53 protein-coding genes and 1 pseudogene (2 of these 54 running past the window's edge) are annotated in these 57,671 nt (G+C 44.3%); 36 read left to right on the top strand and 18 right to left on the bottom strand.

The window, feature by feature from the left end; translation table 11 throughout:
• The 3 genes from BLR37_RS03220 to BLR37_RS03210 all read left to right on the top strand — a co-directional run.
• Positions 1-175 carry the 3' portion of a hypothetical protein gene (locus tag BLR37_RS03220; protein ID WP_090764417.1) on the top strand. Its footprint begins 14 nt before the window's first position, so only the last 175 of its 189 coding nucleotides appear in the window; the start codon falls outside the window, past its left edge; the stop codon is at positions 173-175.
• A gap of 297 nt (positions 176-472) precedes the next feature.
• Positions 473-802 carry a nucleotide pyrophosphohydrolase gene (locus BLR37_RS03215; protein WP_039471967.1) on the top strand — a complete coding sequence of 110 codons (330 nt, stop codon included), beginning with the start codon at positions 473-475 and terminating at the stop codon, positions 800-802.
• A complete protein-coding gene (locus tag BLR37_RS03210) occupies positions 799-2,667 on the top strand; it encodes a DUF2075 domain-containing protein (RefSeq protein WP_039471965.1) in 1,869 nt (622 codons plus the stop codon). The genes BLR37_RS03215 and BLR37_RS03210 overlap by 4 nt, the downstream gene beginning before the upstream one ends.
• Before the next feature lie 34 nt (positions 2,668-2,701).
• Here BLR37_RS03210 and BLR37_RS03205 read toward each other — a convergent pair whose 3' ends face one another.
• Positions 2,702-3,043, bottom strand: coding sequence for a helix-turn-helix domain-containing protein (locus tag BLR37_RS03205; protein ID WP_039471962.1), 342 nt, complete (start codon positions 3,041-3,043; stop codon positions 2,702-2,704).
• Between the two features lie 95 nt (positions 3,044-3,138).
• Positions 3,139-3,525, bottom strand: coding sequence for a hypothetical protein (locus BLR37_RS03200; RefSeq protein WP_039471961.1), 387 nt, complete (start codon positions 3,523-3,525; stop codon positions 3,139-3,141).
• A gap of 469 nt (positions 3,526-3,994) precedes the next feature.
• Here BLR37_RS03200 and BLR37_RS25485 point away from each other — a divergent pair, with 469 nt between their 5' ends.
• Together BLR37_RS25485 and BLR37_RS03190 are read left to right on the top strand one after the other, a co-directional pair.
• Positions 3,995-6,916, top strand: coding sequence for an McrB family protein (locus tag BLR37_RS25485; protein WP_039471959.1), 2,922 nt, complete (start codon positions 3,995-3,997; stop codon positions 6,914-6,916).
• Entirely contained in the window at positions 6,909-8,159 is a 1,251-nt protein-coding gene (locus BLR37_RS03190; RefSeq protein ID WP_090764414.1) for an McrC family protein, read from the top strand. Before BLR37_RS25485 ends, BLR37_RS03190 begins: the two co-directional genes overlap by 8 nt.
• Before the next feature lie 327 nt (positions 8,160-8,486).
• Here BLR37_RS03190 and BLR37_RS03185 read toward each other — a convergent pair whose 3' ends face one another.
• Positions 8,487-11,276, bottom strand: coding sequence for a P-loop NTPase fold protein (locus BLR37_RS03185; RefSeq protein WP_090764412.1), 2,790 nt, complete (start codon positions 11,274-11,276; stop codon positions 8,487-8,489).
• 405 nt (positions 11,277-11,681) lie between these two features.
• On the opposite strand from BLR37_RS03185, the gene BLR37_RS03180 reads away from it, so the two are divergent.
• The 4 genes and pseudogenes from BLR37_RS03180 (at position 11,682) to mobC (ending at position 15,950) form a co-directional block, all read left to right on the top strand.
• Positions 11,682-12,041: a hypothetical protein gene (locus BLR37_RS03180; protein WP_090764406.1), complete on the top strand. Its 360-nt coding sequence runs from the start codon at positions 11,682-11,684 to the stop codon at positions 12,039-12,041.
• A 325-nt stretch (positions 12,042-12,366) separates the two neighbouring features.
• Entirely contained in the window at positions 12,367-12,948 is a 582-nt protein-coding gene (locus BLR37_RS03175) for a BfmA/BtgA family mobilization protein (RefSeq protein ID WP_039471951.1), read from the top strand.
• A 3-nt stretch (positions 12,949-12,951) separates the two neighbouring features.
• Entirely contained in the window at positions 12,952-13,875 is a 924-nt protein-coding gene (locus tag BLR37_RS03170; protein ID WP_039471949.1) for a DUF5712 family protein, read from the top strand.
• A 9-nt stretch (positions 13,876-13,884) separates the two neighbouring features.
• A pseudogene (gene mobC, locus BLR37_RS03165) lies at positions 13,885-15,950 on the top strand (conjugal transfer protein MobC).
• Between the two features lie 131 nt (positions 15,951-16,081).
• Here mobC and BLR37_RS03160 read toward each other — a convergent pair.
• A complete protein-coding gene (locus BLR37_RS03160) occupies positions 16,082-16,465 on the bottom strand; it encodes a hypothetical protein (protein ID WP_039471947.1) in 384 nt (127 codons plus the stop codon).
• Positions 16,462-17,469: a sensor histidine kinase gene (locus BLR37_RS03155; protein WP_039471945.1), complete on the bottom strand. Its 1,008-nt coding sequence runs from the start codon at positions 17,467-17,469 to the stop codon at positions 16,462-16,464. Before BLR37_RS03155 ends, BLR37_RS03160 begins: the two co-directional genes overlap by 4 nt.
• Before the next feature lie 87 nt (positions 17,470-17,556).
• On the opposite strand from BLR37_RS03155, the gene BLR37_RS25225 reads away from it, so the two are divergent.
• Positions 17,557-17,712 carry a hypothetical protein gene (locus BLR37_RS25225; protein WP_156131393.1) on the top strand — a complete coding sequence of 52 codons (156 nt, stop codon included), beginning with the start codon at positions 17,557-17,559 and terminating at the stop codon, positions 17,710-17,712.
• On the opposite strand, the gene BLR37_RS03150 is transcribed toward BLR37_RS25225, so the two are convergent.
• Complete coding sequence (locus BLR37_RS03150; RefSeq protein ID WP_039471942.1) at positions 17,709-18,437, bottom strand: LytR/AlgR family response regulator transcription factor; 729 nt, start codon at positions 18,435-18,437, stop codon at positions 17,709-17,711. The genes BLR37_RS25225 and BLR37_RS03150 overlap by 4 nt on opposite strands.
• Before the next feature lie 299 nt (positions 18,438-18,736).
• Here BLR37_RS03150 and BLR37_RS03145 point away from each other — a divergent pair, with 299 nt between their 5' ends.
• The 3 genes from BLR37_RS03145 (at position 18,737) to BLR37_RS03135 (ending at position 20,240) form a co-directional block, all read left to right on the top strand.
• Positions 18,737-19,324 carry a Crp/Fnr family transcriptional regulator gene (locus BLR37_RS03145; protein ID WP_039471940.1) on the top strand — a complete coding sequence of 196 codons (588 nt, stop codon included), beginning with the start codon at positions 18,737-18,739 and terminating at the stop codon, positions 19,322-19,324.
• 129 nt (positions 19,325-19,453) lie between these two features.
• Complete coding sequence (locus tag BLR37_RS25705) at positions 19,454-19,900, top strand: MauE/DoxX family redox-associated membrane protein (protein WP_425261965.1); 447 nt, start codon at positions 19,454-19,456, stop codon at positions 19,898-19,900.
• 58 nt (positions 19,901-19,958) lie between these two features.
• Positions 19,959-20,240 (top strand): hypothetical protein, encoded by a 282-nt coding sequence (locus BLR37_RS03135; protein WP_039471938.1) that lies wholly within the window; start codon positions 19,959-19,961, stop codon positions 20,238-20,240.
• Between the two features lie 52 nt (positions 20,241-20,292).
• On the opposite strand, the gene BLR37_RS03130 is transcribed toward BLR37_RS03135, so the two are convergent.
• Genes BLR37_RS03130 through BLR37_RS03120 form a run of 3 tightly spaced genes read right to left on the bottom strand, consistent with a single transcriptional unit; the run spans position 20,293 to position 25,977 of the window.
• Entirely contained in the window at positions 20,293-21,639 is a 1,347-nt protein-coding gene (locus tag BLR37_RS03130) for a TlpA family protein disulfide reductase (RefSeq protein WP_039471936.1), read from the bottom strand.
• Positions 21,629-22,999 carry a RagB/SusD family nutrient uptake outer membrane protein gene (locus tag BLR37_RS03125; RefSeq protein WP_090764403.1) on the bottom strand — a complete coding sequence of 457 codons (1,371 nt, stop codon included), beginning with the start codon at positions 22,997-22,999 and terminating at the stop codon, positions 21,629-21,631. Before BLR37_RS03125 ends, BLR37_RS03130 begins: the two co-directional genes overlap by 11 nt.
• A gap of 5 nt (positions 23,000-23,004) precedes the next feature.
• Complete coding sequence (locus tag BLR37_RS03120) at positions 23,005-25,977, bottom strand: SusC/RagA family TonB-linked outer membrane protein (protein ID WP_090764400.1); 2,973 nt, start codon at positions 25,975-25,977, stop codon at positions 23,005-23,007.
• 728 nt (positions 25,978-26,705) lie between these two features.
• Between BLR37_RS03120 and BLR37_RS03110 the strand changes: the two genes are divergently transcribed.
• On the top strand, positions 26,706-27,269 hold the full coding sequence (locus BLR37_RS03110) for a helix-turn-helix domain-containing protein (RefSeq protein ID WP_039471929.1): 564 nt from the start codon (positions 26,706-26,708) through the stop codon (positions 27,267-27,269).
• A 475-nt stretch (positions 27,270-27,744) separates the two neighbouring features.
• On the opposite strand, the gene BLR37_RS03105 is transcribed toward BLR37_RS03110, so the two are convergent.
• The 4 genes from BLR37_RS03105 to BLR37_RS03090 are packed head-to-tail and all read right to left on the bottom strand — an operon-like array spanning position 27,745 to position 30,249.
• Positions 27,745-28,362, bottom strand: coding sequence for a response regulator transcription factor (locus BLR37_RS03105; protein ID WP_039471927.1), 618 nt, complete (start codon positions 28,360-28,362; stop codon positions 27,745-27,747).
• Positions 28,359-29,126 (bottom strand): sensor histidine kinase, encoded by a 768-nt coding sequence (locus tag BLR37_RS03100; RefSeq protein WP_052265938.1) that lies wholly within the window; start codon positions 29,124-29,126, stop codon positions 28,359-28,361. Before BLR37_RS03100 ends, BLR37_RS03105 begins: the two co-directional genes overlap by 4 nt.
• Positions 29,114-29,764, bottom strand: a complete 651-nt coding sequence (locus tag BLR37_RS03095) for a hypothetical protein (protein WP_090764398.1) — start codon at positions 29,762-29,764, stop codon at positions 29,114-29,116. Before BLR37_RS03095 ends, BLR37_RS03100 begins: the two co-directional genes overlap by 13 nt.
• A gap of 2 nt (positions 29,765-29,766) precedes the next feature.
• Positions 29,767-30,249, bottom strand: coding sequence for a hypothetical protein (locus tag BLR37_RS03090; protein WP_039471922.1), 483 nt, complete (start codon positions 30,247-30,249; stop codon positions 29,767-29,769).
• A 239-nt stretch (positions 30,250-30,488) separates the two neighbouring features.
• Between BLR37_RS03090 and BLR37_RS25220 the strand changes: the two genes are divergently transcribed.
• A complete protein-coding gene (locus BLR37_RS25220) occupies positions 30,489-30,635 on the top strand; it encodes a hypothetical protein (RefSeq protein ID WP_156131392.1) in 147 nt (48 codons plus the stop codon).
• A gap of 91 nt (positions 30,636-30,726) precedes the next feature.
• Positions 30,727-31,671 (top strand): hypothetical protein, encoded by a 945-nt coding sequence (locus BLR37_RS03085; protein ID WP_143009525.1) that lies wholly within the window; start codon positions 30,727-30,729, stop codon positions 31,669-31,671.
• 500 nt (positions 31,672-32,171) lie between these two features.
• On the opposite strand, the gene BLR37_RS03080 is transcribed toward BLR37_RS03085, so the two are convergent.
• On the bottom strand, positions 32,172-34,730 hold the full coding sequence (locus BLR37_RS03080) for a UvrD-helicase domain-containing protein (protein ID WP_039471919.1): 2,559 nt from the start codon (positions 34,728-34,730) through the stop codon (positions 32,172-32,174).
• Between the two features lie 364 nt (positions 34,731-35,094).
• Positions 35,095-35,712: a Crp/Fnr family transcriptional regulator gene (locus BLR37_RS03075; RefSeq protein WP_039471917.1), complete on the bottom strand. Its 618-nt coding sequence runs from the start codon at positions 35,710-35,712 to the stop codon at positions 35,095-35,097.
• Positions 35,713-35,958: 246 nt separating this feature from the next.
• Here BLR37_RS03075 and BLR37_RS03070 point away from each other — a divergent pair, with 246 nt between their 5' ends.
• From BLR37_RS03070 to BLR37_RS03060, 3 genes are all read left to right on the top strand, one after another.
• Entirely contained in the window at positions 35,959-36,849 is an 891-nt protein-coding gene (locus BLR37_RS03070) for an RteC domain-containing protein (RefSeq protein ID WP_143009524.1), read from the top strand.
• A 344-nt stretch (positions 36,850-37,193) separates the two neighbouring features.
• The gene (locus BLR37_RS03065) at positions 37,194-37,658 is read left to right on the top strand and encodes a helix-turn-helix domain-containing protein (RefSeq protein WP_244154581.1); all 465 of its coding nucleotides are present in this window, start codon (positions 37,194-37,196) and stop codon (positions 37,656-37,658) included.
• Positions 37,648-38,211, top strand: a complete 564-nt coding sequence (locus BLR37_RS03060) for a PIN domain-containing protein (protein WP_039471913.1) — start codon at positions 37,648-37,650, stop codon at positions 38,209-38,211. The genes BLR37_RS03065 and BLR37_RS03060 overlap by 11 nt, the downstream gene beginning before the upstream one ends.
• A 65-nt stretch (positions 38,212-38,276) precedes the next feature.
• Here BLR37_RS03060 and BLR37_RS03055 read toward each other — a convergent pair whose 3' ends face one another.
• Positions 38,277-39,548 (bottom strand): 5'-methylthioadenosine/S-adenosylhomocysteine nucleosidase family protein, encoded by a 1,272-nt coding sequence (locus BLR37_RS03055; protein ID WP_039471911.1) that lies wholly within the window; start codon positions 39,546-39,548, stop codon positions 38,277-38,279.
• 203 nt (positions 39,549-39,751) lie between these two features.
• On the opposite strand from BLR37_RS03055, the gene BLR37_RS03050 reads away from it, so the two are divergent.
• The 16 genes from BLR37_RS03050 (at position 39,752) to BLR37_RS02975 (ending at position 52,806) form a co-directional block, all read left to right on the top strand.
• Positions 39,752-40,336 (top strand): hypothetical protein, encoded by a 585-nt coding sequence (locus tag BLR37_RS03050; RefSeq protein ID WP_090764389.1) that lies wholly within the window; start codon positions 39,752-39,754, stop codon positions 40,334-40,336.
• Positions 40,337-40,404: 68 nt separating this feature from the next.
• Positions 40,405-40,749, top strand: coding sequence for a DUF4134 domain-containing protein (locus tag BLR37_RS03045; RefSeq protein ID WP_039471906.1), 345 nt, complete (start codon positions 40,405-40,407; stop codon positions 40,747-40,749).
• A gap of 2 nt (positions 40,750-40,751) precedes the next feature.
• Complete coding sequence (locus BLR37_RS03040; protein WP_039471904.1) at positions 40,752-41,078, top strand: DUF4133 domain-containing protein; 327 nt, start codon at positions 40,752-40,754, stop codon at positions 41,076-41,078.
• A complete protein-coding gene (locus BLR37_RS03035) occupies positions 41,075-43,543 on the top strand; it encodes a TraG family conjugative transposon ATPase (protein ID WP_039471902.1) in 2,469 nt (822 codons plus the stop codon). The genes BLR37_RS03040 and BLR37_RS03035 overlap by 4 nt, the downstream gene beginning before the upstream one ends.
• Positions 43,544-43,688: 145 nt before the next feature.
• Positions 43,689-44,075: a hypothetical protein gene (locus tag BLR37_RS03030; RefSeq protein ID WP_039471900.1), complete on the top strand. Its 387-nt coding sequence runs from the start codon at positions 43,689-43,691 to the stop codon at positions 44,073-44,075.
• 115 nt (positions 44,076-44,190) lie between these two features.
• Positions 44,191-44,940: a conjugal transfer protein TraI gene (locus tag BLR37_RS03025; protein WP_482211618.1), complete on the top strand. Its 750-nt coding sequence runs from the start codon at positions 44,191-44,193 to the stop codon at positions 44,938-44,940.
• Positions 44,924-45,655, top strand: coding sequence for a hypothetical protein (locus BLR37_RS03020; RefSeq protein WP_090764386.1), 732 nt, complete (start codon positions 44,924-44,926; stop codon positions 45,653-45,655). The genes BLR37_RS03025 and BLR37_RS03020 overlap by 17 nt, the downstream gene beginning before the upstream one ends.
• Positions 45,642-46,376 carry a TerB family tellurite resistance protein gene (locus tag BLR37_RS03015; RefSeq protein ID WP_244154580.1) on the top strand — a complete coding sequence of 245 codons (735 nt, stop codon included), beginning with the start codon at positions 45,642-45,644 and terminating at the stop codon, positions 46,374-46,376. Before BLR37_RS03020 ends, BLR37_RS03015 begins: the two co-directional genes overlap by 14 nt.
• A gap of 100 nt (positions 46,377-46,476) precedes the next feature.
• Positions 46,477-47,670 (top strand): conjugative transposon protein TraJ, encoded by a 1,194-nt coding sequence (gene traJ, locus BLR37_RS03010; protein ID WP_052265936.1) that lies wholly within the window; start codon positions 46,477-46,479, stop codon positions 47,668-47,670.
• Positions 47,671-47,742: 72 nt separating this feature from the next.
• On the top strand, positions 47,743-48,369 hold the full coding sequence (gene traK, locus BLR37_RS03005) for a conjugative transposon protein TraK (protein ID WP_039471897.1): 627 nt from the start codon (positions 47,743-47,745) through the stop codon (positions 48,367-48,369).
• Positions 48,366-48,671, top strand: coding sequence for a hypothetical protein (locus BLR37_RS03000; RefSeq protein ID WP_039471895.1), 306 nt, complete (start codon positions 48,366-48,368; stop codon positions 48,669-48,671). The genes traK and BLR37_RS03000 overlap by 4 nt, the downstream gene beginning before the upstream one ends.
• Before the next feature lie 25 nt (positions 48,672-48,696).
• Complete coding sequence (gene traM, locus BLR37_RS02995; RefSeq protein WP_090764380.1) at positions 48,697-49,785, top strand: conjugative transposon protein TraM; 1,089 nt, start codon at positions 48,697-48,699, stop codon at positions 49,783-49,785.
• A gap of 3 nt (positions 49,786-49,788) precedes the next feature.
• Positions 49,789-50,844: a hypothetical protein gene (locus BLR37_RS02990; protein WP_090764377.1), complete on the top strand. Its 1,056-nt coding sequence runs from the start codon at positions 49,789-49,791 to the stop codon at positions 50,842-50,844.
• Between the two features lie 10 nt (positions 50,845-50,854).
• Positions 50,855-52,168, top strand: coding sequence for a hypothetical protein (locus BLR37_RS02985; RefSeq protein ID WP_039471888.1), 1,314 nt, complete (start codon positions 50,855-50,857; stop codon positions 52,166-52,168).
• A 62-nt stretch (positions 52,169-52,230) separates the two neighbouring features.
• Positions 52,231-52,596 carry a recombinase family protein gene (locus tag BLR37_RS02980; RefSeq protein ID WP_039471886.1) on the top strand — a complete coding sequence of 122 codons (366 nt, stop codon included), beginning with the start codon at positions 52,231-52,233 and terminating at the stop codon, positions 52,594-52,596.
• A 33-nt stretch (positions 52,597-52,629) separates the two neighbouring features.
• Complete coding sequence (locus BLR37_RS02975; protein ID WP_039471885.1) at positions 52,630-52,806, top strand: hypothetical protein; 177 nt, start codon at positions 52,630-52,632, stop codon at positions 52,804-52,806.
• Positions 52,807-52,915: 109 nt separating this feature from the next.
• Here BLR37_RS02975 and BLR37_RS02970 read toward each other — a convergent pair whose 3' ends face one another.
• Positions 52,916-53,803, bottom strand: a complete 888-nt coding sequence (locus tag BLR37_RS02970; protein ID WP_143009523.1) for a hypothetical protein — start codon at positions 53,801-53,803, stop codon at positions 52,916-52,918.
• Positions 53,800-55,491, bottom strand: a complete 1,692-nt coding sequence (locus tag BLR37_RS02965; protein ID WP_090764374.1) for a caspase family protein — start codon at positions 55,489-55,491, stop codon at positions 53,800-53,802. The genes BLR37_RS02970 and BLR37_RS02965 overlap by 4 nt, the downstream gene beginning before the upstream one ends.
• 189 nt (positions 55,492-55,680) lie before the next feature.
• Between BLR37_RS02965 and BLR37_RS02960 the strand changes: the two genes are divergently transcribed.
• Positions 55,681-57,671 carry the start of a caspase family protein gene (locus tag BLR37_RS02960; RefSeq protein ID WP_090764371.1) on the top strand. Its footprint extends 2,359 nt past the window's final position, so the window shows 1,991 of its 4,350 coding nt (coding positions 1-1,991); the start codon lies at positions 55,681-55,683; the stop codon falls past the right edge of the window.

Here is a 57,671-nt window from a genome sequence, read left to right as displayed (position 1 = left end):
CCAACAACAGCTTATCAACTTTCGCAAAGTGCTCAGCCAAAACAGGGCCGGCAAGCTTTCCCATGATGTCGGCACTCAGGGAAAGGAGGACAGTCTTTCGAAAGCGATCAGTACTGAAAAAGATGGAAAAATCTTTATGGCGGAATTGAAGAATGCAAAACACAAAGCCAGATAGGCCAGTTTTAAATATTGAAAAGCCACTCATTGTAGTGGCTTTTTTTATGCCCCTGTCTTCTTCTAGTATTATAGATCAAAAAAGACAGATAAATTGAGGACGGTACAACGGGCTGTACAGTTTTAGTGAAATACGCACTGAGGCCAGAGAACTAGAAAATTTTGAATATTTCGTTATTCCCTATATTATCGGCTTTGATGCTGCATCGGGGATGGGTGAAAAATGTCTATGTTTTTCAGGAAAAGGATTATCTTCGTTCATTACTGTCCTATAGGATTTTTTTTCGCTTTACAAGATATGACTGATATACAAGAGATGACCGATGCCCTTATCGAATTCCGCGATCAGCGGGACTGGGAACAATTCCATAATGCCAAAGACCTTGCACTTGCCCTCAATATCGAGGCTGCAGAGCTGCTTGAACTTTATCTCTGGAAATCGCCGGAACAGGCAAACCCGGAGAAACTTAGGGAGGAACTTGCAGACGTGATCGGTTATGCGCTGCTGCTGGCTGAAAAACTCGGACTTGATGTGAAGGAGATCGTGATGGAGAAGATCAGAAAAAACGGGATAAAGTATCCTGTTGATAAGTCTAAGGGGAATGCCAGGAAGTATAATGAGCTATGATCGTTTACAAAAAGAACAAGCTTGAATTTCTGGATGATGTTTCAAATGGTCTGATCGAAGATATCATTGAAGCGCAGGTGCTTAAGGTCTGGGGAAGTAAAACGCAGGAATCGCTTTACCGGTCCTGGCAGCATTCTCTGCAGCATATGTATTTTGTTTTGGATAGTGAGCTTGTTCCCTTTGATGTGAGTATCAGTATCGAATATATGATACCGGGAACCATGAGCAGGATCGATTTTATGGTTGCCGGGCAGGATGCGGATGGAAATGACCATATCGTGCTGATTGAGCTCAAGCAATGGTCTTCGGTCAGGGCTACAAAGAAGGATGCCATTATCAGTTGGTCCCGGGGTAAGGACCAGATTCAGGATACCCATCCCAGTTACCAGGCCTGGTCTTATGCGGCTTTATTGGAAGCATTCAATACCGAGGTTTATGAAAATAAGATAGGTGTTAGTCCTTGCGCTTATCTGCATAATCTTTTGGACGATGGGATCATTTCAGGCTCTTTTTATGCCGATCACTTGGCAAAAGCACCCTCATTTTTTAAGACCGAAAAAATCAAGGTAAGGAATTTTATTTCCGAGCGTATAAAGCAGGGGGATAAAACCGATATCATTCAGCGGGTGGATTTGGCAAAAGTACGTCCATCGAAGAAACTTGCGGATGAACTGGCAAAATTGCTTAAGGGCAATGATTCTTTTGTGATGATCGATGCGCAAAAAATAGCACTGGAAAATGCATTATCGAATGTTACCTCAGCTTCAGATAGTCGAAAGAAGGTGATGATCATAATGGGCGGTCCCGGTACGGGTAAATCAGTAGTGGCGATCCATCTGTTATCCAAATTGAGTAAAAAGGGAATCAATGCACGATATGTGACCCGTAACGCTGCGCCCAGGAGCGTGTATGAAAAAAAACTCACCAAGGTGATGACCAAGACCCACTTTGCGCATCTTTTTAAAGGATCATCCAGCTTTGTGGCATCCCAGGACAATGAGTTTGATGCGCTGATCGTAGATGAGGCGCATAGGTTAATGGCCGGTTCCGGGAGGTTTGTGAAAGGGGAAAACCAGGTAAAAGAGATTATCTATGCATCCAGATCTAGTGTTTTCTTTCTGGATGAGGACCAGCAGGTGACCATGTTTGATATTGGTGACCAACAGGAAATTGAAAAATGGGCCCAACATTTTAATGCTGAGGTGAGTTATATGGAGCTTACCTCGCAGTTCCGTTGTGGGGGTTCTGAAGGTTATCTGGCTTGGCTGAATAATGTACTCCAGATCAGGGAATCGGCAAACCTGAAGATTTCGGAGCTTAAATATGATTTTATGGTAGTGGATGATCCGAATCTACTCAGAGCACTGATTTTTGAAAAGAACAGGGAGCGGGATTCGGCCCGGATGGTAGCGGGTTATTGTTGGGACTGGCTAAGTCTGAAAGATCCCAAGGCGATGGATGTGGTCATCGCTGAGCATAGTTTCCAAATGCAATGGAATCTGCGCAGAGATGGTTATTCCTGGATAATTGAGCCTGGATCTGTCGAACAGGTCGGCTGTATCCATACCTGCCAGGGGCTTGAGGTGGATTATATCGGTGTGATTGTTGGCGATGATCTGCTTTACCGTGATGGAAAGCTGGTTGTCAATCCTTATGCGCATCCCCAACGGGATAGGGCCCTTTCGGGATATAAAGGCCTGATGAAAACAGATCCTGTCTCCACCATGGAACGCCTGGACAGGATTATCAAAAATACCTACCGTACATTGATGTCCCGGGGGATGAAGGGCTGTTATATCTATTGTACCGACAAGGAAACGCAGGCGTATTTCAAACGGGCGCTAAGCAGGTTGGAGAAGCGCTGACCATTGATCATCATTATTGATGGTTCCAGGGTTATCAGTACAATCTGGAGTTACTTTTTTCCACTGTTAATTTGAGTTCACCGATCATTTCGGTGGCGGTTTTCCGCCTGGAATTGGCTACCCAGCTGCGGAGTTCGCGTTTGCTGAAGTATAACCGTTTGCCAGGCTTGTTTACCGGTATTTCCAGTCTGCTGACCTTGGCATAAATTGATTGTACGGATACTTTCAGGTAGTCTGCTGCCTGCTGGATGTTGAAGAGTTCGTCCTGGTCTTCTTCGCTGGGATGAAGTTTTTCTAGCATTGATTCAATGCGTTCAACTTTTTCAAACAGCTGCCTTACTACTTCGGGAAGTTTTTCAAAACCAAAGGTTTCCATAATTGATTCAGTTTGATACAATGTTGGGCAAAGTTTTTTATCGGCTGTCCAACATTGGGTAGGTTGGTGTTAAAGAAGTAGCGGTTTATCTATCCTTATTTTTTCATTGATTTGAGGTATTTAATTGTAAAGCTATCTATAATCTCCTGTTTGGGGACTTTTTCCTTTACCGGTTTTACTTTTTCTTTTACAAAGATGTTTTTTACAAATCCGGTTGATTCCTTGATCTCATTGGTAGTGGTTTCTATCTGTTTTAGGGTATCGAAGATATCGAGGTACAGTGCCTGCGGGGTTAAAACAGCAAATTTATCGTAAACCTGCTCAAGTTCATTTTTAAAGGAAAGAAGTTCCTGGATTGGAAAGCCGGAAACTAAAGTAGCTTTTCTCCTTAAACTTGGTGAATTAAGTTTTTGCTCGATCAGCTCTACCTTGGTGAATAATAGCTGGAATTTTTGTGCTAAATCGTCTAGGGTTATTTTCATGACGGGAAATTTGGTTATGGGTTGTATTTAAGCAAATATCACAAAGTTTGTTTTTAAAAATTAGGGCGGCTGACTGGGTTTTAATGATATCTTACACCATTGCGGTAAATTAACACCCGCCGGATGCACCACTTTTCTGGAAGTTTAAGGTAAATGGGACTGTTCGATTTGTTTCGGACAGGCCTAATTTCTGTTGACTTCAAATATTAAAGCCACTACCTTTTTGGTTTTAAACCGATTTTCGCTGATCGGTAACATCTTTGGTCAGGCAAGCAGCTTTGATCACAGGATTGCGCCAATGGTGATTTTTTCTTTTGGAGTTAAAATGGCGCGCCGAAAATATGGGTAAAAAAGCATTTATTACGCATCAGAATATTGTAAATCATCCATAGATGATAATTATTTGCTATTTTGGACCGTCTTAGACCGCTGGTCTTTAAGATAATGATCACATTAAAACAACGCTCAATTGATCCCTAAGAATATTACCAAAGAACATGTTCTACAGGCCATTGCCGATATCCGTGAAAATGGACTGAGATACCCGCTTGGGAAGTCATCGATATATGACCTTTCCTATGAAAATAAAAAATACCCGCCCAAACACGTGATTGTGATAGCAAATGAATTTGCAAACGGGGAATTATTGGCTCATGATCAGTTTACAACCAGTATGGCCCAGCGTTTTCTTTTATTGCTTGGGGCGGAATTTATGATTGAAAAGCGTACTAATGATCCGGTCCAGCAAATGATTGAGGGGTATAAAGAGGATCTGGTTGAAAAAGGGCTGAATGATGAGCTTTATAAATGGCGGATGTTAAAGGACATTGGTGGAAAGCCTGATCTCAGCGGCCTGGATTTTGCCGAGAAAATCAGGACAATTACTTACGATAACCTGATCTTTCACACTACTAGGGGCGTCAGGAACCATATTCTAGCTGAGAATCCGCAGGCTTACAGGGAAGCACTTGAAGTTCTTTTTAATGAAAATCTTCTCCTTGGTGAGCGGATTAACCTGTTCCAGGCCATGATCGATGAGGCCTACCGGGCAATGGGGCAGACATTGTTCCATCATCAGGATGAGCGCGCGATTGCGACCTTTCTCACGGTTAAATACCCGGAAAAATATACTTTTTACAAGAGCTCTTTCTATGTTAAATATTGCATCAAGCTTGGAGAGAAAACTAAAAAGAAAAATGAGAAATATATCCATTACCTGAAACTTGTTGAGGATTTGGTTGAACGGTATATCAAGCCGGATAGCGAACTGCTGGAAATCGTATCCGAAAAGCTTCCACCGGGGTTATTTCAGGATCAGCACCATAAACTTTTAGCACAGGATATCTTATACAAAATGCTTGATAAAAATGAGGTCACATTTAAAAGTGTGATCGGTGACCTCCAGTCGGCCATGCAGGAAGAAGAATCTATTCTGAAAGACTTCTCGATTGACTATGCGCATTTAAAGGACAATGGATTCAGTGGAAGAAAAGACAGTTATGTCTGGATCCGTGATGCCGCCGGGCTGATCGGAAATCGGGATGCCCATTTTGAAGTTTCCATCCGGACCCGTAATGCTTATAAAAACTGTTTTTTTGTGGATATCCATTTTGAGGGTAAACAGGCTCAGAAATTTAAAACATTGATCGGAAATGAACTGCCTGAAGGATTGGAATGGATTCCATGGCAGGATGGGCATAGTATCGGAACAAAAACAGGTTTAAATCCCTTTGACGAAGATGTCGTCGACCAAATAACAGAGCAGCTGCTTTTTCTTGAAAACAGTATTGCTGATAGGGTAAGATATGTAATGCCTTTGGATCCTGAAAAAGTGTCTGAAAAAAACAATTTTGAAAAGATGGAACTCAACCAAATCCTATATGGTCCCCCCGGGACAGGAAAAACCTATCATACAATTGATAGGGCGCTAAAAATTATTGATCCGGTATTTTATGCTGCTAATCGTAATGATAGGCATGCGCTTACCCGGCAGTTCCGGGATCTGTTGATCAGTGATTTTGATAATGGTAAGGGTCAGATTGCCTTTTGTACATTTCATCAGAGCATGTCTTACGAGGATTTTATTGAAGGCATCAAGCCAGTTTCACCCAAAGGAACTGAAGGCGCTGTAAATTACCAGGTAACTGACGGGCTGTTCAAAAAAATCTGTCTACAGGCGTCAAAAACAAAATCGGTTTCGGGTTTTGACGATTCCTACGATAAGTTTGTCAATGAGGTGGTGGAGAACGAAAATGTACTGGTCCTTTACACTCCCAAACTCAAAAAACCTTTCAATATCCGGATCAATTCAAATCACAATGTCGTCGCAATTCCACAAACAGAGAATGCGACTGAAATGGTGGTGACCAGAAGTATGGTCATGAACTATATGACCAACGGCATAGTTGACGACTGGAAGTCTTATACGATTGCTATAAGCGAGCATATTCAAGCACATTACCCATTCCAGGTAACCGATGAAGATAATACAAAGAAGAATTTTGTACTCATTATAGATGAAATCAATAGGGGGAACATCTCGCAGATTTTTGGAGAACTCATCACCCTAATCGAGGATTCCAAACGAAAAGATGCTGATGAGGAATTGCGCATTATCCTTCCATATTCTGCGCATGCTTTCAGTGTACCGCGTAACCTCTACATTATCGGAACGATGAATACCGCGGACAGGAGTGTGGAAGCACTTGACACCGCTTTACGAAGAAGGTTCAGCTTCGAGGAAATGCCTTCTCGAGCAGAACTTCTGGACTCAAGGCGCCTGATCTGGCAGCTTTGGTGGGCTTACGAAGATAAGCCCTGGAACGATCCCAAATTTTTGGAAAAGGAAACTCCGCTTTACCATTTCCTGGGCGCCAGTGAACTGGAAGAAATGAATGAGGATAAAAAGGAAGAGATCTGGAATAAGATGAAATACGCTGGCGCGGATGAGCGCATTTTTGGCGAAAATTTCAACGGGTTCAACCTGAAAGTTTTTTTGATGAGCATTAATGCGAGGCTGGAGAAGCTACTGTCAGCTGACCATGTGATCGGACATTCTTATTTTATGTCCATTTATTCTATGGAAGATCTTAGGCATGTTATATATAATAAGGTAATTCCGTTATTACAGGAATACTTCTATGGGGATCTTTCGAAAATAGGACCTGTGCTTGGAGCCGGTTTTATCCGTGAAAAAAAACTAGGGGGCGGGGAAGTTTTTGCCCAATTTGATTTTGATCCGGATGAACTGGACGGAAAAGCTGTATATGAAATTTTGGATTACAGGGTAAAGGAAACTTTTGAAATTGACTTGGACGGCAAAAAGCACATCATAAACTTCGAGGGTGCACTTGACCTGTTATTGGGGAAAAAGCTTTCCAGTTATGCTTAAACGTACTATTACAGTATTTGAGCACGATAGTCTCCGTCTCGGCCAACCCGAGGACGGCAGGTTGTCCGTAAAAGAATTGGAATGCCTACAACTTCATGCAGGGGAGGAAGGGGTTCCTTACTATTCCCTCATCCACAAAGGGGTGAAATTTTGTGGTTATGTAGGGGTAATTGCTTTGGGCCACTTAAATATTGAAGTGTTGCCCAAAATTGACCGGGGTAGTAAGCAGCAGTGGAGAAAGGTTCTTGTTGATATGCTGCGCAAAGTGGGCGTATTGGACGTCATCTCTACCAATGATGCGAACTTAAAGCTTAAAAAGAACAATATACTTGATTTGTATATTGCGGAATTTATTAAAGAGGTACAAGTGATCCTTCATCAAGGGCTATTGAAAAAGTACAGGAAGCAAGAAGGGAATACAACCTCACTTAAAGGTAAATTACTTTTCCAAAAGCACCTGACCAAAAATATTGTTCACCAGGAACGTTTTTTTGTGAAATATACTTTATATGACCGCGATAACCTCCTTAACCAGCTGTTGTACAAGACGCTAAAGCTGATCAAAACCTTTAACCATACTGGCCATGTCCATACAAATGTAGAAGCAATAATGCTCGATTTCCCCGATATGAATGATATCTACGTGTCTGAAGATACGTTCGAAAAGATTGTTTATTCCAGGAAAAATGAGCATTACCGCAAAGCGCTGATGATGTCGCGGCTTTTATTGCTCAATTACCATCCCGATATCAACGCAGGGAAAAGCCGGGTCATGGCATTGATGTTTGACATGAACCAGCTATGGGAAAAGTTTGTGTACCTGAGCCTTAAAAAATATCTGGTCGATGCAACAATTGAACCACAGGCCAATAAACCTTATTGGAGGCTTTTTGGGAAAAGGCCAGTTAACCTCAGGCCTGATGTGGTAATAAAAAGTGGGGAAAAAACCTTTGTCCTGGATACGAAATGGAAGCTGCCTTATGGCAATAAACCGGGATATGCCGATCTGCAACAGATGTATGCCTACACAAAATATTTCAGCTCTGACCACACAATCCTTTGCTATCCCGGAGCTGACGAGGGTTTTGTGGATGGTCATTTCCATCATGAGGAGTCCGGACATGGATACTATAGGTGTTCGGTGCTCAGGTTGAAATTTGATATTTCAATGTACCCCTCTCAGCAGCTCGCGCTATGGCAAAAGGATATCGCCAAGTCAATTGGTACCTACTGCAAAGTATAGCACCTGGTGGAAGCATTTACTGCAAGCTATAGATTACTGGCTGGGATTATCCTGCGAGGAATCTCCAAATCTCCACCGTAGAAGAATGAAAAACTTTAGTAATCTTTAAAAAGGCATTTTTATTTTACTTTCTATTTAGGTTTTTATTTAACTCTTAATCAAAATTAGGGCTTAGTTGTGGCACGCAAAGGATTTCCGGCATAAACATCCCGGGGGATTTTACGCCGGGAACTTTTTATACCTTTCCTCCTTTTGTTTTGGCAGAATCCGAGCTTTACCGGGTGGAAAATTATACCACCAGTGTGTTTTATTGACATCAATATTTCTTTAATATGCTATCACTGTATCAAGGACTTTTAGCATTAGCAGATAGTCTTGAGTGGGCATCAAAACTTTATGGAGCGGATCCACAGACATCTTCTCAGTATTGGATTTCATGGCCGCTTTCAGGCGTTCCTGAAGTGATACCTGTTGTTTACTTTGTTTTCCTTCCGGCTCCCTGTTTTTATTTACATTGGAATTTTGATTGGTATAGTGGATGATCAACCTGGCAAGAATTGCAGAGTGCCGGGGATTCTTCCAGGTGTTGTTTCTGGCTAGTGCGCGGTATCGGCGATCTAGAAGATTTTTAGCCATTAGATATCGATAGTAAAATATTCGTATCTGGCGGGGCGTTGCGTCTTCAAACCAAATTGTTGCGTATCTGAGTATTGCAACTTCATCTTCAGATAGCTTTTCTTTGGTACGGATAGGCTGGTCAATGGATATCGGCTCAGAGGGTTCGAGATATTCAGGGTAATACTCTTCGTCAATAGTCCCCTCCATTAAGCCTTCATCATATTGCTGCTGGTCATAACTTCTTTCGATATCATCCTGGAGCAGTATATCTTGCAGAAATGGGGTCATCCGGGAATCGATTGTACGCTGTTCATCGGAGATGATCTCTTCAAGTGATTTAAGCACAGCATCAGAAGATCTGTCTGGTTTGGTCAATGACAGCATGAAATCGTCCCTGTCTAAACGGGAAAGGTTACCAAGCCTAATTCCGGAGATGAAGAGTTTATCCATGTATTCATCCGTTACCCGGTTGAGGTCGGTTGCAGTTTGTTCCGCATCTTTTTTCTCGACAGACAGTAGCTGTGTGTACTTCGTTTTTATTGCTAGTTTTAAGAAACGCTCATCTATCGCGGCTAAGATGACAACCCTTTCTGCAATTTCATGATCTTCTAAAAGTACCCTCAGGGAATCAATGATTTGGATTACTTTTAGCTCATTGCAACGGTCGATGTCATCTACGAATAGTATGAGCCTTTTCTTACCGAGGTCTTTTTTCGGGATCCAGCATTTAACAAGCTTCTGGGTCTCTTGTTGTATTTCCGCTTGTAGCCCCAAATGGTCTTTGAAAGAGTGTTTTAAGAAATACTTTGAAAATACATCTTTAGCTTTCGCACTGTAATCTTTTTCCAGCGATTTCCAAGCGGTATAGGCAAAAACCGAGAAACTGGCTGGCCACCTGAAGAAATTCAATAAGTCGTTATCACTTTTTAGATAAAGTTTCACTGCTGGGATAAGAATCACTCCAAAGGCTATTGTCCCTACTAATTTAACAACGGTAAGGAATTTTTCCCGAATGAGGTTGAGTTTTAACCTGTTGAAATAACTGGTTATCCATTTAGGTTTATACCATTTTTTTTCTCCATGGTCAAAATAAGCCTCAGCAAGGAGCTCATATAAATAGGCCCAGGTGGCAGGTGTATCCTGGTACCGCCAGGCATGAAAGTCTATCCTATGGAAGCTCTGGTCTTCTACCAGTTTTTTCCAAACAATGTCCATTAAAAAGGTTTTTCCGCGGCCCCAGTTACCAAAAATACCGATCATTGCCCCCTGTTCGCCAGGAATAACTTTAATAATATCGCTAAGTTCCTCAGCGAGTTCGTCAACGGCCAGGACTGGGTCAATATTCTTTTTATCCCTGAAACTGATGTAATGGGCCTCGGCGAGAAGCTTTTTAGCATCGATCACTTCAATATCATCCTCTATTGGAAGGCCATCGAGTTCTGGGTCATTTAATAGTTTTCTTACCCCAATATAATCAAAAACCGTTACTGATTCCTTACCTTGAAAACGTCTGAGCGAGTAGCCCAGTACAGAAAGCAAAGTGCTGGCGCTTTTTCTCAGCGGGATGAGGTTTCTGGTAGTTCGTATCCTGCTAATTAAAGGTATCAAGCCGACCACAATCAAAATCCGCAAAGCAGAAGTTGGATTGTCAAAATCATCGATAATACCATTAATACTTTCCCGCTTTTTACCTGTATGGATACTGGTGGCAAAGGTTTCACTGCTATGAATGTTATTTAAAAGTTCACTAATACGTTCTGCTGTCTGGATATTGGGTGCTAGGATTAAAGTTTTTTCAGCTCTACTCCTGGTTACGATGTCATTGCACAGTATCTTGAGATAACCTTCAGATTCTAAGATAGATGGACTGCTTGTTTTCTTTGGTTCGTGCTGTGCAAGCCTCAAAAATAATTCGTGGGCAAGCTGTTCTTCGTCATTCATTTCAAGATTCACGCTAATCAGCGTGTATGGGCAGTATATGCCATCTCCGATCGCGTCCTTAAAAGTATAACGGTAATTCAGTTCTCCAAAAATGCCATTTTGCTCTGCCGGGCCGGTAAATATAATTTCAAACCAGGCCTTTTGACCATTGTTTTCATTGAATTTTTGATAAGCCGAATATTTGGTATCCAGGAAAATTACCAAATCAAAAGCGTTTTTTCGGTTAGAGGTTTCCAGGCGATCCCGTAATTCTGCAGCATGTGCGGCAATTACCCTACTGCTTCTGATATCTGATAACGTGCCTACTTTTTCTGAAAGTTCCTCACTTAAAATCAAAATAGTTTGCGCCCTAACCAGTAGAGAGTCACAAATAATCAAAACTCTCGCCTTTTGTTTCTGCGATTCAAGATAATCTTTCAGGAAAACACCAATCAATAGTGTTTTACCACTACCAGGGACCATGGAAATAATAGTTTGTTTTTGCTTGAGGTTAACGCGTGAGTTTAATGTTTCAAGAATTTCTAACTGGTGGGTTCTGAGTTGCGTTTTATTAGTCATGGGGTTTTATCAACTGTAAATCTGCCCGTATTTTATCAGGATCTATGAGGGTACTTTATACTTCAGGATTCACTTCAGTGAATTTTATTTCCCTTCGCTGTTATTTCAGGTTATGTTGGCGCATTAGGGGAATGACCGCAGGAGGCACTTTCGTATATACTCTAAAACATGTATAGTGGGGTTTGAAAGGAGCGTTATGGTGAATAATTGAGAACATTTTTAGCATACTTCGTTGCTTCCAAATGTACAATTTTCGATCTTATCATAAAATCATTTTTAATTCTTTTACTCGTTTAGGTCGCTTTATTGTACAGGGCCGAAGCTTTTGGCTTTTAGGCCAATCTTTCCAATATTGGATAACCCCTGATTTTACTTGGCCAATTTTGAGCATCAATTTTGGAAAGCATGGAAACAACTGTACTTGAATTGACTCCTGATTTGGAAATGGAGTTAGTGCCTAAAAATTATCCATATACTAAGGATAAAGTCCCACTTGGTAGTTACAGTGCAAAACTCGACTTTATGTTATGGTCAAAAAGTGGGCTCGCGATCAACTGTTTTTTTACCCTAATGGATTTACAGGGAAAGATATCTCTTTCGGTATATAGCAAGGCCGCTGATCAGCACCGTTACATGGCAGGTCAGACAGAAGTCCGTTATTTACCTTTTGGCGCAATTGTGGAACTGGCGGTGGAGGCTAATGAAATAGGTAAGCCTGTGTTGAAGGATATGACGGTTAAATGTAGCAAACAAAAATGCCCCTAACTTTTCCGGTTTAACCGCCGGCTCAGTTCTTCGCCATAGTCCTTTTCCCTTTTAGGAAAAGTAGCAAGCGGAAGTTGGGCAGGCCCTACTTTACGCCCCGAAAGCGAGCTTTTGGGGCATGTTTGGAATTCTCCGGGAATTCTTTGGTGTGTTGTAGCAATGTTTAGTATGGATAATGGGTATCGATGGGGGAATCTGCTTTGTGGGCAGGGTAGGGCTATCAGTTATTTTATTCTTGTAGTGTTTTCACTTTTAGTCAGTTGTTCCTTTGTAATGAATTATTTTTTATTGGCTTTGCCTTTGGCGGGGTCGACAGGCGAGTCGTATGGCTGCCGCTAATAAGCTCATTGTGATTATGGATGATATGGAAAATCTGAATGCGATAAAATATGGTAAAGTTACTGCTGAAAAACTCTCAAAAATCAGTTTGGCACTGGGCAGATCAAAGCGGCTCGTATTCGCGCAGATGGTGGATTACTTTTACCGGAACAAAAAGGATCCGACGGATTTGAATGATGAGCTGTTAAAAATTTCGCTGGCCAAGGGGCATAAGAGCTATATGGCTTTTATCCGTTCGCAGGAAGACCTGCTGCTGATTCCGATCAAGCAAGGGGTGGAGAAAATGATCAACAACCAGCGGGATATCGTGAAGTTTTTCAATGAACAGGTGCTGGGAGCAAATAAAACAATGCTGAAAAACCAGGAAGATTTCATAAAAACAGCTCAGGATAATGATAGGCTGATCAAACTCATTGCGCAGAAAATGGAATCACGGGAAAAGCTAAAGGTTAAAATGCTGCAGATATTAAACGGTTACATTAAATCGCGCGAAGAACTGGGCAGCTTTAAAACCAGGGAAAAAGAAGAACTGGCAGAATCCGCACGTAAGCAGGTTGAAAATTTATAGATTATGTTTATCAATATCTCGGCAAGCGAAACGGGTAACAATAAGGGCAGTAGTGCACAGTTAGTGCATTACCTGGATAAGGAGAATCGATTGTTTGCGGAGCAGAAGACAGAGCATTGGTTTAATGGGAGAGATAATTATATTGAATCTTACCGGGTTAAAACCCTGATCGATGGGAATATCGCAAAGCTATCCCAGACTGATGCCAAGTTTTTCCTGGTCAATATCTCACCCAGCCAAAAGGAGATTACGCATTTAAAAATGTTGGAAGGTAAAGAGTTGAAGGAGCAATTAAAGGCTTTTGCCGTTAAAATTATGGATGAATACGCCCGTAATTTTCACCGTACAGGTATTAACAGCAATGAAGATTTATTGTGGTTCGGGAAGCTGGAAAACCACCGGTATTATTCTGCAAAGGATAAAGAGGTAAAAAACGGAACTGTGAAAAGAGGTGAGGTCAAGCCGGGTGAGCAGATGCATATCCAGGTGATTGTGAGCCGTAAGGATATTACTAATAAGATCAAGCTCAGTCCGATGAACAATTCCAGGGGTAACAATGAGCAGCATTCGAGAAAGATCGGGCAGTTTGACCGGGTAGCTTTTAAAACTTCTGGGGAAAAGGTATTTGATGAAATGTTTGCTTTTGAAAGGTCATTGGCCGAAAGTTTTCGATATGCCAATGCCCAAAAAAACGGAAACCTGGAAGAGCGGCTAAGTATGGCTGGGCATCTGAATAGGCATGAGCAAATTCAGGTTGTTTCAATTCAGGAACAGAACTTGAACGTTTTGCCACAGCTATTGGCCAAACCGGTAGATACCTTGATGGATCTGCTATTGGCCCGGCCTGATTTTGATCCTCCCGCTCTCGCCTCGCGGAACAAAAAACGGAAAAAAAGAAAAGGGCAGCATCAGGAACTTAAATTTTAGCAGGTCTATATGAATACAGGAGAAGATATCGGGGGCTTGCGTAAGATCACCGATTTTACCAGGCTCATCAGCCTGTTTATTTTAAGCATCCATTTTTATATGAGCTGTTACCTGGCTTTTAAGATCTGGGGCTTTACGGCAGGGATTACCGATCGGTTGGTTTTGAATATTTCAAGGACTGGGCTTTTTGATGGATTTTTGGTGCCAAAGTTAGCGACTTTATTATGTTTAGCGGTTTCGTTATTGGGAGTAAAGGGGAGGAAAGATGAAAAGATCAGGAAAAAGAATATAGTCATGTATATGGTTACAGGACTGGTGTTTTATTTTATAGCGGGTATTGTTTTTTTGTTGGGATTTGAGGCCCGGCTGACCGCCGGGCTTTATATCATGGTTACCACTACGGGTTATTTGTTGATGCTTTCCGGTGGTGCAATGCTGTCCAGATTGATCAAAGCATCGATTAATACCGATGTATTTAATAGCGAGAACGAAACTTTTCCGCAAGAGGAAAGGCTTTTGGAAAATGAATATTCTATCAACCTGCCTGCAAAATATAGTCTGAAAGGAAAAATCAGGAACTCTTACATCAATATCATCAATCCTTTCCGGGGGCTGCTCGTTACGGGTACCCCCGGATCTGGGAAAAGCCGGGTAAGAGTTATTTTGTGATCCGCCATGTGATCACCCAGCATATCCGTAAAGGTTTTTCAATGTTTTTATACGATTTTAAATTTGATGATCTTTCGATCATTGCCTATAATGCGCTGCTAAAATACCGGGATAATTATACGGTAAAACCAAGCTTTTGGGTAATCGATTTTGACCGGATTTTCCATAGGTGCAATCCTTTAGATCCGCAGAGTATGGAAGATATTACCGATGCGACGGAGGCCAGCCGTACGATCATGCTGGGGCTGAACCGGGACTGGATCAAAAAACAGGGTGATTTTTTTGTGGAGAGTGCAATCAATTTTGTGACGGCGGTGATCTGGTTTTTAAGGAAATACAAAAACGGACGCTATTGTACGCTGCCGCATGCGATTGAACTGATCCAGGCGGACTATGATAAGTTATTTGCGGTTTTGCATGAAGAACCGGAAATCAGGGTATTGATCAATCCATTTATTTCTGCTCTGCAAAGAAAGGCTATGCCACAATTGGAGGGGCAGATCGCATCGGCGAAGATTGGTTTGGCCAGGTTATCTTCTCCACAACTTTATTATGTTTTGAGCGGTAATGATTTTACGCTGGATATCAATAACCCGCTGGAACCAAAGATTGTCTGTATGGGCAATAACCCGCAGAAGGTGCAGACCTATGGGGCGGTACTTTCGCTATACGTAAACAGGATGCTGAAACTGGTGAATAAAAAGGGGATGCTGAAAAGTAGTATTGTTTTTGATGAGTATTCTTCAATTTTTGTAGGGGGGATGGACAGCCACATAGCGGTGGCTAGGGGATATAAATGCGCAACGACACTAGGCTTGCAGGATTTTTCACAGCTCCGAAAAGATTACGGGCAGGAGCAGGCGGATGTGATCACCAATATTGTGGGCAATATCATCAGTGGGCAGGTAAGCGGGGATACGGCAAAGAAGCTCTCTGAGAATTTTGGAAAGATTGTGCAGGATAAAGAGAGTAAGAGCATCAACAGTTCTGATATCTCCATTTCACGGTCCACACAGATGGATTATGCGGTACCGGCTTCGAAGATTGCTTCTTTATCTTCAGGAGAGTTTGTGGGCATAGTAGCTGATAATCCGGAGGAGAAGATTAAATTAAAGATGTTCCATTGTGGGATACAGAATGATCATCAGGCGATTGCTGAAGAGGAAGGGAGCTATAAGCAGATTCCAAGGCCAAGAGAAGTGCGGCAGGAGGAGATTGCAGAGAATTACCTGTTGATCAAAGCGGAGGTTGAGGGGTTGATCAGGGAGGAGTGTGGGAAGATATTGGCAAAGGCAGGAAGCGGAGGTTCTGGGGGAAAGGAGATAGGTTCAGTTAGTAGCGATGACAGCCAGAAGGATAAATCCGAAGACGGAGGAGATGATCAGGAGCAGGTAGTGAATATTTAAGCTAGGGTGGTTTTGCTTGTCAAATATAACGAAAGTAGTTGGCTGATTTTAACCCGGCCATGGTAATGATGGTACCGCTGCCCGGGCAGTCGCGAGGATCTATTTATCTATCCTTTGCCTTTCAGCCTGTTCTATACAGTGTAGATGTCATACTCATGGGTGGGCAAGACCTCCAGTTGTGTATACAGGCGGCCATGATGGAAGAACATATAGGTGACATAGCTCATTTTTAATCCGGTTTCAGGTACGTGGAAATCAGATTCCGCGATTATGTCTGCGAGGTCCTGCTGTGAGTAGTTGCACTGCTGCGTTGAAGGGATATAAAACAAGATGGTATTGTTTTTCCCTTCCGCCACATTCCAGCCCCTCGTTTTAAAATACCCGCCGAGTAGGACAGCCCTCGCCTTGACATACGCGCTAGATTCTTTGTTTTCCATATTGTGAAAATAAGCATTATGCGGATCAATACCTAACAGTTGTTCACCGGAGATAAAATTCCCTACTTGGATGTTCAAGCAAGGTTGATGGTCAGCCTGGTCTCAAATTGTTTTCCGTTTGTGCCATAGGTAAAGTTATACCTCCCTGCAGGATAGGCATGTTCGAGCCTGGCACTGATATTTTGAAGGCCTGTCTCTCTTGCGTTGGTTTTGCCGGTCGGTCCGATCAGGTTAGTCGTACTGAAAGAAATTCCAGTTGCCGAACTGCTGACATTGATCTGTGCAATGTTATCAGGATCATTGAGGATACCATGTTTGAACACATTCTCCACCAGGGTCAAAAGTATTATGGGCAGGATCAATGCTTCCGGGTTACCATTATTGTTTGTATATTCCAGCTTCAGCAGATGGCCGAAACGCAGTTGGTGCAGGCCAATAAGATTTTCCACCTGCTCGGTTTCCCTCCGCAGGGGCACGAACCCATTTTTGCTGTCCTCCAGTGCATATTCCATTAAATCGCTCAGCGAAGATATGGCAAGGGATGCATGGGCGGTATTGTGCTTTGTGGCGTGCCGGATAAAATTCAGGGTATTGAAAAGCAGGTGGGGATTGATCTGGGCCCTCAGGAAATCCTTTTCGGCCATGATCAGCTGTGTTTCAAGGTCCTTTCTTTCCAGGTATCCCCGAAGGTAAAAATAACCGGTTGCATACATGATGAAAAAACTTGAGCGCCAAAAGGTGATGCCGAGGTATTGGAGGTTGATCACCAAATGCGATCCCCGCAGGCCAAAACTTTCCAGCAGGAGATTGATCAGGGTCGCGGCCGAAAGATAAAGCATGCACTCGGATATGACGGCCAATAAAAAAAATGGTACACGCGTTTTTGTCCGCCTATTCAACAGCGGCATTACCCACAGCGCGTGGCAATAAAACAGTCCGATATTGACCGCATAAAATAGCACATACAGGAAAAAACTGCTGAACCTGCCGGCGATGATCCCTGCCAGGACAACTTCCACAAAAATGTAGACCGACCAGCAGATCAGGTGTGTCCTCAATTCGTTTTTGCTAAATTTTTCCATCTGATATAGTGGTTAGGGCATGTCATATAATAAAAATGTTTAAGGGGCTGTCCCTGGGTAAAATTGGTCAATCAATCCAGATAGACCATGAAAAACTCTCGTAAAAAACTCCAGAAAAGAACAGTGTTTACCTTTAAAAAAAAGGATCATAGGATCGTCTCCATAACTGATCCCACCACCAATACCGATCCCACGACCGTGCTCACCACAACTTCCAATACCAGTGGCCTGGTTATTTCCTAACGTCCGCTTAACATTCCCTTGCGGAGCATTTCTGTGAAGGCATTACGGTATTTTTCACCAATGGGAAGACTTTCCCCATTAGTCATAAACGCCATATTACCCTCCACCTTTTTAAGGTAGTTCACTGAGATCATGTGGGACTTACCGATCCGGATAAAGTCCGGATGCCGCATCAGATCCCTTTCCAGCTGCTTAAGGCCCACATAGGTGATCTCTGTATTTTTAATGGTAATAATCTTGATATGGTTGAGCAGGGCTTCGAAATACACGATCTCGCTGTAAAATACCTTGATAAAGCTGTTTTTGGTATTACCGGTAATAAAGGCAAACTTCTTTTCGCCATATTCAATCCGCCTGCTTTTTTCCTGCACTTCCTTAAGCTGTTCCACCTTTTCGATCAGCCGCTCCAGGTTCAGCGGTTTGACCAGGTAACCTGATGCACCTTCATGGAATGCTTCCTCTGCATAGTTGCGGTGGGCTGTGGTATAAACCAGGTGGTCACAATATACTTTTAGCATCCTGGCGCCTTCTATCCCATCGGTGAGCGGCATACTGATGTCGCAATAGACAATATCTACCGGTCCAAACTCCTGAAGATGGGTAAGGGCATCACCTACATTCGAAAACTTTGCACGCAGCGTGATCCCGGGAGTAATGGATAAGAGTTCACTGATTTCTGCAAGCGCGTGCGGCTCATCATCGATGGCAATACTGATAAGTTCCATGGGCGGTCATCTTGGCTGACCTGCAATATCGCAATTGTCTTTTAAATCATCAAGGTGTTGTGCTAAATGGAGACTTTTATCGCCTTAATTATAAGTGTGTGATATAGTGGTTAGGGACTTTCCTATAATATTGTTACAATTTTACTTCTTTTGGGCATACCTTGAATACCGAAATAATCAATGTTTAACCGATCATTTCGGCCATCGTTCTTTAAGCGGATCCAATCGGATCTTCGGATACAGGAAGGGAACCATATTGGCTCCCTTTTTTTCTGGCCGGGTGTTTAGTCTATTATGTTATGGTCAATGATGAACACTTTGGGCACCTGTTAAAAGTGCTCGATGGTTTCTGCGCACTACCTGGTGGATTTGCAGATGCCCTGAAGCCTTTGGTCTTCTACAGGAGTTTCAATAACCCAAAAAATATTCTCAGGGAAGGGGAAGTACAGAAGCATATCTGGTTTGTAGCAGCCGGGCTGGTCAGGGAGATCAGTCTTTCAGCGGATACCCTAGATGGCCGGACCTCCTGGTTCTGGTATGAGGGTGATTTTGTATTCGCCCATCCCGGTTTTTTTGCCGGGCTTTCCAGTCTGGTGGATATCGAAGCCTACGGCGGATCGGTACTGCTGGAGATTTCACGCGCTGAACTGACTGTGCTCATCCGGGATTTTGGAGAGCTTGCCATGATTACTGAAAAGATCCGTTACCGGAACGGGGCTGCCAGGGCTGTGCATGTATCGGAGCTGGTCAATTTAAGGCATGCGGAAATGGTCAGCAGATTTTACCATGACCATAAAGCGGTGTTCCTGATTGCAAGGGCAAAGGATATCGCATCTTTCCTGGGGATCAAGGACCATGGTATCCACAGGTTTTTGAAGGGCCTTTGAATACAATAGTTAAAAGGCGGTATTTGCCGCGGTGTTTCGCGGTAAAAACCTGCCGGTTATGAACAGATGTGTTGCGAACTTGGTACCGGGCTTTCCAGACTGAAACTATAAAAGGGAAAGCATGTGCTTATGTACAGCGGATACAAATTCAAATTCAGCAGCATTGAACTGCTCAGCTTACTCCCAGTTGTAATGCTGTTAGTCCTTTGGGCTTACGCAGGTTTTTCAAAGCTTGCAGACTATCACCGGTTCGTAGCGCAGATGGAGCTGGCCCCGGTTCCCCTGATTAAGGACCTTGCTCCGCTGATCGGGTTCGTAGTACCGCTTGTTGAGCTAAGCCTGGTCTGCCTACTATTTACCGAACGTTTCAGGAAGACTGCGCACTGGTTGTCATTTTTTCTGCTGCTGTCATTTACGGTCTATATTTCGTTAATGCTCTTTTCCGGACTCAGGCTCCCATGCACCTGTGGTGGGCTGATATCAAAGCTCGGATGGAGACAGCATCTGTTTTTTAACCTGTTTTTTATGCTGGTTTCCCTATGGCCTTTTTTATGGGGACGTGCTTTTCCAAAATGATATTCACCGCGGAGTATATATAAATAACCAATTTTCAAATCCTTAAATTTTAAACAAGATGAAAACAAACATCAAAACCACGATCCTGGGCATTGCATTAATGGCCAGTGTTACCGGAGCTTTTGCTTCGGACATTTCCGAATTTTTAAACGGTAAAAAAGCGAACACCCATAGCTGGCAGAAATATCTGCCTGATGGAACTACGCCTGATGGTCCGGCAGTGCTTGGCGATTCGACCGGCCCCTTTGCCGAACAATGTGAAGGTGACCAGAATGTCTGTGCCATCGGTACACCGATTGTTTCCGGGCAGACTGAACAGGTACTCAAGTATGTGGACTAGTTTAGTTTGTATCCTAAAAATAACCCCGGCCGGAAAAGGCCGGGGTTATTTTTTATTCAGGGTCGCTGATGACCAGAACAGGATAAGGTACAATCTCTGCGGTGAAGTTTAAGCCATAATGGCTGAGCCGCCTGAAAAATATTTCAGCTGTCATTCCGTTTTTGAGTACCTCGGGTTCTTTGGAATAATCCTCCTCAAGGTCAAAGCGGAAGTCTTCGGGATAGCCGCTCCGGTCATTAAAAGGGTACGGTAGCCGCTCAGGGGGCAAACGCCTGAACAGAAAGTCCAGCAGTTCGGTCAGTGTGGAATTTTTAACGATCAACCTGCGTTCCGGGGTGAAGGTGATTTCTGGTTTCCGGTGCCTATCCAGACTTTTTTTAGGTCTCTTTTGACCTGAGGTAACCACCACGCAGTGGATATTACGTTCGCTGATCGTTGTTTTGATCCGAAACTGCCGCTCCATATCGCTGAAAATGTAAGAAGAGAAAATAGCATCCGGAACGGGCTTTGGCAGTGTGAGTGCGTAGCAGAAAAGGTTTTTTTCTTCCCATGCTTTTCTGTCTTCGTAGCCGTATTTCTTTAGGAATGCCCGGTCATGGAGTTTCGGGCTCATGTAACGGGAAGAATCCCGGGTAGACAGTACGACCATTTCCCACCTGATACCAGGATTAAACCCGCTATAGGCTGCCCATAGCGCCTGCAACAGGTTCTGGTTATACTGGAAATATTCCCTCCGCTCACCCTTTTGGGAGCTGAGCTGCCCTGACGGCAGGCCTTCGATATAAGGGGAGACAATCGACCGGTAGGTGAAGGTCGAGTCCCCCAGGTGGAATGGTTCCCCCCGTTTAAAATCCAGATTTTCTTTTTTCCCCCTGACCTTTAACATCGGTAGGTTAGCTGCAAAATCCAGGATGTTCTTTTCCGTGATATCTTCGCTGCCGGTAACTGCGCGTACGGTACCCTGGGTATCGATCCAGATATTGTGCGGGATGGACCGGTGCGGGAATAGTTGGTTGAAAAGAGTATCTCCGCTAAGCATATTGGGGGCCAGATGGATCAGGTCCTTATTGGCGGGCCGGTCCAAAAACGCTTTTATGTTTTCCCTGTCCTGCATGCTTACCAGCAGCACGCTGAAACGGCCAGGAAATTTGCGGCTGAGCGAATCAGTATACCTGATCTCCTTTAGGCAGGGTACACACCATGTTGCCCAGAAATCAATGATCAGTGGGCCCCTTGTGTAAAGCTCCTGTATGTTTATCCTGCGACCGGAATGGGCTGTAAATTCCAGGTCAGTCAATCGGTCTCCGATCTTCAGGGGAACTGTTTTCTGCTGGCCCGATCCGCTGAAGGGATCAGTCAGGAATAAAATGAAAAAGGGGATCAGTTTCTTAATAGCCATCGTTCTGTATGAGGTTGCGATTATAAATAATTTCGTTGTTTGGGATGGGGAAAGCCTTTGCGGTCGTTTTCCAGTTCGGTTTCAAAATGCCCAGGGTTACATCGAGCAGACTGTTTCGCTTCAGGTCCAGAAAACGGAGTCCCCATTCTCCATATAGCTCGATCCTGCGCTGATCGGCAATGGCAGCTAGGCACCCTTCCTGGTCGAGACTGCTTCCCAGAGCGCTTAGACCGGCCCGGGCCCTGATCAGGTTGATGTCAGCTATCGAGCCTGGCAGCTGCATGAGTTTTGCCAGGGCCTCTGCGCGGATCAGGTATTGTTCCCCCATCCTTAAAGCCATGACAAATTCCGGGTTTGGACTGCCTGCTGCACGGGCTTTGTATTTGGCCGGGTAGGGGTAGGTTGTGGTCTGGCCCCCGCTGGTGACGGTGTTGGTGCTTATCCATCTGGTTTTTCGCAGGTCAGTGTTTTCCAGGGCACTGTATAAGCCAGTCCTTATGGGATAGGCTGGTATGAGTGTAGCGGAGGCCGGGATGAGCTGCGCGGCATCTGTCAAAAATCCGTTGATCATCCAGAGCTGGAGGATAGTTTCTGCGCTCCCTGCTAAAAAGACGTTTTCGGGTTTTACATCTTTGGTATTATATAGTCCACTGTTGATCACCCTTGAGGCGGCCTCGGCTGCTGCCTGCCAGTTTTGCTGGAAAAGATGGATCCGGGCGAGTAGTGCGGAGGCACAGAAAGAATTGGCGCGGACCCTGCCTGCGCCGGCATAGGCGGGGCTTAATTCCTGTTCACTCTCGTTCAGGTCCTGTACCATTTGGGAAAAGACAGCTGCGGAGCTGGCCTGTGCTGCGCTCCGGTTTGCGGTGACCTCAGTTCCCAGGATCAGCGGGATATGGTCATAGAAGCCCACCAGGTTAAAATAGGCAAAGGCACGGAGGAACTTTGCTTCTCCCCTTAGCTGCTTTTTGGCCAGCGGAGAGATCGGAGAGGATTGACCGGTGCCTTCCAGTATGCTGTTGCACTGGTAGATGACCGAATACAGGCTGCTCCATAGCGAAGCATTATTGGTATTGGTACTCAGCAGCTGGCTATTGGCGTATTCGGCATTGGTAGTGGTTGCAGATGTAGCTGCATATTCATCGGCATAGAGGCTGACATACTTCATGCTGCTGTGAACGGTACCCATGGTATAATAGGCCCCCAATAGTGCTGTGGAGGTGATGGTGCTGTCCGAGAATACCACCCCGTTTTCGATCTGGTCTTTGGCGGCGGGGATTTCAATAAGCTTATTGCAGGACAGGGCTAGCGCTGCGCTTAGGGCCAGCCATGTGGCCGAATTTCTGATATGATTTTTCATGATGTTTATAGGTTAAGTTGAAGGCCCAGGACAAATGTTTTCAATGGGGGGATGTTTTTTCCGCTTGTTGAGGAAAGTGCACCTGATTCAGGATCAATGACGCCGGAATTGCGTTTCCAGAAGGTATAGAGGTTCTGTCCTTCTGCAAATACTTTCAGGTTGCCAAGGCCCAGTTTTTTTGCCAGTTTTTCCGGAAGGTGGTAAGCGAGGGCAGCGTTTTTGATCCGCAGATAGGAAGTATCAAAAATATTGGCAGAGGATTGTCCATAATAAAAATCGAATTGGGTGGAAGGTGGCGGAACGGTAGCTCCAGGGTTTGCCTGCGACCAGACAGGCAGGTCAAATTCATTGAAGGCCCCACTTCCCCCGGGGTTGCGGATCAGTCCGCCTTTGGACTGCTGTCTGACAAACTGCAGGAGCAGGCTGAATTCAAAACTGTTCCACCTCATGCTGTTGCCAAGGCCGCCATAAAAGTCTGGTGCAGACCTGCCGATGGTATAGTTGAAATAGGGGGTTGCAGAAACCTCGCCGTTCTGGCCGGCGTAACGGGTTTTGCCCGTGGCAGGATCGATCCCCAGTGAGCGGTACCCCCGGATGCGGCTGATGTCGTAGCCGATTTCGTAGATGGAAGCGTAACTGGAATTCTCGAAGTTTTCAAAGGATTTCAGGATGTTTCTGGGGATGGTCAGGTTAAGGGAACTCGTCCAGGTAAAATGTTTTCCCTTGAAATTGCTGGAGCTGATGCCGAATTCCCATCCGCTGTTTTCGATCACTGCCGGGAGGTTGGCCTGGTAGCTGCTGAAGCCACTGATCTGCGGTATGGCATAACTGACCAGCTGGTCTGAACTCCTGGAAAGATAATAATCTGCGGTGAGGCTCAAGGCATCCTTAAAAAAGGCAAGTTCCACGCCGAGGTCCAGTTTGCGGGTATTTTCCCATTTGAAGTCCGCATTGCTGATCCGGCTGGGCCGGATTACCGGTATGCCTTGGTAAACGATGGAACCCGGGCTGCTGTAGGTGGACAGGTAACCATAGTCTGGGATCTGGTCGTTGCCGCTGCTGCCATAACTTGCCCTGATCTTACCAAAGGAAAGCACGGGCATGTTTTTTTTCATCCAGGAAAGGTTGCTGAAGATCCAGCTGGCCCCGGCGGAGCCGAAATTGCCAAAGCGGTTTCCCGGGCCGAAGCGTGATGAACCATCACGGCGCAGGGTAAGGTTGATGATATAGCTGTCCATCAGATTGTAGGTGACCCGGCCGAACAGGGAGGCGTAGCGGTAATTGGTACTGGTTCCTGTTGCGGTAACGGTTGCTGCAGATCCGGGGTTTTCCATGAGGCTTTCAAGGGTGTAACCGCGGGCGATGATGGACCTGCGTTCGCTGCTTTTCATCTGATAGGTGCCGCCTAGAAGGAAAGAAAATTTATGTTTGCCAAGTCGCAGGTTATAATCCAACTGGGGTTCGGAGATAAAGGACTGCGTTCCGGTAAAACTGAAATTGGTGCTGTTGAGGATGCCGGGTTGCAAGGATGAGCTGGGTGAAATAAATTTTTGGTCATAACTGGTCCGGGTGTAGCCGGAGTTGACCCTGAACGATAGCGAAGGGAGGATCCGGTAGGAGAGGTCAAGGCTGGTGATGCTGTTGTCGGTCGCGTTTTTGCTTCTTGCATTGATTTCTGCCAGCAGGTTGCCTGCATACCAGTTTACCGATCCGTCGGGAGAATAAAAGGGGTAATTCGGGGCGGTCAGGTAACTTCTGTCCAGGTTGCTCACGATGTTGCTCAGATCGCTGTTCTGCCTGCTGAGCTGGCTGATGGCCCTGATGGAGAATTTTTGGTCTTCTGAAAGGTGCTGGATCTGTGCGCTCATCCCGCCGCGTAGGTAACTGTTATTGCCTGGAAGCACGGTGCCTTCACTTCGGAAATTCCCGCTTACCGAAAAGGTGGTGTTTCCTTTGCCTCCCGAGATTTTGGTCTGGAGGTTGGTCGAATTAGCGGTATGGCCGAAAATGTAGTCTACCCAGTCGGTCTGCTGGGTCTGGCTCCAGATGGTGAGGTCTGGTGCATAGTTTGCTGAGGTCGGATCGGAGGAAGGGATAAGCCCGTCGTTGGCGAATGCGGCCCTGCGCATGGAAAGGTAATCCTGGAGGTCGATCAGTTTGGGCCTTGCACTTACCGTGCTTGCTCCCTGCTGGATGTTCAGCTCAAACCTGGTGGGGCCGGAGGCTGCTTTTTTGGTGGTGATGATGACTACACCGTTTGCGCCGCGGCTGCCGTAGATGGAGGTGGCATCTGCGTCTTTGAGTATGCTGATGCTTTCAATATCCGCGGGGCTGATGTTATTTAAGGGGCTGACGGCGCCCGCAATGTTCAGTACGTCAGTATTTCCCTTTCCTACAGGAGCGCCGTCGTAGGGTACGCCGTCAATAATGTACAGTGGGTCGGTGCCTGCGGCGAGGGAGCCTTTTCCGCGGATCTGGACGGAAATATTTCCGCCGGGAAGGCCGTTGGTGGTCTGGATGAATACGCCGGGCATCCTGCCCGAGAGTGCGGAAAGGACATTGGTGACGGGCTGCTGCTCGATCTGTTCGGCACTGATGGAGGAAACCGATCCGGTGTTGAGTTTTTTGGTGGTTTTGCCATATCCGATGACTTGGATGTCGTCAAAGGAGTTTGTGCTTTCCTGCATTTTGATTTCCAGGTTTTTTTGGCTGCCGTTGAAAGTGATTTCCTTTGTACGGTAGCCTGTATAGGTGATGCTAAGGGTTCCGCCTGTGGTTTTTGTGTGGATGGTGAATGTGCCGTCCGATGAAGATTGCACGGCAGTGCTGGAGTTTTTGATGCTGATGGTGGCGCCGGGCAGGGCTTTGCCATCGCTTTCGGTGACGACGCGTCCGGTGATCTGGGTGGTGGTCTGGGCGCTTAACTTAAAGTTTGGGCAAAGCGCGGCCAGGACAATAAATATTATTGCTTTGTTCATTTGGTTATATGGTTAGTTGATGGGACTGCTGCCGGTATTTATAAACCAGGACGGGGCCATGCTTGAAATAACCATTAACCGATAGTCATGGCTTCCCGCCTGGTTGTGGGGTTTGCTAGCAGTATGTTTTATTTCTTTTAGTTAGTTGGGTTGGTGATAGGGTTTCGGTTGATTTAATGGTAATGTCATGGCATAGGTCTGCCCCTCAGTTACATTATTAAAGAACCTGTTGCAGACGGAGGGGCAGAACTATGCCAAAGCTAGATGGGGTTTTTGGGCTTGAGAGCGTAAAGCCTGTTGAAAGGGTAGAAGGGGGTGGGTTTTGGTGTGTGGAAAGGAAAGAACAAGGCAGTGCCATTGATCGGTGGGAACGGTGTGTGGAGGGTTGCCGGGTTGTTTTTTCTTTTCATGCTCGTATGGTTGATACGAGTCTTTGGTAGCCCAACATCATAATAAATGTGGGACTGCAAACCATGATTACAGTAAAGTTTCTGAGGCCTTATGTGACATGGAATTACAGCAGCCCCACACCTATTTCGATGTACAAATATATACATCTACACATAGATATGGGTATTAATCTGCTGTCTTGTGTCACGGCCTCAGAATATGTAACCACAAGACTCTTATTATTACCTCTTTATAAAAACAAATTTAATACATATACGGCAATAAACCAAATAATTCGTTAATAATGTCGCCTACTTTTTTTTTCATTTTGCTTGGTTATGCAAAAGCTAGAAAATAATATTGGAAAAAATGTTGGGAGAAACTTAAGCTCTCTGCTCGAACAATCAGGAATTACTATATTGGGCTTTTCGAATGCAACTGGAATATCGTTAAACCATGCTAGGGTTATCAAAAATGGACGGGCTTCAATCACGCTTAAGACTGCAGAAAAAATTGCCTCATTCTTTTCCGTTGAGCCTGATTTATTATTTCTAGAAAATCCCATTATACTTGGAGATCTAGCCTCTATTCCTACGATATCTGAATTCTATCTGCATAATGATGGTAACGAGAAGTTTTTCATAAATAAAGTAAAAGAAAGTAGCATAACGTTAATTCTTAAAAGTCAGTTAATACCTAGCAGTCTATTTAACAATTGGGTTCGCTCCATGGATATATTAGTTTACTTTAATGAAAATAAACATTATCTACAATCTAGAAACCTATTCAATGCAAAGTCAATTTCCAAAGCATTAAGTAGGATATATCAAGAAACCGAATTACTAGAAAGAGACGATTTGAGGAAAAATGGAAAAGTCTTTAGGTATAGACGCAAATTATAATATAATTCATTGTTTTTATTTACAATACACCAGGCAGTTTCAAATAATAAGGTGCAATATATTGTTATAAATAATTGGTCGTTTCGATAGGTAGATGTCAGGGTTTAAAAAAATACAACTTGGGAATGATAATTTTTTAGCAGTCCGAAAATTGCCCAAATACTAGCTCGTAAATTTTAAGTCAAAAAACAAATTTTGCCCTTATATGAACTTTTAGGCTAGGCAAGGCGAGCCTGAACGAACTAATGGAGTTTTTTGGTCGGGCTTTACAGATCAACTGAGTAAATACTTTAAACGGTTTTCTGATATCAAGCGGCGCAAATCGATGAGCAAAACCCGTTTTCTCGATTAGATGCAGCGGCTCGTATCCAAGAGGATTGAAGATAGTGATACCTGGATCCCAGAAGATCAACGGGCCAGATATGGATACTAGAGGGCAGAGTTTTAGATTCTAATCTAGTTTTTTGATGCTGTTTCATCGTACAATATCATTATTGATGGCAAAGGAGGTGAGCTGACTTATCGAATTTATTCCGGTCTTGCGAAAGATGTTTTTCCGGTGTGTTCTAACGGTATGCTCAGATAAGAAAAGGTGTTTTGCGATTTCCGCACTAGTTTGCCCGTTGACAATCAGCCTGATGATTTCTAGTTCTCTTTCACTAAGATTGTAGATCGGGTGCTCATCAGATTGGGCGAAATCCCTCATGGTATCAAAATATGACCGGTTTTCACTTACCCTGTTGATAGCAGCGATAAGATCAGTACTGCCCCTGCTCTTCAGCAGGCAGCCATCTGCCCCCGCGGAAATCAACTGGTCGACATACGACTTCTCTGGGAACATGGTTAAAATAATTACCTTGGTTTTTGGAAAGTTCTTTTTGATCCATTCCGTGCATTGGATACCGTTCATCCGGGGCATGTTGATGTCCATAATCACCACATCTGCCGGCCTGGCATGCATCAGCTCGATCACTTCCTCACCATTTGAGGCCGTACCTGAAATGGTGATGTGGTCCTGGGACCGTAATATCTCTTTCAACCCGTCAACCATCATGGCATGATCATCGGCCAGATATAAATTTATCTTGTTCATAACTTGATTTCAATAATGACGGTTGTTCCAAAAGAATTTGAATCGATAGTGAGCTGTCCTTCCATGCTCTGGGTGCGTTTGCGTATGTTATCCAGTCCCATACCTCCGCCCTGAAGCTCAGCGTCAAAACCTTTGCCGTTATCCTCATAGATCATGGTCAGTTCATCATCAATGGCCGATAATTCGATCCTCACCCGGCTGGCATCAGCATGCTTGAGTGTATTGGTAAACAGTTCCTGTATTATTCTGTAAAGATTCATGGATAGGACATCATCCGGGGACCGTTGCAGCTCAATAACAGAAACCACTTGCAGCTTTCCTGTTGCCTGAATGGATTCGCACAACTGTTTTAGGGCTACCCTTAAGCCAAATCCGGAAAGTGTCCGAAGATCCAGCTCATGTGAAAGTTTGCGTATTTCTGCTGTTAACTGTATACTCAGCTCATTGACTTTCTTGTTTAACCGCCGGACTTCACTGGTGTCGGTTTCCAGTGTGACCAGATCACTGAATATTTTTAAAGTGGACATAATCCCACCAATATTATCATGGAGTTCGGCGGCTATCCGCTTGCGTTCTGCCTCCTGGCCTTCAATCACGGCATATGCAGATTTCAGTTCATTGCGTTGCATCAAGGCCTCCACCATCCGGTATTCCGCATTTCTCAGCGACAGTTTGCGCTGGTAGCTATAGACAAACCAGATGATCAGCACTACCATTACCAGCATAGAGCCGGTTCCTAAAATGAAATATGTTACCTGGGACATTCCGTACTTGATAAAATAAAACCATAACAGATTATGCCGTTTTTGATGATATTGCTTACACACTGAATCAACCAGGCATTGTTAAAGAAACCTTCCGGCTTTCCCGAAAGGATATCTGTTCCCATCAGGTAGGTAAAAAGTGACCCTGAAGAATAAATCAGCCATCCGCAGGTGATAACGAACTCGGGCATCCGTTGCAGCGCCTTACTCTCCTCGGTCTGGTAAATTCTGTGAAAGAATCGCATTCCCAAAAAGATGATAATCAATACAGTCAATGTCCAGGTATTGGAATTAAAGTCCAGATACATGTTTTGGAACAATATATTGCCCGAATACACCAACAATAAAATAACAAGAACAGCTGTTTTTGGCTTTGTTCCTTTTGCCTGAGTAAAGAAAATATAGACTGCGGCAGCCTCCAATAAAGCAAGCAAGTGATATAACGGCATATTGTGTATGCCCTTTATAGCTGTACCCAGGGCAATGAGCCGGATAATTCCTGAAACTAAAAAAAACAAACCCATCATAGCGAAGGGCTTGTTCCGATTTCCCCATTTTATCCATACCAATGCCGGAAAAATCTCCGAGATGTCGGAAATATTGGAAACGGCAAAACTGATATCTTTAAATGAGGCCATTTTTATTTACTCAGAAAACTGTCTTCTCCGCATTGATTGGGACAGGGCCTTGAACCTGAAAGTACCTCGTCGTCATCAATTCCCAATATCTTATGAAAATCCACACCGGTGTCCAGTACAGGCATCAGGATAAGATCCCTGAATTCTCCGTCTGCAGGTTTAAGCGGGAAATCACAATCATTCCTTTTTGAGATTCCATAGTAGCATTTGATGGCCGCAATTTTTGGGTCTTTTTCCCCCTGCCTGGCGTTGAAAATATCAATATCCATGAGCACTTTTTTTAAACTGTTAATGCCAAAGACGTGTCCGAAAATATGGCTTGATTCGTTTCTGGCCGGGGTCTGCGGATCGCCAAGATATTTTTCAAGCGAAATTGCCGCATTGGCTACGGTGATAAATTCCCCTGCATTGGCAAGGTTTACTTTCATTTTTTCGCATTCCACCGAAACGAATTCAGGGGAGGTAGTTGTTGAACTTTCTGACATGCTTTTATTTTAAGGGTTATTACTGGTTGGTTATCAAAACAAATTTCAATACTCTTTGCCAGTAAAACCATACCACACAAGGGGTATTTTAAAAAGATGGGTCAACTGATGGAGAGCTGTTAACAGATGGTGTCATAAACTTATACATTTTTTTTAAATACCCCAAACCGCGCGGCGAATACCACCAGTGTGGTATTGCCCTAACTGCCTTAGATTCGCAAATTTGACTTAAAAAAGTTATGGACCCACTCATTTTACTCATTTCGCTTATTCTCGCCATGAGCCTGGCAGGTGAGCGTTTGGTCACCCTGATTAAAAACATTTTTCCGGCATTGGCAGATGACCGCTCTTGCTCAGCGATAGAAGTGCTACTGATTATGCCCTAACAGGGTCGGTTACGGCTTATTAAACCCACTCGAGAGTAGCCCACTCGTCTGCGTACGTATATTATATAATTAACACTTAAACCACAAAACAATGAAAACTTTTTTATTTTGCTGTAGCATTCTAATGCTCAGTATTGCCGATGCTTTCGGCCAGTGCGACACCACGAATGCGAGTTTGGATGCGGTCGTCGCAAAATATGAGCAAAAATATAAGGAACTGGCGCCTGATACCAGTGATAAAGATGCACCATGGTCAAATTCTGTACTGGCCAGTCTGAACATGGATATTGATTTCAGTATGGTCGATAAAAAACTCTCGTTCGATCTGGTAAGCGTAACAATGAGGAACAAGAAGATGTCCTTCAGCGTTCCCCAGACCACGGTTAAGGAAAAGAAAATGTCTTTTACCATTTATGAGCCGGGTATGAAAAGGGTAGTCATCGGCTGGAAGATGGAATTCCATTGGCCGAAGATGAAAAAAGTAAATATCTATGGTAAAATCCCAACAATGGTTAAGAAAACCCATACGATAATTACTAAGATTCCGACTTTTACATATGCATCGACAGGATTTGTAACGAAAATCCCGGAATTTAAAAGAGACAGAAAAGAAATCATTATGAAACTCCCAAAAATTGTCATTAAAAAAATATCTGCAAAGGCAGAAACCCTTCGGGATGAGGCAGAGAAGCTGGAAAAGAAATATAATAACCTTGGCCTGGAGGCGAAAAAAGAAATGGCAGACGAGGTAGTCACTACATTTGACTGCCAGAGAAATTCACTTACCTCCAGCAGGGATTCGGTTCAAAGAGAATTTACATCTGCCTTGACTGAATTGGATAACAGCATAAAACAGATGAAGTCCAATGGTGCAGATCCGTCAAAAGTAGTTGGGGAGGATGGTGTGGAAATTGACATGGTAAAAATGAAAGAAGATCTCTCACAGGAGCTGGCCAATGCATTAGCTTCTTTTGATGAAGCGCTGAAACAGCTTTTGGCCTCTGAAGAAGAGATATTAAACAGTCTCACTGCATAATATTTTTGAGTAGCCGTGCCACAATTGAGGGCATGGCCACTCTGTCTTTTGAGGCTATTGTAGTAACTGGTTTGTATATGGGATAAAAATGGATCCCTGGCAGCGAGGTTTCTGTCTGTGAATATTTATATGTTCAAACTGATATTGGTCCTTTATACGGGAAGTCCTGGGAAAGATTATGCCAATCTACACTCAAAATTAAATACTCTTCCATCGTTTGTCAGGAAATTCCTGCATCCCCTGGAGACTTTGATATTGACGGGATAATTTCTTCAACAGGTGATGTGTATCAATGCTACAGCCCTGAACGAATTATCCAAATAAAGAACTTTATGAGAACCAAAGAGAGAAAATAACCGGTGACTTAACAAAGCTAAAGACTTATAAAAAGGGAATCTCTCAACTTTTAAATGGCATCAAGATTAAGCGTTGGATATCATCGGGCCTTATATAGCCAGTCCAATTTTCTATTCTTTTAATGAACTTCTTTGTGTCAATGTTTATGTTGCTATAGCAGCCACGCGTAAGATCTGTCTGCACCGCGGATAATTGCTGCATCCCCAGAACTTTCCCTTGTCTGAACTTCTGGCTACCATAACTCCGTCGCAGTTTGGGCATTTTTGCTGAGCGGTTTGTTTGTCGCCAATACCATGATCCTGGATGAGTTCAGCTAAGAATTTGCTCATGTTTTGTGGGTTATATTGGAGATAGACCTGGTGGCGTGCGCGGGTGAGGGCGACATAAAACAGCCGCCTTTCCTCGGCATTTTCAAAACTGTCGCCGTGCTGGAGCAGATAGCCTAAAATCGGATCATCGGCCATTTGGGATGGGAAGCCGTAGATACCGCTATCCAGGTCCAGCAGAATGGCCACATCACAGGTCAGTCCTTTACAGGCATGGGCAGTGAAATAGGAAATTTTGAGTGCTGGAAAAGCCTTCTGCAGTTCCCTTAAATCCGCAGGTGCATTATGATGGTAACGGCCGATCAGAAAGACTGAGGCGCTCGAGTGATCTTTCTTGATCTTTGCCAGGATATCTTTTAAAGCATCAAATTTCTGGAGATCCCTTTGCGCTTTATTGCCATAAGCAGTTACGGGGCTGGGTATAAAAGAAGGGCGCGAGGCTTTAAATGGCGAAGAAAGGTTTTTTTTGAGCTGGGAAGGGTTCACCTGGATAAAGCCACTGGTTAAAGTAAGTATCTCCTGGTTAAAACGGTAGGTTTGTAGCACCGCATTTTCGGCGGTTATCCCAAAATGCCTTGAAAATTCGGTGATGATGCTGATATCGCTTCCGGTAAAACGGAAGATGGACTGCCAGTCGTCTCCGACGGCATAAAGTTTGGCGATGGGATTGGCGGCTTTCAGGGCCTTGATCAGGCCATAACGTCCAAGGGACATATCCTGAAATTCATCAACTAAAATATAGCGGTACTTTTTGTTGAATTCACCGTTGGAGATATATTCGCTTGCATGGTTCACCATATCGTTATAGTCGATACAGCCGGTCCGTATGAGTTCAGCCTGGTAGGCTTCTTTTAAAGGAGCAAATACGCCCAAGAATACTTCAAAGCGCTGGTCGGCAGCTTTCGATCTCAGCTGCCCGATAGTGCTATTGTTGGACTTCATCAGGTTCAGGAAGGTAAAAATCAGGTTCATAAAATCCTCATAATCATCCAGTGCCTTAATCCTGGTTAAAATTTCCTTTGGATCACGTTTGTTCAATACTACGCCATAATTATCGAGGTGGATTTTTAGCGCTTTGAGCAGCGTTCCATTTCGGTTCTGAAAGGAATAGGTTTTGATCAGACGGGTACCGTATTTCTCATGGATCGATTCTTTCCAGCGCATGCCGCTCTGGTACTGTTCGGTAGCCGTTTTAAAAGGGGGCTTGCACTTAAAATAGGCGGGAACGTTGCCCTGTTCATCGATGCCATAGTGCTCATGGTAGATGCCGTATTCCGGTAAGTAGAAGTCAGGGCAATACGCGCCAAAATCAGGATTTTGATCTTCGGCCTTCAGCGGATAAGTCCGTTCATATGCAAAGTCTACCCTGTGCAGGTAGAGGAAATTGGCAATCATCACCTCTTCCAAACTTTTGCATTCCGTTCCGTTCAGGCTCACATTACGGAAAGCGCGCTCATGTTTGATCAGATCGTTTTCCGATTTAAAATCAAAATCATCCCGCGGCGGCCTGACAAAAAAGGAGATAAAATTAACGGCCTTCTGTGCGAAATCCGTATCTGTTAAAAACAGCCTGTCGAACTCGTGTTGTAAAAATGACTTGGCCCGGTAATCCTTGCCATCAAAAGCCAGCTTCACCGGATAGGGACTACAATACCTACACACCATATTGCCGAAACCATTAAAGGTTTTAAATGTAATCCCCCTGGCCAGTTCGTCATCCCGCAGAAAATTACAGGTCCTGTCAAACATTTCATCTACCGCGGTATTGGTGAACGAAATCACCAGCAGCTCTTCAGGCCTTGCTAGGTTTTTTTCCAGGATATAAGCAATCTTTGCACTGATTGTCGTGGTTTTTCCAGTTCCCGCACCGGCGATCACCAGATTATTATCTTCATCACAGGCCACCGCCCGCATCTGTTCCAAAGAGAGGGGATAGGTTTCCAGGCTGCAAAGAAATGCTTTGAATTCAGAAATCTCATGAGGGATGAACCGCCCGTTGTAAGCCTTTCTGATCCCTTCCAAATTTTCATGGATATCCACAAAACGGGAAATCAACGCTTGCTCATCGGCATCAAGGCCACAGTTCCTGTAATTTTTTGGAATCGCCTGCAACAATGGTTTATGGTCTTCCCGTAGCCTCAGCGCATCATAATTGGAAAAATACAGGACCATATCCTGTTTTTTAGCGATATCCTTTAAGGCTAGAATGATATCAGGAATAAGTTGTCGGATATTTTCTCTTCTTTGGAGTTCCTGCTGCCTGGTTTTAAGCCAGTACAGGAACCCACAGGAAAGAATGAACAGTATAATCTTTACAAATAAAGGAAGGTCATCGAACCAATTTGATTTCGGATATGGTGACTTTTTTAGAGGCATTAATGGAATGATTTTAGCAAATATAATATTTAAACTTCCTTATTGGCAGGGTAGGCTGAGGAAGAACCGTTCAACCGTATGTGTTCAGGCATAACGTGTCCAGATTGATCAGGAGGATTGTCTGGAACAACGTGAAGACCATGGGTCATTTCATGGAGAGGAGTATTGTCTTCCGATGGAGCTTAGCCAATGCGATTTATCCCCAAATACCAACTTATAAAAATGAAAAGTATCGGACCGCTTTGAGCTCCATTGTTATAACCTCCAAAGTTTAATCACTGTAAGTTCCAGTGTAGGTACAGATAATTACCTTTCTTATTTTTTCTATCTGTACGTTTTTCTAAGAAAAACAAGTGACGGATTTCTAACGATTTTGTGTCTGGTGACACATTTTTGCTTTTTTACGACGGATTCGGCTAAGTGTTTCGCGACTGATCCCGAGATAGGAGGCTATATTCTGCTGGGTGGTCTGCTGTTCTATTTCGGGGTGGTTTTGCAGCAACATATCGTAGCGGTGTTCGGGTCTTTGGGTGCGGAGCAGGATGGCACTTTCTGCGCTGAGGATGTAGTACTTCTGGATGAGAATCCGGCCGATCAGGTTAGCTTCTTTGAAGTCTGCATAGTAGGCGTTGAGTTCGAGCCAGGTAAGGGACTGGACTTTGCTGTCCTGGAGGACTTCGATGTACTCCTGGGCGGGCTGTTGGGTGAAAAAGCTGGTTACTGAGATCATCAGATCGCCTTTCCCGCGGAACCAGGTAGTGCATTCTTTTCCATCTTCGTCGATGAAATAGGCACGCATGAATCCGCTGCGGATGAAGTATATGCGGCGTGCGATTTCTCCGGGGGAAAGGAGGATTTTTTTGCGTTCAAAGGTTTCGATAAGGCTTTCTTCTTTTACCCGGTTCTGCATAGGGGTGGGAAGCGGGATGATGAAGCCAAGTATTTCCAGTAGGTCGGCTTCGGGATCGTTGATGTGTGGCATGGTGATCGATTGTGTCACAGATCAACCATTGTTATTTTTAAACGGGGTAATATTGTCCTTGCGGAACGGATACTGATTTTAAACGTCTTTTTTATCGATTTGGTATAAGTGCTGTTCTTTTTTTAACTGGAAACGGAAGTCTTTGCTGACGCAAAATTTATTGATCGAGGATTTGAACATTTTTCCTACCTGTGGGAGTTGTTGCCGGTTAACGGGCGGGGTAGGATATTATCTAATATCTATAATATGAAAAACAGTTTTAGTGAAAATCTGCTTGGAGAGCTGAATACCCGGTTGGATTCGTTATCAGATGGGGATCAAATTAGTGTGGCGTTGCTGAAGGCACGGACTTCGGTGATCACGGAAGCCTTAAAGACCTTATCTGATTTCTATGTGCCTAAGATTGCAGAAGACCCTTTAATTGAAATTGATTATTATAAGGGCGCATATCCAATGTTCAAGTCTTTGATAATATACCACACTGAACTTCATTATTTTATGACTGGCATTCCTGAATCGGGATTAAAGGTGAAAAAGAAATATTATCTGTCCAAACTCCGGTCGATCGCTGCTTTTTTTGAACAGAACAGCATGCATTACGATTATTTCAGATTGGATGGGGGGGTGCTGGATAGGGTGTTTTATTCGAAGGGAGATATGAAGAATATTCTACAGCCATTTGTATTGAGTTATGAGCCTATCCTGGCTCCGCCGATGGGGGAACTGGTAAGCTGGTTTATGGCATATGAACGTTTAAGGAATGGGATCTTGGCTATGTTGCACGAGCTGTCCGGACCTGCGGGAATTTCTGCTACAGTCGTTGATGCTGGGGGCAATCTGCACCGTGAGTTTAAGTGGACCGGGGGAGATATCCACCTGATCGAACTGGTGCACGGTATATTTTTGACAGGGCAGGTGAACAATGGAGAAATCGGTATTGTGGAGCTGTTCCAGGTAGTCGGGAAGTTTTTCGGAGTAAATCTCAGGGTGCCCAAACGGGGCTTTGATGACCTGAAGGCAAGGAAGACAATGAGCCGCACGGCTTTTCTGGATATGATGCGTGCAGCGCTGCTGAAGAAAATGGATGATGATGATGCCTATGATCATGAAAGGGCAAGGCGGAGGAACGGGTTTTAAGGAGTGGCTAACGGAGGGACCACTGCGTTCTGAGGTGGTTCCTGCTTGGCGCAGAATTATTTTGATTTTGCCTGAAAAGTTGATGCTTGATGTATAAAGGCATATTGTTCTTTGAAATTATTTGATAGTGAAGTAAACCAGGTTAAACATAATTTGTTTATTCCAATTGTAGGATTTCCGATTTTTGTTTATGTGGCAATTTCTATTTTTTCTTTTTTCTGTTTGTTCTTCTGTTGTTTCTGCTGTTTGTGTTGTTTCTGTTAGTTGTTCTGTTAGTTCTTTTACTCCTGTTGTTTGTTTCTTTTATTTTGTTTGTTTCGTTTATTTCGTTTAATTTTGTTGTTATGATAGATATGAATACGATTGATCAGATGCGTCGTCCTTCCAAATCGGAACAGATGATGGCTATAGCGTCCTTACCTGCTTTTTCTTCAATTCTTTCCGGCATCCATAGTGAGCAGACGGAAATTGAGATAGAGGAAACCGGTGAGCGGATCAAGATTCCCTTTAGGGCCCTTGCATTTCTTGGGGATATCCTAAAGGCTATGGGAGAGGGTAAACCTGTTTCTATCGTTCCCTTGGCAACTGAGGTAACTACGCAAAAGGCAGCCGAAATACTCGGCTGTTCAAGGCCATATCTGGTGAAGTTATTGGAAGAGGGAGCCATCGATTTTGTGAAGGTTGGCAAGCATCGGAGAATAAAGTTTGAAGATGTTGTGTCCTACAGACAGAAGATGAAGGACCAGCAGAAAAAGAATATTATCGAGATTATGGGTTTCGATGAAGAGCTTGGATTGTATGATTCATAGTGTCCGGTTTAAGGCTGTACTGGATACCAATGTCATCTATCCGGTAATTATACGCGACCTGCTTTTCTGGTTTGCATATTATGACCTTTATACCCCAAAGTGGAGTGCCAATATTTTCGGTGAGTGGAAAGAGGTGATGCTTAGGCATGGCGTGGAAGAAAAGGAGGCTGAAAAACGGGTTCAAAAGGCAAACCAGGCTTTTCCGGATGCCATGGTGGGCAATTATGAGGGGCTGATTTTGCAGCTCGAACTGCCCGATGAGGATGACCGTCATGTGGTAGCAGCAGCAATCAAAACCAACGCCAATGTGATCGTTACCAATAACCTGAAGGATTTTCCAGAAGAATATCTGGACACTTTCGGCCTGAAGGCCAAAAGTGCCGATGATTTTCTTACCGACATTATCGATCTGAACCAGGGGCAGGCGATAAAGGCATTCCGGGAAATGGTACTAAACAGGAAGAATCCTGCAATGGATGAATACCAGGTGCTGGAAAGCCTGCGCAGGAATGGCCTTACCGATACTGCAAATTATCTACATGCATTATTGTAAAATTTCCTTTTACCATCTTTTTCGAAAGATGGCTGACCTAGCATCAATATTTAGGCTTTGTTTTGCTATGTCGTTAATGGTAAACAGGCTAAACTATACCGGTAGAAAAATTGCGCGCTGGTATAGGTTGCATATTTTGTTTTTACTGCTTTCTGTGCTTTGGTGATTTCAGTGCCTTTACCTCCAAAATCAGATACCGATTTAAGTGAAATGAAAAGGGGTTTTTCTTCGAACATTGTATGTTCAGCTGCATAATAAACCCCATAGGTTTCCATGTCCAGGCCAATTGTTCCCGCATTCTCGTTGGTAAGCTTTTCAAAAAGCTCATCGGAGCGCATCAGTGCACCACCTGTGATTATTTTTCCTGGGATGGCCCTTAATGGCTCAAACAAGTTGGCGTGGGGATAGCCAGCCTGAATGTCTGTTAATATATCCTTTTGAGCAAAGGCTTCAATGCTTCGTACAAGTGTTGGATCTGCTGGGATTTCCATCTTTCGATCAGATTCAACCTGCTCAAGCTCGCCATCTGCACCCTTTTGCATTTTGTATACTACCTGGTGGTAATCAACTGAACTCGATGCGATCATAATGTCCCCGAGATTAGGCTTATACATACTTTTTCGGCTGCCAGCAGCATGTCCAAGCATAAAGATGTATTTTGGTTGGTACTTCCAGGTCAGTTTGCATGCAATAGTTGAAGCGCCGGCTATGCCCTGATGAAATCCTCTGGCAAGAATAACAGATAGGGACTTGTGATCGTCTTTAAAGAAACCGGCATAGTAAACACTAGCATCATTGTCGCCACCATGAAGTTTTTCACAATCTGTCATAAGTTCTTTTACAGCATCAAATTCTTCCAGGGTAGCGGTAACAATTGCGATCTGATATTGCGAATTATTTGTTGAACGGTGTGCGGTGATCCCCAATTTTTTATCTTCTTCGGCCAGCTCCAATGTTTCCTGCAACTGATGCAAGGCACGGATGGCCAGCTTTTGCGCTAAAGCAACAGAGACATTCAATATGCCACCTTCCTCTTCCTCAATAGACCTAAATAGCTGTTTGGAATCTTCCAGTTGTTTGATCAGTGTGGTAATAATCTCCAGGATTTCTACATCGGGAGCTTGGTTATCATCTAATAATTTTGGATAAATATCATTATACAATGTTTCTTCCAGGTTTGCCATTAAAGCATATACGTCGCCGTCAAAGAGAAAAGCTATCCCGCTTTCGCTCGGGGTTAAATTGGAAGCAGCATCATGGTACTCGTCCAGATTGCTGGTTAGAAAATCTTTTAGGTAGGCAAGTGCACGTTTTATCCGGGAATATTTTGAGGCCATAATTCGAATGATCGGGCTGCAAATATCTCATTTAAAAATTGAAAAAATAAGATGTACAAAGCATTCTTATAAACCCAGTAAAGATTACACAAAGCTATATAATTCTGAGGAGGCCGTATCACCAGTTGCCAGCCCGCTTAAAGGACTTGTTTAAGCAGGTTTAAAATCCAATCTATCCAATATTGGATAGGAAGATTTGATGCATGCGCAACTTTGCTTTATCAAATCCCGGTACAATGGGGTGCCGGGGAAAAGTGAAGGTTATGTTGCATGGTTTTTCTACACTTCAGTTTTTAGCGGTACTGCTGGTACTTGGACTGCTCTGGTATGGTGGTGTCCTAATATTTTTTAATCTCAGAAAAAAAATGGGGCCTTTGGGGGTGGCAAGTTTTAAGGGGGTGTTAGATTCATCTGTCCCTGGAAAGGGAAGTGATAGTGTTACCGCTTCGGGTAGCGCAGTAGCTGATGACCTGATGGGCAAAGCGAGACTACCTGAGGGGATGAGCAGCGTGGGCATGGAGGATATCGGTTTTGTGGATCTGGATGAAAGGGATATCGAGGGACAGCAGGGGCTGGTGCCGGACCTGCTGGAGGAGATCAAAAATGTGTTTTTGGTTCTGGCGAAGGAAGATAGCAATAAGCGTGATTTTTTTGAGCTGATGAAGGTGGTGAAGGAGCAGTATCCGGGCATGGCCTCGCATCCCAGGATCAGGCGGATCAATGAATATATCTCTGATCATGCTGCTTTCCACCTTTCGCCGGAAGAACTGGAGAACCTGTGGTATTAGCCTTTGGGTGATCTGAGCAAGTTATTATTCTACCTTACTTCAATCTATTTATCCATTATCTGTTTTTTATGAAAAATCAATTCAACAGCCCTCGAAGCGTGCTTTGTGCCAAATTTTTATTAGTGGTTTATATCTTTTGTTGGTTCCAGTTTATCGCTGCGCTACCTGTGTTTTCGCAGGATGGGAATGCGGGGATTCAGGAAGCTACCGATAAGGTGGTGGGATATTTCGATACGGGCTGTGACCTGATGTATGCCATCGGTGCAGTTATGGGTATCATAGGCGCCGTGAAGGTCTTTAATAAGTGGAACGCGGGTGAACCGGATACTTCAAAGGTGGCCTCTGCCTGGTTTGGGTCTTGTGTTTTCCTGGTGATTGTGGCCACTGTTTTAAAATCATTTTTCGGGATCTAGTAATGGCCACTATATATCATATCAATAAGGGCGTTGGCAGGCCGATTGTCTTCAAGGGGCTAAAAGCGCAGTACATCGCTTATCTCGCTTTGGGGCTGGTGCTGATGCTGATCGGGTTTGCTATTGGCTATGTTTCAGGTGTGCCACTGGTGTTTTTGATGGTAATGGTAGGTGTTTTGGGAGGTGGCCTTTTTGTTGTGGTTTTTCACATGAGCGCAAAATTCGGGGAGCATGGGCTGTTAAAGTTTCTGGCCAAACGTGGTCTGCCAAAGTACCTGGTATTCCGTTCCCGCCGCTTATTTACACGGTTAAAAAATGTGAGGTTATGATAGAGGCTAAGGACATATTTCCGATATATAAAGTGGAGCATGACTGTATCCAGTCGATGCAGGGGGACCTGACAGTGGTGTTTAAGCTGGGGTTGCCCGAAATCTTTACGTTATCGGAAAGGGATTATGAAAGCTACCACCAGGCCTGGGTAAAGGCGATCAGGGTATTGCCTATCGGAACAGTGTTGCATAAACAGGATTGGTTTCTGGAAAGCAGGTTTAAGGCTGATTTTTCGGTTGAACATAGTTTTTTATCGGGGGCATCGGAGCGTTTTTTCAATGAGCGGGAATTCCTGGAGCATGAGTGTTATGTGATGCTGACCGCAAAGCCTGCGGGGAGGAAACTCTCCAACTCTGCTTACAGCAATATCCTGCGCAGGCGGATTGTCCCGGAACAGACGGTGGATGAGGGGTTGTTTTCTTCCTTTCTGGATTATGTAGGGCAGTTCGTTAGGATTTTATCGGACAGCGGTTTTGTGTCATTGGTCAGGCTTTTGGACGATGAATTGGCGGGAACAGCAAATAAGCCGGGACTGATCGAACGTTACTGCTTTTTATTGGGGAAGGAGGAAATGCCGCTGATTTCAGATATCCACCTGCGGGATGAAATCAGGGTTGGGGATAAACGATGCGAGCTTTATACGCTTTCGGATGTGGAGGACCTGCCGGCAATGTGCGGCCCCCGGATCAATTATGATAAATACAGTTCGGATCGGAGTAAGTTTTCTATCGGTTTTGCAAGCCCGCTGGGATCGCTGTTATCCTGCAACCATATCTTAAACCAGTATATTTTTATAGGGGATAGGGATAAGGTGCTTAAAAAACTGGAGGCCAAGAAACTGCGTTTGCAGTCGCTGTCGGCTTATTCGCGTGAAAATGCACTGTCAAGGGATGCGGTAAATGATTTTTTGAATGAAGCGGTAGCCTCGCAGCGGCTACCTGTAAAAGCGCACTTTAATGTGCTGGCCTGGTCTTCGGACCGCGCGAAGTCGCTGGATCTGAAGAACCTGGTGGGATCAGCAATGGCCGGGCTGGATGCTTCAGCAAAAAGGGAGACTGACGGGCAGGCGCAGGTATTCTGGGCAGGGGTGCCGGGAAATGCAGCGGACTTTCCGATGAACGATTGCTTTGATACTTTTTTAGAGCAGGCGGCTTGCTTTTTTAACCTGGAAACCGCTTACCAGAGTTCATTAAGCCCATTCGGGATTAGGATGGGGGACAGGTTGACGGGCAAACCGGTGCACGTGGATATCAGTGATGAGCCCTGGGAGCGGGGACTGATCACCAATAGGGCGAAACTTTTGATCGGGCCATCGGGATCAGGGAAATCCTTTGCGGTAAACCACATGATGAGAAGTTATTATGAACAAGGGGCGCACTGTATACTGGTGGATATCGGGCACAGTTATAAGGGATTGTGCGAGCTGGTCGGGGGATATTATTTTACCTATAGCGAAGAGGATCCAATCAGATTCAATCCCTTTTATCTTTCGGATGGGGACCAGATGGATACCGAGAAGAAGGAGAGCATCAAGACTTTGCTTCTGGCTTTATGGAAGAAAGACGATGAGCATTACCGCAGGTCGGAATACGTAGCGATATCCAATGCACTTAAACTTTATTATGAGCATTTAGAGGCAAGGGCTGATATTTTTCCCTGCTTTAATTCCTTTTATGAGTTTTTAATGTCGGAATATATGCAGGTGCTCGCAGATGGAAAGGTAAAGGAAAAGGACTTTGATGTGGGTAATTTCCTGTATGTCCTGAACCCTTATTACCGTGGAGGGGAGTTTGATTACCTGCTTAATGCCTCGGAAAACCTGGACATGTTATCCGAAAGATTTATTGTTTTTGAGCTGGATAATGTGAAAGACCACCCGATACTTTTTCCTGTGGTCACGCTGATCATCATGGAAATGGTGATTTCGAAAATGAGAAAACTGAAAGGGATCAGAAAAGTGGTACTGATCGAAGAATGCTGGAAAGCGATAGCAAAGGAAGGCATGGCGGAATATATCCGCTACCTGTTTAAAACGATGCGCAAGTTCTTTGGCGAGCCGATCGTGGTAACGCAGGAAATTGAGGATGTGATTTCTTCACCCATTGTTAAGCAGGCGATTATCAATAATGCGGACTGTAAGATATTGCTGGACCAGAGTAAATACCAGAACAAATTTGACCAGATCCAGGAACTTTTGGGGCTGACCGATAAAGAAAAAGCGCTCGTACTATCGATGAACAAGGCAAATGATCCCAAACTGAAATACAAGGAGATTTTCATCTCGCTGGGCGGACAGATGAGCAAGGTGTACCGGACGGAGGTAAGCGTTGAAGAATACCTCGCCTATACTACCGAAGAACGGGAAAAGATACTCGTGCAGGAATATGCCGCGCGTTACGGCAGCATCCAGAAGGGGATTTCGGTACTGGCAGCAGAGATGAGGGCAAGGGCGAAGCCGGGATAGAGATAGGCTGGAGGCTCTTTATCCTGTATTTGCCTTAACCATCCAACAATATAACCATAAGTCAATCCAACAATCCAACAATTCAACAATATAACAATAACTCAATCTAACAATACATCAATCAATCTAACCAAAACCAAATACCATGAAAACTAAAATGCTTTTTTTATCACTTTGTCTGGCCGCTTTATGGTCGTGTAAAGGATCCAAAGACCTGCAATCTTTTATCCCGGGCACCTACATCGATTATGCCAGGGGGGAATACAGTGAATCTTCGGACACGCTGATCATCGGGGAGTTTAATGAAATCAAGGATAGCTATCCGATTATCAGGAAGACAGGCTTTAGGCGGATCGGAGATGGAAAACCGGGGCGCCTGGAACATGCCGCCGAGAAGTGGCTGGGGATCTGGGATGGGGAAAGTGGATCGATCCAGGTCCCGAAAAATTCCAAGATCATCAGCTTTTATCCCGATTCAGGTGTGCTGCTACTGGGAACGCGTGAGTATAGGAAGATTGCCGGTGGCAATTAACAGGCGCCAGGCATATTTGTCAAGGTACATATATATAGTATAACAGCTTTTTAAATCCGGGCAAAAGTGCAAAACACCTGTAGCACAATAACAAAAAGCTAAAATCAATTCACTTATGGAAAATCTATTGAACCGGTTTACGGACCGGATGGGAAAAGTATGGACTAAAATCAGGGATAAGATGAAACAATATATGGTAATCCTGCCGCTGAGTACGGTGACGCTGATCGTGGGGCTGCCCAAGGGGGCTGATGCACAGATCGCGGTGCTGGAAGTGATCAAGGCAGGGGTAAAAAAGGTGATCAAGGCGGTGGACCTGAAAATCCAGCGACTGCAGAATGAAACGATCTGGCTGCAGAATGCGCAGAAGGTGCTGGAAAACCAGCTTTCCAAACTAAAGCTGACCGAGATCGCGGACTGGACGCAGCGGCAGAAGAAACTCTACCGCGAGTATTACGAGGAGCTCTGGAAAATTAAATCGGCCATTGCCTATTATAAAAAAGTAAAGGACCTGACGGCAAAGCAGGTGGCGATCGTGGATGAATACAAATGGGCCTGGAATCTGTTCCGGCAGGACAAACACTTTGAGCCTTCCGAACTGGATTATATGCAAAAGGTGTATTCAGGGATTCTGGATGAAAGCATCAAAAACATTGACCAGTTATTATTGGTCGTGAATTCCTTCAAAACGCAGATGAGCGATGCCGAGCGACTGGAAATCATATCCAAGGCATCGGAAAAGATGGACGTGAATTACACAGATCTGAAAAGTTTTAACCGTGGGAATGCGGTATTGAGTATACAACGCGCTTCTTCGATGGAGGAAAGCGCCAAACTAAAAGAAATTTATGGTATCGAAAAATAGGTTATTGGCTGGGGTTGGAAAGAGTCCAGCGTTAGTTTTAGGGGTGGTACAGGCTTTAGCTTTCAGGGTAAAAGCTTTGGTCATTGGGGCTTTGGTGTTTATGTTTTGCTTTGTGTTCTGCTTTGGTGGTGTTGTTCAGGCGCAGACCTTTGGAGAGTTTTTTAACCAGAAGAAAACGCAGAAAAAATACCTGCTGGAACAGATTGCGGCTTTACAGCTGTATTTATCTTATGCCAAAAAAGGGTATCAATTGGTGGATGGGGGACTGCAGACCGTAAGAGATATTACCAGTGGCGAATTCAGCCTGCATGGCGCTTTTATTTCTTCGTTAAAAGCAGTTAGCCCTGCGGTCAGAAAAAATGTAAAGGTGGCGGAAATCCTTTCCTACCAGATCGGTATCGCGAAATGGTTTTCAGAATTTAAGGGCAATGCCATGCTCTCGCCGGGCGATCAGCTTTATATCCTGGAAGTGAAAGCGGCCGTACTGGCGGACTGTTCAAGGGATCTGGAATCGTTGCTTTTGGTAGTGACTTCGGGCAGGCTGGAGATGGAGGAGGCTGAGCGGATCAGGCGCATTGATGAGTTGTATGAAGCTATGCAGGACAGGGCAGCTTTTACCACGGATTTTATGGCTAAGGTAGAGCGATTGATCAGAAGCAGGGAAAGGGATAGGTTTGATATTCTGGATTTAAGGAGGGCTTATGGTTTTGAATAGGTTTATTGCCGGATGCTATTTAAAGGGTTTAACGCAGTGTTCATCGCTATCTGCCAGCGTGTGGATAAGGTCACTATTACCTTTTCCAAAAGCTTTGCTTTTAGCGGCGCTTTTCAGTACGGTTAGTTTATCTGCTAAGCAAAGTCTAGCGCAGTCAACTGAAGCGCAGCAACTGCTGTTGAATGTCGAAAAACTCAGCCAGCTCAAAAATATCCTGTCCGATATGAAAAAAGGGTATCTGCTGATATCCAGTGGTTATAAGGCGGTAAAGGATATTGCTCAAGGTAATTTTTCGCTGCATGAGGTTTTTCTGGATGGCATGATGCTGGTCAGTCCGGAAATTAAAAAATACCATAAGGTAGCGGATATTATTAGTGACCAGGCGAAGATTGTTTCAGAGTACAAGCGGGCATTCAAGCGCTTTCAGGCTTCGGGCAATTTTTCGGAGGATGATATTGCTTATCTCGCTGGGGTGTATAAACAGCTTTTTGATTTGAGCATGGATAACCTGGATGAACTGCTGACGGTGATTACTTCTTCAAACCTTCGAATGAGTGACCAGGAAAGGTTGGCTGCCATCGACAGGATTTTTGCCGATACGCAAGAAAAGCTGATGTTTCTACGGGCCTTTAATGATCAGGCGACCATGCTTAATCTACAAAGGAGTAAAGAGAGGGCTGATGTCAAGGGGCTTAGCGAGGTGTTCAGGAATGAAAAATGATCGTGTTAACGGGGAATAATGCATCTGGTTTTCTACGCATTGGAGAACGCCCCGGCTATATGCCCAGCTCAAAAAGTAAAAAAGATAAATTTTTGGTACCATGAAAATAAAACTTAACCGATTCCTGTGCGCTATCCTGGCCTTTTTGTTACTGCCGTTTTGCGCCTCTGCGCAAACTGCGGCGCAGAGTATTTCCGGTCTGCAACCCGTGCTGGACAAAGTATATGATGAAATGCTTCCGCTATGCTCCGGCATGATGGGCGTGGGAAGGGGCCTAGCAGGTTTTGGGGCACTGTTCTATATCGGCTCGCGGGTGTGGAGGCAGCTGGCATCGGCAGAATCCATCGACTTTTATCCGCTACTTCGACCATTTGCTTTGGGAATGGCGGTGATGCTTTTTCCGGCGGTGCTGGGTATGATCAATGGGGTACTGCAGCCAACGGTATTGGCGACCAATGCCATGGTGGCGGGAAGCAATAAAGCGATCGAAAGATTGCTTAAAATGAAGGAAGCTGCGATCAAAAAAAGCCGCTATTGGCAGATGTATGTCGGCGAGAGCGGATCAGGGGATTCTGATAAGTGGTACAAATATGCTTATCCTAATGATCCGAACAGGGAGGAAGAAACTTTCCTGGATGGATTGGGCCATGGACTGGAGTTCAATATTGCTAAAGCTTCGTACAATTTCAGGAATTCGATCAAGCAGTGGCTGAGTGAGGTACTGGAGATCCTGTACGCCGCGGCAGCGCTGTGCATCAATACCGTACGGACGTTTTTTTTGATCGTAATGGCCATTCTGGGGCCTTTGGTATTTGGCTTTGCGGTCTTTGATGGTTTCCAGAATACGCTGACGGTATGGATCGCGAGGTATGTGAACATATTCCTGTGGCTGCCCATCTGCAATATCTTTTCAAGTATCCTTGGAAAAGTACAGGAAAACATGTTAAAACTGGATCTTTCGCAGATCGAGCAGCAGGGGGATACCTTCTTTTCAAGTTTGGATACTGCTTACCTGATATTTTTAATTATTGGGATCGTGGGTTATTTCTGCGTGCCCAATGTGGCCAATTACGTGGTGCATGCAGGAGGCGGAAATACGATCCTGCAGAAAGTGAATTCAATTGTATCCTCGGCCACGCGTTCGGGAAGCCAGGCCGCCAGATCCGGCGGGGGCATGGCAGCGGATGCATTGGGTGATGGTTACCGCAATTTAAAGCAGAGTTTTTCGTCAGGTGCGCAAGGGGATTATTTTCCGGATAACCCGCACCAACAAAAGCGTATAGAAGGTAAATAGGTACGTACGTAGGCGCAGGGCTTGCCCCTGCCTAAAAATGAGGGGTAATTATTCATCAAATATTCAATTTTTATGTTCAGCCAATTCAAAAATATCGATACCGCTTTCAAACATATCCGCCTGTTCAGTTTATTCCTGATCGTGGCCTGTATGGTGATCAGCTGTTTTGCGATCTACGAGTATTACTGCTTTTACACCCTAAAGGATCAGCGCATATATATACTATATAATGGTAAGCTGTTAACTGCACTGGCATCTGACCGCAAGAGCAACCTACCCGTGGAACTGCGTGACCATATCCGCACCTTCCACCAGTATTTCTTTGCGCTGGTTCCTGATGATAAGGCGATCAAGGCAAGCGTAACCAGGGCTTTGTATCTGGCCGACGAATCGGCCAAGAAACAGTATGACAACTTTCAGGAAAACGGTTATTACAATAATCTAATTGCGGCCAATATCTCACAGGAAATCACGGTGGACAGTATACAGCTCGATGTCGACCGATTTCCATATCCCTTCAGGTGCTTTGCTACGCAGAAGCTGGTAAGGTCTTCATCCACGGTTTACAGGAAACTCATCAGCCAGGGCGTGGTGGATGATTTAAAAAACCAGACCGATAACAATCCCCATGGATTTCTGATCCGAAAGTTTGAACTGCTGGAAAACCGGGCTGAACAGTTAAAACAGGAGCAGCCATGAAAATCTGGAATATTGCTTTTAAGCGCGGGACAGATGGGGCAGCGAAAGCTTTGAGCGGTATACATGAAGGCACTTTTCCTGTAGGCGGGCAAAATGCCCGGCCAATGAATAAAAATGAACTGTCATATCGCCTGGCAAATAAGATACTTATAGGCCAGAATTTGGTGGCAGGTTATTTAAATGCTAAAACGAAAGGCATTTCAAAGCTTCGAATGAAGCTGTTTTTTGCCTGCTTTCTGATGCTAGGCGGCGCTTACTGCCTGTACCTGATCTTATCCGCAGTGCTCAATTTTCTGCAATAAATTATTAACCTATAAAACAATTGAAATGGAAAACAGGAAAAAAATAGACAAAAAGAAAGTGTTGCTGATCTTTTTGCCATTGCTCGCGGCAGCTGTACTGACTACGGGCTTTTTTATGCTGGGCGGTGGGAAAGATGTGCCAGAAAACGCGGTTAACGATAAGGGAAAGGTGGATTTTTCATTGCCTGATGCCACGATCAAAAAGCAGCAACCGGCAGATAAAATGGCTTTTTACGAGCAGGCGGCGCGTGATTCTGCCAGCAGGGGATCAGCATCGCTTTCCCGTATGGCGCAGAACTTAGGCTTTAAAAATGCACAGGAGGAGCAGACCGGTGAAATATCGCTGAAACTTGAAGCCTTAAAGCGTGAGATCGACCGGCCTGCGGGGAATTCTGTTGAGGTTAGTGGAGCGGGAGGTGTCCGTGCGGGTTATGGTCTTTCTAGTGTTACCGGTTCGGGCAACATGAAAAACGATGTGGATAGGCTCGAGGCGCTGATGAAAATGATGCAGGAAAATAAAAATGCGGGAGATGATCCGGAAATGAAACAACTGAATGCGATGATGGAGAACATCATCGATATCCAGCATCCTGAGCGGGTAAAGCAGAAAATGGCGGTCGAAAAAAAAGTGAATACCGATAGTCTGTTTAAGGCCATCCCGGCAGTAATCGCTTCGGATAAAAAAGTGGTGCAGGGCGCAACGATCAAACTTTTATTGCTGGATACTTTGCGTGTGAACGGTGTACTGATCCCAAAAGGGCATGAACTGTTCGGGGCCTGCAAAATCACTAATCAAAGGCTGCTATTGGATATCAAACAGATCCGTTTAGGCAATGCGATTATACCATCAGACCTATCCCTGTACAGTTATGATGGGATGCTTGGTCTGGATGCACCGGAAGCGGTGCTGACTGAAACGATGAACGACGGGGCAGGGAATGCAGTCGGGGAGGTAGCGCTGAATACTTTTGATCAGTCGCTGGTTACGCAGGTCGCGGGTGCCGGGATCGATGCAGCGAAATCTATGCTAACCAAAAAATTACGCAAGGTCAAGGTCAAGCTGAAAGGCGGTCATGCGGTGCTATTGCGAGACAATAAATTAAAACTGCGTTAGGTTTTGGATCCGGGGATCAATAGGGCCGAGCAGTTATACCTGGCCTGGGAAGAAAGGCAGAAATCGCTTTTGGGACTCATGGGCACTGGCGTGGACGAGCGGAAAATGAAAAAGCTGAAATGCAGGTTTTTATCTGCGGGGCTTTTCAGGGTATCGGTTAGGCCATCAGAAATGGAACGGCTATATATCCAGGTGCTGCGTTCGGTTACTGCTAAGCTCCGCAAAGAGCTTTATCCCAATCTCCTATTACGGTTTTTTGTGGGGCTTAAAGCGGTTGTGATTGATAAGAGCGTGCATCTGTCGCGATTCTCCAGGCTTCGGGAAGAAAATATCAGCTCGCTGAAAGAGCAGCTTTCATCATTGGGTTTAGGTAACGTGGACTTGAGGTTAGAGGAGCGGCTTGACTATGAAAGACAGCGTATTGTATTGGATGTGGTTCGTGGTTTGAACACAGGGGAAAAATTATCGCTCCAGCTTTCTTTTGAAAGAGAAGATATTGGTGTATACCGCTTTAGTGGGTTTAATGGACGGATGCTGGGGAAAGATGGATCGGAACGCAGCTGTTTCTTTTCAAGGGAAGCGGGGATTGATCTCGTTGAGGCGATAAACCTGCTTCGGGGTGGATCGGTACTTAAGGAATACCAGGGCCTGGATGGTAATTTGGGAAAATGCTGGGTAAAGGTAAATGATACCGCTAAGGATTTTTCTTCGTCACCGTTATTGTATTTTTCGGGTACCGGGCAGGAATATGACCTTAAAAAACAACTGCTCGACCATGCCATCGCACTGGAATGTTACGCGATTAGTACCGAAGTCGTGTTGCGCGGGCTGGAACAGGGCAATAGGATGAAGATTAATGTTCCCGGAAAGGATAAATTTTATATCCGGGCTGATCCCTTTGAAAACAGGCTGGAATTCTTTGATTCAGGGAAAAAAGAAATTGCTTTTGAGCAGTTCAAGGATATGTTGGTGCCGGTAAAAGCGCAGCCTTCGTTTGGGCTGGGAGCTGATAAACAGCTCGACATGCGGGAAGAAAACCAGTTGGAGATGGGTAGATAAGATACTTTTTATGATTGAATTGACCGGTAAATCGGGTCTGGCGGCTGAGATCAGGGAATATCTGGAAGAACAGGTCTCACTCGGCTTTCATTGGGTGGTGTATGATAGTGACCAACTTCTTTCGTCAAAATTTGAGCTTTCCTGCTTTGCCGATAGTGCTTCTGCCCATGCATTTGAGAAGGCGCACCAGCAGATATTTAACTGGCATATCGCGGTTCCGATCGGTGACATGATCTACCAGCTTAACGCACTGGAGAAAGCGGAGCTTAGGCCGGATCGTTTTGTAAAAATAAATAATCCTAAAACATCAATAAAAACAAAAACTATGAATTTGAACAATTTAGAAGACCGGAAGGAGGAAATGGCGGCGCTCGGTACGAGTGAAAAAACCATTGCCAAAATGGAGGAACTGATGAAAACAGGTGCACCGAAATTTACGGTGCACCAGGTGATGCCTGCCAATAGGGGGCAGGTGGATGTACAGTTTTACCTGCAGCAGTCCAGCAAATCAGAGTATTATTTCCTCAATAAGTTTACCGTTGCCCATAGCCTGGCAAAACCCCTGGAGAAAGACCAGCATTACCTGATCATTTCACCAGGAAAGGACGGGCAGGCTGCTACGGTGAAAGAATACGACCTGGTGACAGAGGCTGTCGACGTTTTTAAAAAGCGGGAGGGGGCCGGCGAGCTGGCAGTTGGAAAAGATGCAGCAAACAAACAGACCCTGGCGACAATGGAAGAGGGAAAAGTGAATTTTGTGACCAAGGAATTCAGGGGGACCTTTTATGGAAAACCGGCTTCGCAAACGCTGTGGCCGGACCGTGGAAAGGGATTCACCGTGCAGCAGGCTGCACAGATGATCCAGGGATATGCCGTATACCGCAATGACCTGGTGAACTTTCTCTCGGGCGAAGCTTATTCGGCCTGGGTGAAGTTTGATATGGACAAGGGCGTTGGGGCAAATGGAAATTTCAACCTGCAACAGTACCATGATCCGCAGTACGGTTTTGATCTGCCCAAGGTGCTGGATAATTATAAGATCGGGGAACTTGCAGTGCCGGAGAAAAGGGAGAAACTGGAGGCTGATCTGCGTAATGGTTTGACGCCACTGGTGAGTACGGAAAAGGATGGCAAGCCCGTAAAGCTATTGCTCGAGGCGGTTCCAAGGTATGGCAAGGTGAATTTTTATACGCCTGAGGGCAAGATGGAAAAGCGAGAGTTGTTTATGACCAAAGAAGCACTGGCCGCTATGCTTGATACCGGGCAGGACAAAAGTAAAAATAACGCGAAAGAGCAGGAAGCCGGAATGGGTATTGGTGGCTGATTGGTCCTGTTTTTTGGTTGTGTGTTTGGTGATCGGTTATTATTGGGGTTTGACTGTATACTATGGAAGGGAAAGTACCGGTTGCTATCGGTTATGCGAGAACTGTGCAATCTGGGGATCCCCATGATCTCGACCGTCAGTCTGAAAGTATCTATAATTACTGCAAAGAGCATGGTATCGAATTAAGAGTGGTGCTTTGTGAAGAAGGCGAGAGAAGTCTGTCCTGGGATATTCTGGAGCGGATGGTGCAGAATTCCGTTGGGCGCTTGGATATGGTGGTTGTGGCGGAAATGGATAACCTTTTCCAGGATGTGGGCTGGCTGCTTTTAAAGCAGGCGCAGTTTGAGACCGAATACGGAGTGATTATTGTATCAGCAGGTGGAAGTGAGCTTGGCCTGGATAACCAGGGCGGGTTGACCATGGGCTGATCTGGTTGTTTTTTAATCTATAAAACTATTGTTATGGAAACATTTGATTCATTGAAAAAGGTGGTGTTAGGTGCAGAGGTAGATGCACGAAAGTTTTTTGGGAAGGGGAATAAGGCTGCAGGTACTAGGCTCCGCTTGGCACTGCAGGAAGCGAAGGCGATTTCGCAGCAGATCCGTTTAGAGGTGAGTGAGAAAAAAAAGGGGAAGTAAGGTTGGTTTGAGGTTTGTTTGGATGCCCGGTCATTTGGCCGGGCATTTTTGTATTGGGCTTGATGATCTCGTTGTTGGAGTTAATTTATTCGTGCTTTTATTTAGTCTCTTAAGATTTTTTCCGATCTACATATAACTTATTAATATATGAGGCAACCAGGGGATCAGATAAATATTCAGAAATGTCGTGGTGGTTATTTGAATTATTTTCCATCTTGAAATTATCTATTTCAGGGTTTACATTAAAATTTTCAGCATCTAAGGGATACAGAGAAACCATATCTTTTGGATCATAAAGGTTGATCCATTTACCGCTTAGACAAGGAGGAAACTTTACTGGGGTTTCAAGCTGTGCTTTTACACGCATCAATCCTAATGGAGAGCCAAGGGTTACAAAAAGTTTTAGGTTAACTGGGCCTTTTTTTCCTGCGTTTAGAACATTGTAAGCAACTACGGAGCCCAGTGAATGGGCTATCACCACATCTGTATCATCAAAAATATGGGAATGGACCTTTTGATCCACTTTATGCCGGATTAAATTCACACTTAGATATGCGGCAACAACAGAGGTGAATATTACAAGAGAAAGATTCCCTAAGTAACGCTTGCCATCCAATGCCCTTGCCAATGCCAAAAACGGCATATGGTTATAAATGGCTTTTTCTTTAATTGCCGGTTGCTCTGGCTCTAGTTCCAAATTGGTAAAGTCCGTATCTTTGAGCATCTCTTCCAATATTTTTTCCTGCAAGGAAAGCACTGTATCTGTATCTGGTGAAGTGGATTTTAAGTTGTATTCAGCTCCCTTATTTGCCGCTTCATAGTTGGACTGAAGTTTGAGCAACAGATCCCCATAGTAGGGGAAATCAAAAGTAAGGCCTTCTGGAAAATCGAGTTTTGCTTTTTCAAAGCCCAGTTTCAGGGCTTTTATCCAGGTTTGTTTAAGCTCTTCAGGATCTTTATTTTCCTGGTTTATGCCATGGACCATCAATATTCTCATCTTCTGTTTTGTAAAAGTGTATTTAAAATTTCAATTCCGTCTTTAGTAAAAGATGTCCATAAACCGGGGATCAGTGTTTTCGAGAGTTCGAAGAGATTATTTTTTGGATAAAGTTCCATATAAGACCATCCCTGTGTCAATAATGGCATAAAAGTGTTTTTCTTTATTGTCGATAATTCATGCCCTGAGAAATCTTGGTTTTGCGCAAACCCATTTAAGATTGCGACATCACGCAATACAGGTTCCTCTTCCCTAGCCATGTGCCGATAGACAGACCTTATCTGTTTGAAATTGCCAGATAAAGCGTATGCATATGCCGCAAAGAGCCCAAGAGTAGGATCTAGCGCTTTGTATGTGCGGATATAGTTGGCAAAGATAGAACGGGTTTCACGGCTTGGAGAAAAGATGCCAAATTGGGCTGCAGTAATGATTTCTGCTTTCTGCTCCTTGATCTTTTGCTCCAGTTCCACATATTGGAAACGCTTATAACTCAAGGGAGATGGAACATAATTGATATTGATCAGCTGCCCATTTCTTATGACTGCATTAGCATGATAGCCTTTGAGTAGAGTAAAGGGGATTCCTGTTCCATTTTCCAGTTGGATCAGGATTACAGATGAGCTATCCGTGGTCGATCCGAAAAATAGGTTCGAACCGCTAGTGTCTTTTGGCATTTGCCTGATATGCCCATTTTCCCAGACTTTTTTAGGGATTTCACCTGTGATTTTTAAGCCGGTATTCACATCCATTTCAGTTGTGATGTCGGATTCACTGCCAGAACTGAGTATATCTTCGATATTTTGTTCGATTTCTTTTTTGATTTTAGGGCTCTCTTCAAAAGCTTTGGGAAGTCCAATACCTGGATAATCTTCATCTGGTTCTGCCGGCCGGATTGTAGTGGAAGCCCTATCTGGACTATATCCGCTAATTTCAGAAATGAATATAGGCGTTCTACTGGTAATTTCTCCCGAAGGCTGCTGGTTGATAGGCGCCTCCAGTTCTATTAGTCGAGTGGGTATGGCTAACTGAAGGTATTCATTGAGTTCATAGGAGTGAACCACATGGGTGGTGGTTGTACCTTCTGCTAAAGTGGTGATGATCTCAGGTACTTCTCCATTCAAGCCTTCCAGTAAACATTCGGTATATACACTTTTATAGTGATCAGGTGATATCAAAACTTCATGGGCGGGATTTCCCGGAAGACTGGCGTAAAATATATCCACCTTTTTTAATGAGGCGGGATTGTCATTGAACTTAAAAATAGGTAAGCCTGGGTTTCCGATGGCCGCTATGTCCCTGCTGGGGGTTCGGCAGGCGTCAGAAATAATGATAAGGTTTTTAAGTTTGGTAAACCTTGCGAACATGATACTGGATTGTAGGCCAATGGACTGGCTCTGGTCGGACATGGCATCTGAAAGCATCCATACTTCTTGCCCAGGGCCTGCCAGGTATCCGTGTCCAGAAAAATAGATGAGCATTTGCTCATAAGAAAAGTCTTTAACGTATTCATCCACAGCATTCTGAATTTCCTTAAAGCTTACCGGGCCTGTGTCATCAATAAAAAGACTGGTTTCAAAGCCCTGTCCTAAGGCCCACTCGTTCATTTTAGTTGCGTTATCACGGGAAGCAGAAAGAGTTGGAAGCTTTTGGATTTCGTTGATGCCAATGAGGATTGCACATTTTTTCATTGCGAGCGTTTAATGGTTGTTGTTTCGGTTAGGCGAATTTATTAATTTTTAGCAATTCCCTAGGCTCAAGGTTTGTTAAATTGTAGTTTGTTTGATTAAGCTTTTGATAGACAGTGGTATAGGTGGGTTTTGAAATTTCAGGTTGAAAATTTTATTTAAAATCCTTCTACAATATCTAACTTCATCGCAATGAAAAATGATGGTCAACTTGAGAATCTGGTCCTGGCAATAGCTATAGATGAATATAGTGGAGCCCACAGACCTTTGTTTAACGCGAAAACCGATGTAGAGCGCTTTGTGAAGGTGATGAAAGACCGATATAATTTTGAACTTATCAGTCCCCTTTTGGAAAATGGTAATGCTAAACGTGACGAAATCCTTGAAGAACTTGAGAAGCTTGGGCAAAATACATCCGCATGCCAAAATCTCATTATATATTATGCGGGACATGGAGAACAAGATGAGGATACCGGGTTAGGGTATTGGGTGCCTGTTGATGCGACCGCAAGGAAGTGGAGTTTTATATCGAATTCCACTGTAAATGATTTTATCAAGGCTATAAGGGCAAAGCACGTATTACTGATCTCAGACTGCTGTTATTCTGGTACGTTTATCTTACAGCATGGCATCACGGATAAGATAGGGGCTAAAACATGGTTGACCAGTGAGAGTTCGAGGTGGGTGCTGACCTCAGGAGAGGCGAACAAGGTGAGCGATGGTGTAAAGGGGGAAGGAAGTCCATTTGCGCAATGTCTAAATACGTTTTTAGAAACCAATAACAGTCCGGTTTTAAAGATGACTACGCTATTTGATGAGGTCATTGAAAATACCAAAGGACGCAGGGGACAAAGACCCGGTGCCGCTCCGCTAAAAGACTTCGGGGGCATAACCGGAGAGATGACCTTGGAACTGGATAAAGAGATTCCCAAAGTTTATCCTGATGGCAAGATTGATTTTCCATTTCCTGAATTACCGCTACCAAAACATTATATTTCCCGCCACCTGACTCCTGGAGCAAGGGAAGATTTGGATTTTGATTCTTTTTTTGCCCAGGATTCCGGCAGGGTCTATCTGGAGGAGGTAATAATGATCCATAAGAAGATTGTGCTGCTTGGAGGCGCTGGCTCAGGGAAATCAATTGAACTCAATAGGTTGGCTTTAAGACTAAAAGGGCTAGATCAGCCTCTGACGCCCATTTTAATAAGATTGAATAGGTTTCAGGGGGAAGATCTTTCTGAATACCTCCCTGGGGGCTGGGAAAAGACCGATCCGGCCAAGTTGATTATATTTTTAGATGGACTCGATGAGGTACAGCCCGCTTTTTTTAACCGGGCTATCGATACGATAAAAGATTTCTTCTTGAGCAATAACCAGATCACAGCAGTTGTATCGTGCCGAACCAGTTTCTACCAAGCATCTGTTAATGAAGAATCAGGGACTCTAGGAGGCTTTCATGCCTATTTTATAAATGAGCCTTCAGTGAAGGTGATCAAATCAACATTGGAGCTAGGTTATGAAATAGATTCGGAAGATTTCATGAATAAAATCTATGAATATGAACTTCTGGATTTAATACAGAAGCCATTTTTTCTCAGGATATTAATTGCTTATTATCTTGAGAATAAAAATTTCAGGGGGGGTAGGGCTGGGATAATGGAAGCAAGTTTGATTGATCAGGATAAGGGCTTCATTTTGAAGTCAAGTAGGGGAAAGAGAGATTTGGCCACTTTATTTTCACGGCTTGAGAAAATTGCATTCATCATGGAGTTGGCAGGTAAAAATTATCTATCTGCTGTGGATCTTAAAAAGCTTTTTTCAGATTCGGAGGAATATCAAGAGTGTAGATTCCTACCGGCATTTAACCACAATATCGATGATGATACCTGGAGCTTTGAGCACAACAATATCCAGGAATATTTGGCCTCAAGGGTGCTATCCAGACAACCTTTTGAAAAGTTACAGGCTCTTTTGTTTGTCGAATCGTTGGGCACCAAGAGGGTGAAGCCAACCTGGATCAATACGCTTTCCTTTTTGATCAGCATCAACAAGGGTGAGGCCGTGGCCCGGTTGGTAAATGAGATATTGGAAGAAGATCAGGAGGTTATTGTTAAGTTTGAAAGTGATAGGTTTGATCAAGCCGAACGAACGGAAATTTTTAAGCGTATATTCAATTTTTATAC

Source organism: Pedobacter soli, from assembly GCF_900101435.1.
Taxonomy (GTDB): Bacteria; Bacteroidota; Bacteroidia; order Sphingobacteriales; family Sphingobacteriaceae; genus Pedobacter; species Pedobacter soli.
This window is presented reverse-complemented; position numbering and strand designations above follow the sequence as displayed.

Bases quoted from the DNA above. Each gene is read 5' to 3' on its own strand.
- BLR37_RS03215 (WP_039471967.1), top strand. From the start codon at position 473: ATGACTGATATACAAGAGATGACCGATGCCCTTATCGAATTCCGCGAT.
- BLR37_RS03210 (WP_039471965.1), top strand. From the start codon at position 799: ATGATCGTTTACAAAAAGAACAAGCTTGAATTTCTGGATGATGTTTCA.
- BLR37_RS03205 (WP_039471962.1), bottom strand. From the start codon at position 3,043: ATGGAAACCTTTGGTTTTGAAAAACTTCCCGAAGTAGTAAGGCAGCTG.
- BLR37_RS03200 (WP_039471961.1), bottom strand. From the start codon at position 3,525: ATGAAAATAACCCTAGACGATTTAGCACAAAAATTCCAGCTATTATTC.
- BLR37_RS03190 (WP_090764414.1), top strand. From the start codon at position 6,909: ATGCTTAAACGTACTATTACAGTATTTGAGCACGATAGTCTCCGTCTC.
- BLR37_RS03185 (WP_090764412.1), bottom strand. From the start codon at position 11,276: ATGACTAATAAAACGCAACTCAGAACCCACCAGTTAGAAATTCTTGAA.
- BLR37_RS03180 (WP_090764406.1), top strand. From the start codon at position 11,682: ATGGAAACAACTGTACTTGAATTGACTCCTGATTTGGAAATGGAGTTA.
- BLR37_RS03175 (WP_039471951.1), top strand. From the start codon at position 12,367: ATGGCTGCCGCTAATAAGCTCATTGTGATTATGGATGATATGGAAAAT.
- BLR37_RS03170 (WP_039471949.1), top strand. From the start codon at position 12,952: ATGTTTATCAATATCTCGGCAAGCGAAACGGGTAACAATAAGGGCAGT.
- BLR37_RS03155 (WP_039471945.1), bottom strand. From the start codon at position 17,469: ATGGAAAAATTTAGCAAAAACGAATTGAGGACACACCTGATCTGCTGG.
- BLR37_RS25225 (WP_156131393.1), top strand. From the start codon at position 17,557: ATGAAAAACTCTCGTAAAAAACTCCAGAAAAGAACAGTGTTTACCTTT.
- BLR37_RS03150 (WP_039471942.1), bottom strand. From the start codon at position 18,437: ATGGAACTTATCAGTATTGCCATCGATGATGAGCCGCACGCGCTTGCA.
- BLR37_RS03145 (WP_039471940.1), top strand. From the start codon at position 18,737: ATGGTCAATGATGAACACTTTGGGCACCTGTTAAAAGTGCTCGATGGT.
- BLR37_RS25705 (WP_425261965.1), top strand. From the start codon at position 19,454: ATGTACAGCGGATACAAATTCAAATTCAGCAGCATTGAACTGCTCAGC.
- BLR37_RS03135 (WP_039471938.1), top strand. From the start codon at position 19,959: ATGAAAACAAACATCAAAACCACGATCCTGGGCATTGCATTAATGGCC.
- BLR37_RS03130 (WP_039471936.1), bottom strand. From the start codon at position 21,639: ATGGCTATTAAGAAACTGATCCCCTTTTTCATTTTATTCCTGACTGAT.
- BLR37_RS03125 (WP_090764403.1), bottom strand. From the start codon at position 22,999: ATGAAAAATCATATCAGAAATTCGGCCACATGGCTGGCCCTAAGCGCA.
- BLR37_RS03120 (WP_090764400.1), bottom strand. From the start codon at position 25,977: ATGAACAAAGCAATAATATTTATTGTCCTGGCCGCGCTTTGCCCAAAC.
- BLR37_RS03110 (WP_039471929.1), top strand. From the start codon at position 26,706: ATGCAAAAGCTAGAAAATAATATTGGAAAAAATGTTGGGAGAAACTTA.
- BLR37_RS03105 (WP_039471927.1), bottom strand. From the start codon at position 28,362: ATGAACAAGATAAATTTATATCTGGCCGATGATCATGCCATGATGGTT.
- BLR37_RS03100 (WP_052265938.1), bottom strand. From the start codon at position 29,126: ATGTCCCAGGTAACATATTTCATTTTAGGAACCGGCTCTATGCTGGTA.
- BLR37_RS03095 (WP_090764398.1), bottom strand. From the start codon at position 29,764: ATGGCCTCATTTAAAGATATCAGTTTTGCCGTTTCCAATATTTCCGAC.
- BLR37_RS03090 (WP_039471922.1), bottom strand. From the start codon at position 30,249: ATGTCAGAAAGTTCAACAACTACCTCCCCTGAATTCGTTTCGGTGGAA.
- BLR37_RS25220 (WP_156131392.1), top strand. From the start codon at position 30,489: ATGGACCCACTCATTTTACTCATTTCGCTTATTCTCGCCATGAGCCTG.
- BLR37_RS03085 (WP_143009525.1), top strand. From the start codon at position 30,727: ATGAAAACTTTTTTATTTTGCTGTAGCATTCTAATGCTCAGTATTGCC.
- BLR37_RS03080 (WP_039471919.1), bottom strand. From the start codon at position 34,730: ATGCCTCTAAAAAAGTCACCATATCCGAAATCAAATTGGTTCGATGAC.
- BLR37_RS03075 (WP_039471917.1), bottom strand. From the start codon at position 35,712: ATGCCACACATCAACGATCCCGAAGCCGACCTACTGGAAATACTTGGC.
- BLR37_RS03070 (WP_143009524.1), top strand. From the start codon at position 35,959: ATGAAAAACAGTTTTAGTGAAAATCTGCTTGGAGAGCTGAATACCCGG.
- BLR37_RS03065 (WP_244154581.1), top strand. From the start codon at position 37,194: ATGATAGATATGAATACGATTGATCAGATGCGTCGTCCTTCCAAATCG.
- BLR37_RS03060 (WP_039471913.1), top strand. From the start codon at position 37,648: ATGATTCATAGTGTCCGGTTTAAGGCTGTACTGGATACCAATGTCATC.
- BLR37_RS03055 (WP_039471911.1), bottom strand. From the start codon at position 39,548: ATGGCCTCAAAATATTCCCGGATAAAACGTGCACTTGCCTACCTAAAA.
- BLR37_RS03050 (WP_090764389.1), top strand. From the start codon at position 39,752: ATGCGCAACTTTGCTTTATCAAATCCCGGTACAATGGGGTGCCGGGGA.
- BLR37_RS03045 (WP_039471906.1), top strand. From the start codon at position 40,405: ATGAAAAATCAATTCAACAGCCCTCGAAGCGTGCTTTGTGCCAAATTT.
- BLR37_RS03040 (WP_039471904.1), top strand. From the start codon at position 40,752: ATGGCCACTATATATCATATCAATAAGGGCGTTGGCAGGCCGATTGTC.
- BLR37_RS03035 (WP_039471902.1), top strand. From the start codon at position 41,075: ATGATAGAGGCTAAGGACATATTTCCGATATATAAAGTGGAGCATGAC.
- BLR37_RS03030 (WP_039471900.1), top strand. From the start codon at position 43,689: ATGAAAACTAAAATGCTTTTTTTATCACTTTGTCTGGCCGCTTTATGG.
- BLR37_RS03025 (WP_482211618.1), top strand. From the start codon at position 44,191: ATGGAAAATCTATTGAACCGGTTTACGGACCGGATGGGAAAAGTATGG.
- BLR37_RS03020 (WP_090764386.1), top strand. From the start codon at position 44,924: ATGGTATCGAAAAATAGGTTATTGGCTGGGGTTGGAAAGAGTCCAGCG.
- BLR37_RS03015 (WP_244154580.1), top strand. From the start codon at position 45,642: ATGGTTTTGAATAGGTTTATTGCCGGATGCTATTTAAAGGGTTTAACG.
- traJ (WP_052265936.1), top strand. From the start codon at position 46,477: ATGAAAATAAAACTTAACCGATTCCTGTGCGCTATCCTGGCCTTTTTG.
- traK (WP_039471897.1), top strand. From the start codon at position 47,743: ATGTTCAGCCAATTCAAAAATATCGATACCGCTTTCAAACATATCCGC.
- BLR37_RS03000 (WP_039471895.1), top strand. From the start codon at position 48,366: ATGAAAATCTGGAATATTGCTTTTAAGCGCGGGACAGATGGGGCAGCG.
- traM (WP_090764380.1), top strand. From the start codon at position 48,697: ATGGAAAACAGGAAAAAAATAGACAAAAAGAAAGTGTTGCTGATCTTT.
- BLR37_RS02985 (WP_039471888.1), top strand. From the start codon at position 50,855: ATGATTGAATTGACCGGTAAATCGGGTCTGGCGGCTGAGATCAGGGAA.
- BLR37_RS02980 (WP_039471886.1), top strand. From the start codon at position 52,231: ATGGAAGGGAAAGTACCGGTTGCTATCGGTTATGCGAGAACTGTGCAA.
- BLR37_RS02975 (WP_039471885.1), top strand. From the start codon at position 52,630: ATGGAAACATTTGATTCATTGAAAAAGGTGGTGTTAGGTGCAGAGGTA.
- BLR37_RS02970 (WP_143009523.1), bottom strand. From the start codon at position 53,803: ATGAGAATATTGATGGTCCATGGCATAAACCAGGAAAATAAAGATCCT.
- BLR37_RS02965 (WP_090764374.1), bottom strand. From the start codon at position 55,491: ATGAAAAAATGTGCAATCCTCATTGGCATCAACGAAATCCAAAAGCTT.